We start from the raw sequence: 41845 nt of genomic DNA, 5'->3' as shown, positions 1-41845 counted from the left end.
GTACGGATTTTCGCCCGTGGTCCCGGGATCGCGCGCCGACCCTGCTACCGTCGTCGAGTTGAAATAGTTGTACGTTGCAGCCGCACCGGTCGAACTCGTCTGATCAAGCGTCTCATCTGGTGTTGCCGGCTGTCCGGCCGTGCCGTTGTCCGGTGCCGGCGGCGTGCCCGCCGACTGACTGCAGATGCGTGCGCCGCTCGACAAGACCTTACACTCCCCCGGCTTCACCGCGTCGATACACGCAAACTCGCCATTGACAAACCCGCAATTCTTACCAGCGGGAGAATCACTGGATTTACAAAACTCAACCTCTGCACCCTCAGCACACTGCTCACCGGAATCACCCGGCTCGACCGGAGGATCAATACCCGAATCACACTGCTCCGTCGTGTGCGTCACGGAGAACACGCAAGACAAACCGATGCAGATGCCCGCACCACGTTTCATCTTGCAGTGAGTGATCGGATTGCACGCATTCGATGGCACGCTGGAAGCCACAACGGATGTTGATTCCGTGGTGTTCTCACATTCTTCAATTGGAGGTTCGGTACAGTTCGGACCAACGGCAAAGTAACCCGCGGTCGTGTTGCGATTGAACGGACCGAACGAACCGGACATCGACGTTCCGCTTATAACGCAATTATCGCCCGACAGAGTCGCCGAGCTATAAACAAAAGAATGATCACTAGGCCACGCCAACGGCGCACGAACCGCCCAGCCCGCTGGCCCGACCGCGGCGCAGTGTGCCGCTTTCGCCGCTGTAGTCGGCACACCGTCGCTATAGCCCAGCTCAGATTCCCACTGCGTCACCCCCGACACCACGAAGCGCCAGCCGAATTGATACCAATTGCAGGTCTGCGCGTACACCGGCGCGCTACACACGAAGAGCAACAGCACGGCGACCAGCCGCGAGCGCAGCATCACGACAACACCCGAAGAAACGCCAACAGCGGCCACTGCCCGACATACGACCAATAGAACGCCCCCGACACTCGCGGCACTCCGTCAGCCACACGCGACACCGCCCAGGCAATCGGCAATGCCGCCAACGGAGCAATCGCCGCTTGCGACGCGCAAACACAAGCGAGCGAGATCGCGAGCCACCAGCGGCCGCGATGATCTGCGTACGCCATCGCCGCAGCGACGGCGAACGCGCCGAAGATTCCGAACTCAGCAAAGCCCGACAGCGCGCACGACACGGCAGCGATCAGCAGTGACCACCAGCCACCGCGCAGCGCGCAGAGATACACAACGCACCCGGCGGCCAGCGTGAAAAGCACGTTCAGCGGCATCGCCGGCAACACGAACGCACGAGCGGCCGCCGCGATGACCGTCCAAACAAGCAGACGCTGAATCACGCGCTGCGGGCGGGCGGTCTGCCAGCTCCCCGCCAGGCCGAACGCGAGCGAAAGCGCAAAGAGCGGAAAGACGCTGCGGCCGATCAAAAAGACCCAGAACGGAAAGACATCGAGCACGTACCGATAGACGTGCTCGATCAGCATCGCGCCGAGCGCGAACCACTTCACCGCCTCGATTCCCGTGACGGGAATCAGCGCACTGTTACCAATCGTGGAAGCACGCATACGCGGTCAGTCCTCCGAAAAAGAACATAGTCCAGTAGTACAGCTCGAACACGTTAGGCCCCTCGCATCCGGTCGTACTCTTCTTCGCTCTCCGCATTCATGCCGGGATATGCCTCTGCCATGTATTGATCGTATGCATACACACCGTCATCCCGTTCCGCTTCGCCGCCCGTACCGCACTCCGAACACGAATGCGCACCATGAATGCACGGCTCAGAATCAAACCCATCTTCCGAGTAATTCGCCTCATCCGTACCGAGCGCCGAAAGCACCGTACGCGCGCCAACCCTCACAACGAGCGCAACGGCGATGATTGCCGCAATCGACACGACGGCTTGCGCCGCCGCCTCAAAATCAACCGCCGACAAAATCGCTTCGTACATGGCAGCACCTGCACCGAATCCACGCAGGGGCTGCACCCCTGCACCCGCAACTAAGATTTTTTCGCCTCGCCGGCTTGGCTCAGAGGCGAAACCCTGTTTCGCCAAAGAAGAAGGCGGGACCACGAGCGTCCCGCCTTCTATCGGTCAGCGACCGATCATGCCGAGCACCATGCGCGCGCCCTTCTTGGCGACGAGCGCAACGGCGATCAGCGCCGCGATGGCGACAACCGCCGTGGCGACTTCTTCAAAGTCCACCGCGGAGGTGATGCCGTCATACGTGCCCGCCGGTGTCGCGAACGACAGCACCGGCAGCGCGAGGCCCACACCGGCGAAAGCCAGCTTGGAGCCATAACGACGAGCCTGATTGAGATACTTCACAGCAGCTCTCCAGTTCATCCAGCGACCTCGCGCGCTGTATCGCGTGCCTTGCGGCTCCCATCACTTGAGCATCTTCAGCACGGTTTTCGCGCCGTAGCCGATTGCCCAACCGGTGCCGACGAGAATGAACCCGGCGGCGAACGCACCCGACAGCATCAACGGATCGAGCGCGTCGATTGAAAAGGCAGGCGATACTGTCCAGGCGAGCGGCGCCCCGCCCATGTCCTGACACAGCGCTGCGCCGCTGGTGTCAGTGACGATCTCGCCCGGACAGGTCGCCTGAGACATCAGCCCACCTTACGAGCCGCACCGACCGTATCCGCGACGCACGACACCAGCTGCAGCGCGCCCAGCTGCAGATCGCCGTACTGAGACACCGTGAACGACTCCGACCCGACCATGTAGGTACCGACGTTGTACGGTTTGCCCTGATTCACGCGCAGCCTGATCCGACGCGTCTCGCCGTTCGACAGTGTCACCCACCCGACCTGACGCTCTGACGTGAACGACCCGTTTTTCCCATTCACCTGCACCCGCTCAACGGACGCATCCTTCACTTCGACCTTAATCATGTTCCTACCCTCACTGTTGACAACACAAAGCCGTATGCGCCGGCCCCACCATCACGTCTCATTCGAGACCAAAACCACGCATGGCCTGTTTCCACAGCACCAAGCGAACACAACTGTCGTTGGCACTCAGCAACAAGGCTGCCAATTCCTGACCAGTAACGGATGTGCCACCGCGCAACTCGATTCGGATGCAATCCACGGGAAGCAGCAAATACCCGTTTGCACAAACCGCGTGCGGCAGCGCCTTTGCCAACGTACTTAGCAATGTACTTGGCAATTGTTCGAGCTCCCCGACGACTACACCCAACGGAGAAGTCTTTGAGATCAACATTGCCGGGTGTGTCTGATCCGCTTTCATCGCCTACCCCTCCGAGCGCTCGAAACCACAGACGGCGCACCGTCCCGGCCCAATAGAAGCCGTGTACCGCGACGTGCATATGCCACGTCTCCCCGTCCGCGTGCAGCTCAGGCACCGCGACGTATTTCCATCGGTCATCGCCAAAGCGCTTTTTCATCAAGCGCGAGAATCTTGCGAACGCAGCCCAAACATCCTCAGCCGACGAGAACTTGCCGCGCTTGGTCAACGTGATCATGTGATCAGCGTTCAATTGCTGGCACCTGTCGTGACAAGTACGCCGCGAGCGGCGCACATTCGTCTCCGATCTTTCGCCACCCTCCGCGAGCGTCTCGCGCTCTCTGCGCGGGACAGATGGCGAGCCTTCGCAGGTCATCACCTCCGATAAGGCCATCGACGATTTCGCCTGTCTGCGACACGCGGACGAGATGCACGCACGCAGCTCTATCGCACCGGACGCAAATTCCTTGGTCGTTACGTTCCATACGTCAGACCCAAACGAATGACCGGAATACAGCGCCCCGTCGTTAAGTGATCCTTCTTCAAGACTAAGGGCCGCTTCGCGGCCCCCATCCGAGCGGACCGAACGAACAACATCGCGAGCAGCGGCTTCAGCACCGGCACGACGGCCGGCAGCGAGCCCAGCATCAACGAGGCCTGAAGCGTGCTCGCCATACCTCACTCCGCCTGTCTCCGCAGTAGCGAAGGCAACAAAGATTCTTGTTCGGAGAAAGAAGCATGAGGACGGGAACGCCCTTCGCCGTTCCCCCCCAGGGCCCCCCCCTCAAGGAATCGCCACTCCGGGGCTACGCCCCATCGCGCTTCACTCAGAACGAGTGCACGTAACGCCTCATAGCGATCCCACGCCCGTAAAAACTCGCGCTGCGCATCCGCCAGCTCTTGCAATCGCCGATCACTGACCGGGATACCCGGCAGGGTCTGTTGATCGCAAAAAAAAGGCCTCTCCAGACTTACGGAGAGGCCTTCAGGGAGGACTTCAGACACAGCACTGATCGCCATGGGGCGCGACCTTGTGTTAAGACCCACCTACATGTCAAGCGTCGCCTACATCTGTTCGAGCAGCCTACCCCCATGTAGGCTGCACTTGACAAACGTGGAGAACCTTGGAATGCACACGCTAGCCGGCCTTTTCGACATCGCTCGAAAGCACAGCGGAATTCCTTCCGACAACAAGCTAGCGGAGGCTTTGGACGTCGCCCGCGCGCAAATCAGCCAATGGCGTCACGGCACGCACGCCATGAGCGGCGAGCACGCAACGCGACTGGCCGAACTGACGGGACTCTCAGAGGAATACGTCCTGATCTGCATTCTGAACGCCGAAGCGAAGCGCACGGACGAGGAGAGGCGCGTGCTGCGACAGATCGCAGGCAAGATAAAGCGCACGGCAGCGATGCTGGCGGTAGGAACAGCAGCAATCCTAGGGCTTTCACATTCTCCGACTACAAACGCCGCGCCCCCGGCAGTGCACGATGTTTGTATATTATGACAAATTTAGATACATATATATGCCGCTTAGGACTGGGTGTCGGTCCAATGAAAATTCCAGTAACCCTCCCCGAAATTCCGGTAACGCTAACCAAGGCCGCTCAAACACTTGATCGCGCGATTCTAGGTCGTCCGGGACCGGACCGATGTCCGCTGTGAATTGGTATGTCCGACGACGAAGAGCACGATTTGCGCGGCCCGATCAGGACGGGCATGACTCGAAGCAACGTTGCTAACTGCGTCTGAGTTCAGGTGATCGCGACGCGTACCATCTGATGCACTGCTCGGCAGCGATTTTCGCACAAGCTACCAATCGGTCGACTTGGTCGGGTGGACACTCCTTCCCAGTAATCTTGTAATTGGCCTTCGCATGCGCGAGCTGATTTCTGGACGCAGACAGCGCAGCCGCCAACTCGCTAAGCGCATTTCGGCGGTCATCCGCGCTGCTCTTTGGCGTCACCGCTGCGAGCAGTCGAAGGTATCGCGGTGCGTGTGAAGCCATCGGTAGTACATCGCAACAACGCTCGACAGAGAGCTTCAGTGCTTCCGCATCCCGCGTCAGTACGCGATTTTCTTCAAACAACGTCAAAAGCCCATCGAGATAGTCGGCGTTAGGGTTGAGCGCATCGCGGGATAGCAGCCTTTTGCGAAGGTCCTCGTACTGCTTCTCACGGACTACAGTGGCCGAGACATATTCGATGCATTTGACGTAGCTCAGTAGAGTCGCATCCCGATTCATTGCGCCATGTCCGCGATTGAATTCCTGTAGTAGTACGTGCATTCCATGTCCTACGAGCAGAGGCCGCAAACCTGCGGCTCTCGCGGCGAGCGCGTCGATTTCCTCATCCTCTGGATACTCGGCCTCTTCGCTTGGTCTCGGCGCTTCGAAGTACTCAAGGCCGAGACTTGTTTCCAGTTCAAACAGATAGGACTGGATTATGGCCATCGCGGCATCTTGGTCTGCACCCTGCGGATGGATCGCCTCAATAAATATGTCATCCGGCATTAGCGGAGGATGGTACTTGTCGTAGAAGTTATCCTTCAGCACTACGGCCGCGCCGTAGTGAGGTGATGCGCCTCGCAGCCCCACGCGCACCGATACACCAGGCAGCTCAGCGATGGTCGCTGCGCCCAGCTCTCCGCGCTCCGTCGCCTTCTCAGCAAAGGCGATGGAGCGCAGATCCCACGACATCACTCTCAAAACGGTTCGGGTGCGAGAGTGAAACGTAAGCCCGTCGAATGAAGTCTTCGGGTCGGTGACCTCATTGCTCAACTCAATGAACTCGCCAATCGAAAGCGATGCATCGGTGTCACAGTACGGAAAGCCGACTACTACTTCCGACGAATCCGTGACGATTGCATCCGCAAATGCATCGAGCGCGAAATCGTGCGCAATTTCCTCACCATCGAGGAGTACTGTCAGGGCATCAGTGAACTTGAGCAGCGTTGCGCGCAGATTGGTTTCCACCTCCGGGGGATCAAACGTCAACATTACCTTCCTGCCTGAGTGCTTGGGGAGAGCCAACGAGCGCCGCGATCTTCCGAGATGGTTTACTTGAAGAGGAATGTCTGCAGCCAAGGATCGGTGGGCACCGTCTCCGTTTCCTCAAGTCGTTTGGCTCGCAGCAGAATGTTCTGGGCGGTGCGGGCGGTGGTCTCAATATGAGTGTTGGTGTCGCGCGCTACCCAAGTAGTGGCGTTGCCTAAGCCACCCGCGCCAACCGTGCAGTCGCGGATGGAATGTGTCCCCCAGCAGTCTGCAACTTCATTCAACTCTGAAGCCTGCATGACTTCCCGAGCCAGTTCGAAGTAATCTTCCGGTCGCCCCTTGAAAAGAACATGCATTGTGGGTGTGGAAAGACGAACCTTGCTTGGGGCTATCACCGGCCCTACTGGATCAGTCTCACGCGAAAACACGACGCCATAGTCACCCAATGCCGTGGTCTGCAAGCTGCGGTTGTGAACAAGTGACCTCCATATCGACCCTTCCAGCCGAACTATCCGAACAGGGGCTCCACCAATTGTTCTGGGTGATTTTTCCGGGAAGCTCGATAGGCATGCGACGATTCTGCGGAAGGAACGTCCGTCGAGGGCTCCGACCGCCTCGCTGAATATTTCTACGAGGGTATCCAGTGCTCTCTCGTCCTCCGGCATTCCATCTAGGCTCTTGCCGTCCAGGATAAGATCCGTTTGCAGGTCTGGCACTTCGATATGCGACTGCACGGTTGCAATGGCACTCAACAGGTCTTGCGGGTCCCGGAAATCGTCGTACGAAACCCGAATCGCGACACCTCGACGGTCAGTCTGGGCCACTTTGCGAATTGGTCCAAGATAGTCGACTCCGGGACCGCGATCTGCGGGAGGTCCGGTGACAGGAACAGCTGGCAGATGCAGTTGCCTGGCCGTTCGAAATAGGAACTCAACAGGCGATCCAGCGACGACTTCCGCCTGAGGTGGAAAGAGAGAGAAGTCGAAGTAGATTGGATTGGCAGTGCCCCAACCTTCCGACACCTTCACTGCGATGTCGGTCAGCCGCTCCTGAAGTTGCGTGGCAGTTTCAGTGTCCACCCAGGAGATGTCGAGAATAGGCTGTGAGTTCGCCTTTGCGAACGGTGACAAGCGCCCCAATGCCTCAATTTCGCCTGGCTTCGCCCTAAGAATTGGCACATACACCGCCGCCATACTTAGCTCCACTTTATCTCTGGGAACTGTGACCGCACTTGCCCATATCCAACCATCTTGGAGAAGAGCTTGTAGTTGCGCCGCTCGAATCGAATGCGTCCGGCAACAATCGCTGGATGAATCTGATTCTGGGCAGCGACGGACTCAATGTTTTTTTGGGACGGACTGAGATGAGCTCTGCTTCTACGCCATTCGGCGCGAGGAATCAGAATCTCGGCAGCAACCTCATTGGCCTCTTTCTCCATCGGATCGTTCCTCGCTTCCCCCTTCTCTATGTTTTCGTCCGCAATCGCCCTGTTGCTGTTTGGATCCAGATGCTTCCACGCGTGAACGAGTTCGTGCATCAGCGTGAACCAGAAGTTGTCGAGCCGGTCTTCTCGCAGCGTGAGCCCGATCACCGGCGCTCCGTTCTTCCCTAGCATTGCTGCCCCATCAAGCCGGGTGGGCGGTAGGTGCGGCTCTACAACCAACGCAATTCCGCGCTCAGCCAAAAAGTCCATAGCGAGTCTCGGCCCGCGATCCATCCAGCTCAATTTGGCAATGTACGCGAGCGTGTACTCATTCAGGCAAGTGCGATCAAAACGACCGAGAAGATAGGATCGCGCATCAGCGATTTCACGGACACGTGCGATCCACAGCTGAACACGAGTACGGTTGGTTCGAGCGTTGGCCCCAAAGACGACCGTGTGCTTAAGCAGGACTGGGCTGCCGGCCGGAGCAAGAAAGCGCTTGATAAGGTCTGATGCAGACGCGCCCGCCTCGATCCATCCCCGGCTCTTGACCAGGTCCAGCGGTACTTCGTCATCAGAGTATTCGGACGAATCGAGCACCTGCTCCGGCTTCTCTCTGATCAACAGCGCCGCTGGAATACCCAGCTTCTCATGCAATGCACGGATCATTGGAAGCGTAAGCGGACGCTTCCGAGCCAATACTTCCGACGCCCGATTCTTACCACCCAAAATATCGGCAATGTCCTTCTGACGCAGGCCCATCTCCTCCATGCGAAACATGATCGCGTCAATGGGATCAGGCGTGCCGATCTCAAAACGCACCCTTTCGTAATCCTCGACCAGTTTGGCCAACAATTCGAGACGAGATGCCTCGGAGGAATTCGCATCAGGATCACTCGCGGCAAGCTTCTCGATCGCATCGAGGTATTCGCGATACTGCGCCTCAGACTTAATGATTCGAACTTCCAATGAACTTCTACCTTCAGCGCGTGCGTTGTCTGTTTCGCCGGTCATACTCAGCATGAGTGCCAATCCAGTTGATCACCACAGTCGCCGAGTTGTACGAGACGGTGACTTCCATCCGATACTCGTTGCCCCGGACGTTAAAGATCACAACGTTTCGCTCGAGAATGCTGGCGCTGGCGTAGTGACGCTTGATGTCGTGCGGAGTGCGCCAAGCTGCGCGTTCCGCATCGGCTAACCAGTTCGCTAACCATCGCCGGGCGTCCGCATGTCCTTCCACGAAGGCATGGAGCCGGCTCCGCCCGACGACTTTCATCAAACAGCCTATGATCTGTGTTGACCCGAACAATAACACTAAGTTCCCACGATGGGAACCCGCGTGATATCTTGTTCCCACCCCCCCGATCAGAAGGGTCGCTCCATCCATACCCGATCTCTGACGAGTACGTAGGCAGCAGGACCGGATCGCGCCAATGCCCCCAGTCAAATTTGTCGCGCTTGATCGACGCTTTGTTCCTGTTCGCACCGAGCGAGGCGGCGAGCCGGATGAGTCGCAGGACTATGCGCGCGAGTTGGCCTTGATCGATGATACGTTGGGCTGGAAGGAGCTCCTTGAACGGCGTCGTGTCGTACTCCTAGCAGAAGGCGGATCTGGTAAGTCCACGGAGCTTGAAGAACAAGCTCGGCAGCGCCGGGCAGATGGTGAGTTTGCGTTCTTCGCGACCATTCAGAACGTTGCCCGCGCGGGACTTGATGCTGCGTTCCACGCACAACAGACAGAACTGCACGCATGGCGCGTTTCGAGCAGGCCGGCATGGTTCTTTTTTGACAGCATTGACGAGGCCAAGTCCGCGCAGGTGCGCTTACGCGACGCCCTTGACGCGATCGCGAGCCAATAGATCCGCCGGACCCGTTCGTCGTGCACCCCGCGCACATGGGCCCGATGGATTTGGAGTGGCTCAAAAGAAACGAAGCTGGATTCCGCGCCTACAACGAGCGCGCCGAAGCTTGGCCATTCAAGCCAGACCTGCCACTGTTGCCCGAGGACGATCACGACATAGAGCACCTGCGTCGGCTGCTAACCGCCGGGCAAGATTCACCGCTGGACTCGGAAATGGATTCACTGCTTGCCAAGATCCGCCGGCGCCTACGCGCCGGGAATGAGGCAGACGGGAGCGCAGTCGATCCTCACCTGCAAAGGGATCCGGATGCGCCGTAAAAAGTTCGTCTCAGAGATGGCCTCGATCGCAGAGCGGCTGGATATATGAACCATCGTAAACGTTTCGTGCCACGCGAATCCCCGCGCTATCGTGCGGTCAAATCCAAAGACCACGGCGACCCCGGGCACTTCTCATGGATCGTATTCGACAGCGCCAAGCCTGGCCCGTTCGTTGAGTTCACCTATATCGCCGACTGCATCAGCGCTGGGGATGCTCGGCTCGTGGCCGATGCGCTCAACTCCTACCGTCCACCTGATGCCACTGAAAGCTACATAGCCTCTCTGAAGGCGGCGATCGCGCGCAAAGAAAGGCGTGGGCAATCCAGAGAGCGGAAGCCCTTTGCAGAACAGGCAGGCTGCGACGATGTTCCCTGGCTCGTCCCTTCTGCCTTCGGAGACTGGTTTGAGATGCTCGGCCGTGCACTTGAGGTAGCTCGCAACCTTGGACGTGAGATCGCGATGTTCGAACACCTCTCTCGGGTGTTTGAGCCACATCCGGGCCCCGCAGTAAAAGCAGCACCCCTGCTGGAGTTCGAACGCCAGCCGACGCAAACGAATCAGCTTCTTCATTAGGGCTCCAATGATTGTGGAGCCCCGTATCACCCAGATGTGGGTATCAGAGGGCGAGCTAGTACGGACACAGTCCGACAGCCGCAAATCAATGCCCGGAAACTAGCCGGCATTTGCCGCCAACGCCTTTTTAGCCGAAAGCGACCTCGCACCGCAATTGCCGATCGATGCCACTCTCATCCCTGCGGAGGCCAGTTACCGGAATTTCCGCCACGGTTTGGACATAACTGCTCCAAAATTGGCTAACCCATTGTTCAAGCAACACTTCCAGGGGGAAACGTCCATCGGTCGCTACACGATTCCAAGTGGCTGATTTTAATGGGACGGCGTTACCGTAATTTCGTTGGCATGACAGCTGCCAATCTGCTCTCGGGCGTGCCATTTGAGTTCCGCGCACTTGTGCGGCTCGCGATTGTGAGGCTCGCCCCAGAACGCCCATGAGTTCACATACGTTGCGCACGCGGCCGCCAAACGGAAACGGTACGGGGCGCAACATCTTTCGCAGACACTCGAACGTGCCGTCGCTCGTCCGCGTGGTCGGCGATCGTCGAGCTCGCACTTGCAGATACGTCAGGCATGCGAGCGTCATGCGTTTACTGATCTCCACGGACCAGGGATGCATGAAGAGGAAATTGCCGAGACGTGTTTCGAAGACCTGCCGATCGCTGGCTTGGTTGCTCACGAATGTCTCATCGGGGGATGCGCGTCGGTCTCCCACCGCGCCGTCTGCCGCAGCACGCTTCGTCGGTGGGTCGGTTTTGCACGACTTCATAGAGTGCGCCCGTCTTCCCGCAGTCCGATAGTGGATCTAGCCACAGCGCCTTTATACCCGCCAGAGATTTCCTCGATATTCAACAGTTAGGACAGCGACATCAATTGCGAGATCCGACAGCAGAAAGCTTCTGCGACGCCCATTTTCTGTCTTCTAGGACTGGATCGCAGCCTCAACCACGGCGATCGCCCATTCAGGGACAGCGCTCAACTGCTCAGCATCCGTTGGATCCGGATGGATAAGCTCACCGCTCACCATTTCCATTACCAATACAGGATCTGGGATCGGCTGCCCTGGTGCGACCTGTGCGCTGTTGTCGAAGACCTGCAGGTGTGCGAGGTGCGGCGAAAGATGGATGAGATTCTTCCGGGAGCTATCCCAGCGCTCGCGGATTTTTGATTCGGGGATGTCATGGCCGCCGCTTGCTACTCGCGCCTTCACGCGCTGCAGATGCAACTCCGGCGAGGCAAGCCCGCAGTACCACATGACGACATCGTGTGTTGCGCTCGCTTTCCTGAGAAGCGCGGGAATCGTGTTGGCCCCGAGCGTCGTTTCAAAGGCGAAGTTCCTGCCTGTGGCGATTGCATCCTCCAGTTGCTCACGCCCGAAGTGCCACGCGACTGCATTTGCCTCCTCGAGGGTCAGGCCATGCTTTGTCATCAATTCGCGTGCATGGCTGTCCGGGTTGAACCAGCTCAACCCATGTTCGTGGAGAAGATTGCCGCCCACCGAACTCTTGCCTGCTCCATTCACTCCTGCGAGTACGAAGATGAATGGGCGGGATGCTTGACTCATCAGAAATTTTCACCGGCGATCGGTTTCTTCCTTGCTCTGCCCTTCGACGCCAGCACGCTGCTCAACCGGTCGCGAGCCTTCGGATCATTGAGCGTTGCCAGTCGCGCTTTGAATTGCTCGGAGAGCTGATCGATCTCCGACTTCTCCCGGGCCTGCAATCGGCTGACGAGATCCAGCAGCGACTGATACGTCCCCGCAGTGAGCAGGACCATCTCGACGGTTGAGTGATTGGTGATGGCAAGGGAGCCTTGCGCCTGCACCTGGCGCACGACGTCTCCCCATTTGTTCTTTATATGAGAGGACTTTTGACTCGGTAGCTCATCAATGGCAGTCAGTGGGGCAACCATGGCGGCAAGTCTCGGGTGAGCGGGTATTGCCTAGGACGATGCCATAGAAGGCTATTGAGGACAATATAGTCATTATGACTTCATTGTCTGGCCGGCAGCCGACGGCTGTCGACTCTGGCGTTACCGAAATTCCGGCCCGCGTCTTACCATAATTAATCATAGCTCATTGAATTTGCAGAAAAAAACTGCCACTCCGTTATGAGGCACGGTGGCTACGCAATCCATTGTTTTGTTCGAGTCGTGTTACCGGAATTTTGTTGGCTCGACAGGATTGCTGCTGCTACTACTTTCTTCTTGCCCCGACTGAAGGATCTTCAGTCGTAGATTTCTTCAATTTGCAGCGCGAGATCGATTGAGCGGAGCTCAAGACGGCCACTTCGATGCACGGCCGGCTTCCAGTCCTCGCTGCGCCGAAACACGGTGACCTCGCGCTCATCCTGAGCAACAAGCACGTACTCTTCCAACGTTTCGATCAGTTGGTACTGAACGGCTTTCTCACGACGATCGATCGCTTCTGTCGTAGGCGACAACACCTCGACGATCAGCTTGGGGCTTTCGAGATAGTACTGGTGTTCCGCAGGCACGCAGCTGACCATCACATCCGGATAATAGAATGAGACGTCCATCCCTCGCTTGATCCGAACCTTGACGTCGCTCATGTACGCCCGGCACGGGCCGCCCCGCAGGTGGGCGGTGAACGCAGTAGCCAAGCGCAGCGCAAGTTCATTGTGGCGAACGCTTCCGCCGATCATCGCGAAGATCTCGCCGGCGACGTACTCGTGACGAACCCGTCCGTCCGCCTCCTGCTCCAGATAGGCTTCGACGCTCAGTACGTGGGAAGGAGTTCGAGCCATTGGATTGATGCTACCTGAACTCTCGCGCCTGAGACCGGCCAAGGCGATTGCGTCCCCTTGCCTGCCCCATCACTCGTGCGGGTACGAAGATGAGGTGTCTCAAAAAAGTCGCACGATGTTTTGGGCCATGTTGCGTGCCTACCTATACTCAGTCTGTGCCCGTTCGGCTTTCAACCCGCGTGAAAGAGGCCAATGTGAACGACAAGCAGCAAGAGTTCGAGAAGTACGATTTCTTCCGCAGCGACCGGTTCGTGAACGATCCGTACGCATACTTCGACTACCTGAGAGAGCAGTCACCGGTACTGCGCGAACCGCATCAGGGCATCGTCATGGTGACGGGTTACGACGAGGCCCTCGAGATCTACAACGACTCCGATCGCTTTTCGTCCTGCATGTCGACTACCGGACCATTTGCGGGCTGCCCTATTCCGCTGCAGGGACATGAAAACGAGGACATTTCCGGGCTGATCGAAGCGCACCGCGACAAGACGCCCTTCAGCGATCAGCTGCCGACCCTGGATCCGCCGAAACACACCGATCACCGGGCGTTGCTGTTGGCCCTCATCACGCCAAAGCGTCTCAAGGAAAACGAGGAGTTCATGTGGACGTTGGCCGATCAACAGATCGATACGTTCATCGCGCGGGGTGAGTGCGAAATCATGGCCGACTTCGCCCAGCCTTTCGCCGTACTCGTCGTCTCCGATCTGCTGGGCGTGCCAGCCGAGGACCGGATTCAGTTCCGCAAGCGACTCATTCGACAGGAACAGGAGCAAGGCGGCGCCGGCGTCGGCGGCGTGGCGGATCGCGAAGTGCACCACTCGCCGCTGGAATGGCTTTACAGCACCTTCTCTGCGTATATCGAAGATCGCCGGCGCCATCCCCGAGGAGACATTCTCTCCGGACTCGCAAAAGCCACGTTTCCCGACAAGTCCGTGCCCACACCTCTCGATGTCGCACGGATCGCCGCCAACCTGTTCGCCGCCGGGCAGGAGACGACGGTGCGGCTGCTCAGCTATGCCTTCCAGGTCGTCGGCGAACGTCCCGATCTCCAGAAACGCCTTCGCGAAGATCGCAATCTCATCCCCAATTTCGTCGAGGAATGCCTGCGTTTCGAGGGCCCCGTCAAGGGCGACTTCCGATTGGCGAAAAAGCCGACGAAGGTCGGCGGCGTCGACATCCCGGCCGGCACCTTCCTGTACATCGCCAACAGCGCCGCCAACCGCGATGCCCGCAAGTTCGAGAACCCCGGGGAGTTCAGGATCGACCGCGAGAACGCCCGTTTGCACGTCGCCTTCGGCCGCGGCCGTCATACCTGCCCCGGCGCGCCGCTGGCGCGGGCCGAAGCGGTCGTCAGTCTCAACCGCATGTTCGATCGGACCCGCGACATTCACATCTCCGAGAAAGTCCACGGACCGCCCGGCGCACGACGTTACGGCTATCTGCCCACGTTCATCCTGCGCGGATTGACTCACCTCGCTCTGGAGTTCGATCCGGTGTCGGGAGAATCAGAATGAAAGTCCGCGTCGATCCGCAGATCTGCGCCGGCTTCGGAGTCTGCCTGGGGCTCAGCCCCGAAGTCTTCGAGCTACACGAAGACGGCTACGCCATCGTGCGGGTCAGCGAGGTGCCGAAGGAACTCGAGGATGCGGTGCGAACGGCGGTCAGGCAGTGCCCGTCGGGCGCGATTTCCCTCGGCGGCGATTCTCCGTAGTCGCTAAGTCGGCTCGATGTTCCGCCCTCGCCCGTCGTATGCGGAGCCTGCGGTCACCCGTCGCGACTTGTATGATGTCGCCGTCCCCACATCGGAATCGTGACCCGTGCGCATCAGGATCTTCATGCGTGGCGCTTCGTTGCTCGGCGCCTGCGTTTCGACGTCGTTTGCCATCGCGTCAGACAATGCGGCGCGATATCTCGAAGAGATCGTCGTGACCGCCACGAAGCGCACCGTCGACGTGCAGCAGCTTCCCCTCGCCGTCTCCGTCGTGACGGCCGACAGCCTCCGCGCGATGCGGATGACGACCATCGACCCGCTGGCGCAGCAGGTCCCGAATCTGGTGGTTTCCGCCGCGGGGAACACGACGCCGTGGGTATTCATGCGCGGCGTCGGCACCAACGACATCAACGCGAACAGCGTGGGCGCCGTCGGCATCTACCAGGACGAGGTGTACATGAACGGCACCGCGACCCAGCTGCAGCAGATGTTCGATCTGGATCGCGTCGAAGTGCCGAAAGGTCCGCAGGGCACGCTCTATGGCCGCAACACCACCGGCGGCGTGATCAGCCTGGTGTCGATGAAGCCGCAAGCGGTCGACAGTGCGAGCGGACGCGTCAGCTACGGCCGGTACGGACAGTTCGACATCGAGGCCGTCGGCAACGCGGCCATCACTGACGCGATGGCGGCACGACTCGCCTTCGTGCGGCGTTCGCGCGAGCCGATCTTCGACAACACCCACGGCACCGGCGATGGCAGCGACATCGACAACTGGGCGGCCCGCGGCGCATTGCGCTACCGGCGCGGCGATCAGGACTGGCTGTTGAGCGTCTACGGCTCGTCTGTCGACGCCAAGGCCACGGAGTTCGACAAATCGCTGATTGCGCAGCATCCGCAGCGCGCCGACGTCGGTACGCCGCGTTCGGAACCGCTGAGCTGGCCCGGACACGAGAAGGTGGACATTCTGGGCAGCACGCTGAACGGCACCCTCGACTTCGACAAAGTTGCGCTGACATCCATCAGCGCCGTGGTGAACAGCCGTCGCGACACGCGGGCCGACATCGATTCGTCGGCGCCCGACTGGCTCGACCAGACGCGCCGCAACGAGGCCACCCAGCTCAGCCAGGAATTCCGGCTGGCATCGCGCACCGACGGTCCGCTGGAATGGGTCGCGGGCGCCTATTTCTTCCGCGAAGATCTCGATGCCACCGTGCTGCTCAAAGCCAGCCAGGCGCTGGGTGTGCCCTCGCTCACGTTCGTGTCCGACACCGAGTATTCGCAGCACGACAGCAGCGCGGCAGCGTTCGGCGATGCGACGTGGCAGACGACCGAGCGACTGTCGCTGTTCCTCGGCGGCCGTTACACGTACGAAGAGAAGGACTTCCGAACGTCGCAGCAGGGCTACTTCAATGCGCCGCTGACCAGCAGTCACCAACGCGAGAGCTGGACGCGGCCGTCCGGCTCCGCGGGTTTCAGTTACACGCTCTCACCGCAGGTGATGGGCTATGGCCGCTACAGCCACGGATTCCGTGCCGGCGGTTTCAATGCGGGCGGCGGCGTGGACGATCCCGCATTCGGCCCGGAGTACGTCGACATGATCGAGGCGGGCGTGAAGAGCACGTTCGCCGATGGGCGCGCACGACTCAACGCGGCGCTGTTCTTCGCCGAATATCGCGACATGCAGGTCTATGCGCTGGTATCGAGTCCTGCCGGCCCGACGACGCAGTACCTGACCAACGCCGCCCGCGCGAGTATCGAAGGCATCGAGATGGATCTGAGCTGGCGTCCCCTCACCCGCCTGCAGATCGACCTGTCGGCGGCCTGGCTCGATGCGCAGTTCGACCGCTATGTCGACAGCTCGAACATCGACCGCGGCGGCAATCGTCTGACGGGCGCACCGGAAACGTCGTGGAGCGCGATCGTGCGCTATGACCAGCCGCTGGCTCGCGGCGCGAAACTCGCAGTAAGCGCCGATGCGAACTATCGCGACGGCTTCTATTTCGATGCCGCCAACACTGCGCGATTCGCGGCGGATGCGCGACATCTCGTCGGCGCACGACTCGCATACGTCAGCGCCGACGAACGATTCAGCGTGGCGCTGTGGGGACGCAATCTGACCGACGAACTCTATTTCGTGCGTGCGACCAGCTTTCTCAACATGGATTCCATCGTCGTCGGCGATCCGCGAACGTATGGGGTCGAGATCGGCGTGAAGCTCTGACGTCCGCGACTTCTTTCGACATCAGGTTCTGTCATCGCGAAACGAACCGCGCGCCCGGGGCTTCAGAAGAACCACATCAGCCCCGTGGCCTTGACGATCTTGTAGAGTCCCCGCTGGTGCCGGGTCGTGTAGCCCTTCATCCCGCCGTGATCCATGGTCTTGCGGCGCAGCTCCAGCCATTCCGGCGTGCCCCATAGATACGACCGCGATTTCAGCCGCTCGAATTCCGCGTTCAGGTCACGATGCAGCGCGTCGCTCTGGAAATAGAACCCGAACTCGTTGTTGAACACGCGCGAGCGGTAGTCGAAGTTGTGGGTGCCGACGAAGCCCGCGCCGTCGACCATGATGAACTTGGCGTGCAGCTTGCCGTAGGACTCGGCGCCGCCGAGTTCGGCCGCGTCGCTGCGCCCGATCTGCCAGATGCGGATGCGCGAATCCATGATCGCCGCGCGCCAGCGTTCGCTGGCGACCAGGTCGGGATTGAACTCTCCCTTCTTCAGGCTCTCGCGCCATTGCGCGGCGAGATCCGGCGGCAATAGCAGGCGCGGCGCCGTGTCCATGTCGATCACTGCCTGTGCCGTGAAGTTGTCGCTCGACAACGCCGAGTTGGTGATGATCTCGACGACGCTTTCCGGATATTCGTCCAGCAGCTTCTTGAGTTCGACCGCGTCGTCGTAGCTGCCCGTGCCCTCCTTCTCGTCGCTCTTCTTGTAGTCGGCGAGGAACAGGTAGGGCGACACGAGTTTCAGGCCCTTCGGCGGCGCTTTCTCGATCGCCAGCTTGGCGACGCGCTGGATCGAATTGATGTTCTCGTTGATGTTCTCGCCGGCACGGCTGACGGCGCCGGAGTTGGTGAGATTGCCCAGTTCGTGCGCCAGCCGCACCTTGGCCTCGCGGAAGCCGCTGTCCAGAAAGGCCGGCATGGCCTGCAGGTGCGGAGCCACCATCGGCAGCGCGGTGACGAATGCCAGACGTTCCTGCATCTGCGCTCGCTGCTTCGCCAGTCCGCCGCGCGCGCCCGCACCCGTTTTCGGCGGTTTCATGAAGCGGTTGCCGGGATTCAGCCACAGCAGCGTGTAGTAATAAGTGGAGACGCTGCCCACCGTCGTTTCGGTGCCGGCGTCCACTGGCGGACGCAGCAGGATCTCCATGTCCTGATAGGCGGTGGGATCGGTGGTGCCATCGTCGTTGATGCCATAGTAGGACACGGACAGGTTGCGGCCGCCGGTCAGCACGACGGCGCGCGCCGGATCCTGGCCGTCGATCACCAGCAGCTTGTCATGCGAGCGCCGGTTGACGCGCCCGAAAATGTTCGAGACCGGATTGACGATCACGACCTGGATCCGCGCCTTGTGCGCCGTGGGTTGCCCTTCTTCATCGAGCAGGAAGCCGGCCTCGTCCGCACAGGTCTGCAGCGCATCGAGTTCGGAATGCGTCGGATGGATCGAACCTGCCGAGTCGATCATCAGCCGCACATCGACGCCGCGCTTCACCGCGTCGCAGAGCGCACCAAGGAAGGCATAGCCTGCAGTATCGCGTTTGAAAATGTAGTAGACGGCGTCGACCGAATAGCGCGCGTGCGCAACGAGCCAGAGCTTGAGCGCCAGCGAATTGACGGAGTCCTCGAACGCCGGACCGATGATTTTCGCGTGCGTGTCGCTGATCGGCACCTGGATCGACTCGCCCACCGCGCCCGGATCGAACGGCACCTGCTCCGGCGGATACCAGGTGCGTTCGTCGTAGATGCGGCCGGTGAAGTCGTTGTGGAAGACCGAGGCCGGAAGCGTGGCGCTTTTCTGGGGCGTGCTGTTGCATGCAGCGACGAGAAACGCTGCGAAGCACAGTCCGCCGCGAAGGAAGGCTGCTTTCATGGATATTCTCTGGTCCGCCCTGCTCGGCCCTCCGTCACGGCTTCCTCTCACTCGCGTTCCAGCTCGACCGTCAGGCCGGTGACCGATGAACTCACCAGCGTCAATTCGAAGTTCGGCGTGTCACCCTGCCGCTTGATCAGCACATCCTCGCCGTCGTCGACCTCGACATGGTAGCCCTTGCCCAATGTCGTCTTCAGCGAGGCGCTGAGCAGGCTCGCCGCGCGATTCTCGGATGTCTTGGCTGGAATCTTCGTTTCCACCTCGATCGGCGTGCCGCCGACGGGCGAGATCCGCAGCACGATGGCGCCATCGGTCTGCGCCGAATGATCCAGTTCGATACGCCACTTGTTGGAGGGCTCTGCGTGAGTGGCCACGGCGAATGCGCTGATGGCCAGCGAGGCCGCGAGGGTGGTTGCTTTGCGGAAGTACGTCTTGCTCATGGGTCTCTCCTGCTCTGGGTTACGACTCGATTCATCGTTCAACGGATTGCGCAGGCCAGAAAGCGCCATCGCACGACCATGGAGGTCATGACACGGGAAGCAGGTGCATGGACCTGAGCGCGTCGAACAGCATCTTGAGCGCGAGCGACACCTGCAGCACGCCCAGCACCGCGCCGAGAATGGCGAGCCCGGTGCCGCCGCGGCGCATGATGGGTCGCGCGAACCACATGACGATCCAGTTGATGAGCATCATGACCGCGAACAGGGCGACGATCGCCACATCCTTCGCGTGATCGGGATTGATGACCAGCAGCAGGATGAGGATCGCGATGCCGTGCGGTGTGACGATCGTCGGAAAGGCCAGCGGATTGAGCGCCGCGTTGCGGGGTGCTGCTGTCGATGTCGCTGCGTCTCCGACAGGTTCGTATTGCGACAGCACTCCGCGCAACGCGACGAGCAGCAGGATGACGCCGGCGCTGAAATGCAGTACCTGGGACGAGATTGCCCACGAACCCAGCGTGTTGACGCCCACCACGGCCGCCACCACGCCGACGATGAAGGCAAACCCGATCGCCTTGCTGGCGAGCCTGCGTGCCTCGGCCTCCGCCATGGCGTTCGTCAGGGCCGCGAACGGTGCCACGATCTTCACGGGGCCCAGCATGACCATGAACGCCGTGAAGGTCATGCTCAGGCTGAGTCCGGTTTGCGTTTCCACGGTCAGTCCTCGTCGCTGCGCTACGCCTGGCTCATATGAGCCGCCACTGCCTTGAAGAAGGCTTCGGAGTCGAACTTCTTCGGGCGCGGCAGCCACGCAGGCTGATCGGCGCCGCGCGGCGACAGCACGTTCATGTAATGGTGAGGCGTACGCGAGAGCGTGACGTTCTCGGTCAGCCCCTGGTAGATGCCCATGGGAGTCAACGACGTGAAGAGCTGCGGATCGATCAGCTCGTGTTCGCCGCCGGTACCGACGACCTTGTTCACGTAGTTCCAGTCGAAGAGCCCGAGACTGGTACACCACATGGCGCAGCGGCCGAGCGAGGCATGGACGCGATAGCTGCCGCCTTCGGTCGCGCGACGCGCCAACGCGGCCATCGCTCCCACGGTGGCGAGCCAGCCGCACAGGTAGTCGTTGATGATGCCGGTCGGCGGCAGTTTCGGATCATCGAGAGACCCTTCCGCTGCGGACATGCCCGTGGCCGATCCGGCGCATTGATCGAAGCCGATGCGCTTGCTCCACGGCCCGCCTTCGCCCCACAGACTGAAGGTCACGTGGATCAGTCCGGGCCGGACCTTGATCGCACTCTCCAGATCGGCCCCGAGTTCCTTCAGCAGTCCCGGACGGCGGTTGGCGTAGAAGATGTCGGCATCGCGCAGGAGTTCATAGAACCGTTCCCGTCCGTCCTCCGAACGCACGTTGAGCCGCGTGGAACGCACGCCGATGTTGGAGCTGGTGAACATCAACGCCTGCTCGATCTCCTGGAATCGCCAGACGTTGAGACAGTCGGCGCCCAGCGAAGCCAGCGAGCGACCGAAGCCGGCGCCGGCGATGACGTGCGCCATGCCGAGCGCGCGCACGCCCGACAGCGGCTGCGTCCCCCAGCCGGGCAACGGTTCGGGCGGAGAGTCGCCGACCTTCTCGAGTTCGATCAGCGGCAGCGACGCCAGATAATCGAAGACCGGCTCGCGGATGAATTCCTCGACCGAGCGCACCTTGACCATCACGAGACCATGCTGCTCGCCGAGCGCCTCGAGTTCGTCACCCGTGCATTTCAGAAAGACTTTCGCGAGCGCCTGCGGCGAATCGGAGCAGTCCAGGATCTTGAGCATCTTCGCCCTGACGCCGGGGTAGATGTTCTGCGGCAGCACGTGCCGGCCGTCCTTCGTTTTGTAGTACGACTGGAACGCCAGCGTGTTGCGGTCTTCGAGATCGTTGGGCAGACCGTTGAGCATCTCCCACTTGAACTCGTTGATCGGTGCGAGCCGGCGTGCGGCCTGGCCGAGATCGACGCTGATGTCCTGGCCGAGCCCGCCGCGCATCCGCCACAACTTCGCAGCGGCGACCGACTGCGCGACGAGCGCGATGGCCGGCAGACCGCCGAGGCGGATGGTGCTGGGAAACAGCGGGTCCTTCCTGGAAAAGGTGATGCGGCCGCCGCAGTCCTCCGGACTCAACCCCACGATCGCGAGCAGATCCTTCAGATGCGCGTGCGGATCGAAATCGTCGCTGGTGGCGCGCTGGTTGACCGCGCGAAGCATCGCCTCGCGCAGATGGGCAGGATTGAGCTTTTCCATGGATCGTCTCCTGAGATGACTAGTGATCTGCACCGGCCCGCAGCCGCATGCGCATCACGGCCGCGCGATAAGCGATTGCCCCGCCCCATGCGGCGAGGGTCGCGGTCACGATGATCAGCAGCACGTAGAGAAACACCCGGTCGACGATGCCTTCGAGCCGGCCGGTCGCGGCCTGCATCGCATCGTCCAGTGCCGGCGCGGCCGCCGCGGCATTGCGCGACAGCGCATCGAGTTCGCGGATCGTGACGGCCAGCTCGCGCAGCATCTGCGTGTATTGCGTGATGTCGAAGCGCTCCGCCTGCGCAGCACCCTGCCCGCTTCGTACCGGAAATCGGGCGGCGATGCGATCGAAGGTTTCGAAGGCGGCGTGCACGGATTCGGCGGTTTCCGTTCCTGCCTGCAGCGTGGAGCGCAGATCCGAGCTGAGCGCACGGACGGTCTGCTGGCGATCGTCCAGCTCCCGCATGAACTGCGACAGCAGCGCTTCGCGCTGTTCATCGAGTACTTCCGGCAGCGAGTCCACGAACTGGTCCGCAGCACTGCCCACCAGCGACACGCGATCGATACTCGCCAGCGCCGACCTCGCCTCCGGCGTCACGGCGAACTGATAGGCGACGCGCTGCACCTGGATGTCGAGCAGTCCGGGCATGCGCTGCAGATAGAAGATCGCCCGCTCGGCCATCTCGCGCGTCTGCGTGATCTCGCGCACCGCGGGATCGAGTTCGGCGAAGGGATCGAGCCCGAACAGCGAGAAAAGATTGCCCGGACTGCTGCTTTCGCCAGGCCGTGGATGCCCTATGGACTTCGCGAACTCCTGAAAATGGATGAAACCCACCGACTTGATCTGCGGGTTCGCCGCGCGCCAGTCGCGGATGACCTGACGCAGTTGGGTCGCCTGCGGTTCCGTCAGCACGCCCACCGCCAGCTTCCATGCGCTGTCTTCCATTGCCCGATGCGTCTCGCGCACCTGCTGCGCACGCGTGCCGTACGTCCGGTCCACCCACAGATCGTCCAGCACCATCCTGCTCAGCGTCGCGAGCACGACCATATCGAGCGAGTTGCTGATCGGATTCGGACCGCTGGCGATCATGTACACCGACTGCGCCTGCTGCGCCTTCCAGTTCTGCGCGTCCAGGCGTTCTTCGGCGCTGTGCGATGTCTGCTGGAACTCGGTCGCCGACTCGGTCACCCGGCCCGCATATTCGTCGGCGAAGCGCATCACGCGCAGGTTGAGATTCCGCAGTTCCTCCGCCTGCCGCACTGCCTCGCGATGTCCCGGCATCATCTGCTGAATCATCGAGCAGCCTGTGAAGAGGCAGGCACTCACGATGATGAGCGGGACTTTCATGCGAATGGTTCGTCACAGCGCGTCGAACGCGTAGTTCACGATCACCCTGAAATCGAAGAAGTCGTCCCCGCCTTCGCTCTCTTCCTGATCGATCCACGCACCGCGCAGCCGGATCGCCAGTCCCTTCAGCACGCTCTCCTTCGCGAATTTGTAGTCGACGGTCAGGTCGTACTCCCTTTCGTCGGGCGTGGCGGTGGGGCCGCTGTCCGGCGTCTTGCCGGTCGCCACGTTGGCGAACAGGCTGAGGCCGTCGAGGGCGGTTCCCTTGAAGTCGTACGACGCGCCGACCATCCAGGCGTCCTCGCTGGCGCGGTCGAAGTTCTCGACGATGATGGACAGATAGTTCGGCGGACCACCGAACGGACTCTGGATGCCGCGCTCGCTACCCGCAGTGCTGGCGGCGAGCCGGAAGCTGGCATTGGGAATGAACAGCTCCGCCATGACGGCGGTAAGGTTGGTCGAGAAATCGCCGATCAGCGCATCGCCCTTGCTGCGCTGGTCGGTGTACTGGGCATAGCCGCGCAACGACACATCGCTGCCGAGCTGGAAGGATTTCTCCGCCTTGATGAAGAAGGTGTCCATCACTTCGAAGGCGCGCTGATAGGTCGCGCCGATCAGGCCGCCGTCGCCGAACGTGTACTGTGCCGCCGCCAGCGCCAGTCCTTCGTCGGTGCCCGCGGCCCCTGCCGCTTCGGACATCGGGATGAACTCGTCGTCGTTCTTGCGCTTCATTTCATCCACGTAGGCCGCGATGTACGACCAGCCCGTCTTCGACGGCCGCCCGAGCGCGACGGCCTCGAAGGTGTTCTGCACCATGCGGATGTCGTGCTTGTTGACGAACGGCAGGTCGAACGACTGGCGGCCGAGCCGAAAGCCCGTGTCCTCGCCGATGCGGGCCGTGACGAATGCCTCGCCCAGGACCGTGAAGGATTCCTGCCCCGGCTTGAAGAGCTGCGTACCGTCCTTGTCCTCGGGTCCGTACAGCTTCTGCGACGTGAACAGCGTCGCGCCGATCGCGATGCGGCTCAGCCACCATCCGGATCGATACGCCAGTGCGCCGCCAAGCGACCAGCCAGCGTTGTCCGGATTCGTGTCGCGATCCCGGTCGAGATAGTAGCTGCGGGGTTTGATCGCCAGCGAAGTGCCCTCCCAGAATCCCCGCAGTTCCTCGTCGACCCTGACCACGTTGATCTGGTTCTGCTGGTTTGGCTCCTCGTCGCGCCGCTCCGCGTCCGGCACCGCAGGCGTGGACTGCTGAGCCGCCGCCATCGACGACAGCAGCAGCCCGCCCAGCCACATGGCGCCGGACGGGCATCTGCGCTGCGCCGTCCGTGCATCGATCCGCTTCGCGCTCATCGCTGCTCTCCTGTCCATGGCGGCTACTTGCAGATTTCCGGCGCCTGGTAGTCGAGATTCATCAGCCGGAAATAGTTCTCGCCGAGCGCGATCTTGCGGAAGGCATCGTCGCTCAGAAATTTGAGCGCGCGGCTGGTGACCTCGAACTCCTTCGCGTACTGCTCGAAACCCTTGTTGCGCGCGGCGACGAAATCCGAGCCCGGCAGGATGCGGTCGGGATAGACGTTGAAGAACGCGATGAACTGCGGACCGAACTCGTGATACGCGTTGTAGAGCACGTCCCACGAAATATCGAGCATCAGGTTCTTGCTCAGCGCGAAGGCTTCCGCCATGAGGCGCACGTGCAGCGCCGGATCCATGTGCTGCAGTTCCTTCGACAATCCTGCATGCGCCCAGACGATCTTGTTGTCCGGATACTTCTCCAGAATGTGCTTCATCAGGTACACGTTCCTGGTCGGCTCGGCATCGCTGCCGAGATCCATGTGCAGCGTGACGGGAATGCCACGCTCGCGCAGGACCTTCATGAACGGCGCCCAGGCGTCGATCGACGCAATCGTTGCCGGCTCGTGCTTGTTCGGCACCAGCGCCTGCTTGAACACGTTGAGCTCGCCGGACCACTTGAACATGCCCGGGAACTCCCTGTCGTAGAGTTCGATGGTCTTGACGATGTCTTCGGGATGCGCGAGATCCATGAATGTCATCGACAGCGTGATGTTCAGGTTCGGATGCGGATACGCTTTCGTCTCCTGTCCGTTGACGAAGTCATTCTTGATGCTCGGCAGCGCCGACGTGCCCGGACAGTCGAGGTAGTAGGTGCATGCGGAGCGCATGTCGAGCGACTGGCCGATGCCGAAGTAGTTGACGAAGCGCACGCCGAGCTTGTCGAAGTATTCGAAAAGTTCCTGCGGTGGAATCGCCTGGCCGCCGAAGGGACGCGGATGGAAGTGCGCGTCGACGACGGGCGTGTACGGCTCCTTCTTGCGGTCGTAGCAGGCCTGTTCGTTACTGGGCTTGGCGAACGACGCAAGACTGCGGTGCGGCAGTGCGGCCTGCGCTTTCCACGGAGCATCGGCGTCCGCTGTCGCCGGGGCCGCTGCAGGTGCGACAGGCACAGCGCTTTTTTCCGGCTGCGTGGCACACGCACCCAGCATGGCCGTCATCACCGCACCGAGCGCGGCATTTCTGAGGATCGTCGACATAAAGAACTCCTTGGGATGTCTGTCCGCTGTGTATGTGTCGTTCAGAAGGAAAGCTCGGCGTTGGTCATGAAGATCCAGCCATTGGCGCCGACGGGATACGGCAGCATCACCGAACCCAGCGGCGCATCCTCCATGTGCAGCAGTTCCGAGTTGATGCGGAACCCACGCTTCTTCCACGGCCACCAGTTGATGCCGACGGCCGCATCCCAGGGATCGCCGTACTCGCCCCAGACCTTGGAAGCGCCTGCGTAAACCTGGAACGTCGAGGGAATCAGCATGAAGGAGCCCTGCACCTGCATGCCGTCGTCCGTCAGTTCATCGATATCGAGCGCGGCGTTGGTGCGGAAGTTCTTCAGCCAGCGACGATAGGCCTCGGCCTCGAGATAGAAGCCGCGATACTTCATGCCGGCGCTCATCGACAGCAGCCGGTAGTCGAGCTTGTTCACGATCACGCCGGGCGCCAGCGCATCCGGAGTGAACACCGTGACGCCGTCGGACAGCCGGATCTGCGTGTTCTCCGGCGCATCGAGGCCCGGCTGGCTCTCGCGATCTTCCGTGCTCGTGGTGAAGTGGGCGCTGAACAGCGTCGCCAGCTTGTCGTGGTGCTCGTAGTCGCCGAAGCCGGCGCGCGGTCCGAATTCGCCGGTGGTCGGCATCCACGTCAACGCGGCGGCCACCGTGTTCATGTTGTCGTCCAGCCGTGCCGCACCGGCGCCGAAACCGTTGAGATTGTTGCCGAGACCGATCTTGTAGTTCAGCGTGTCGGTGATCTTGCCGTTCGCCCAGATGCCCTGGGTGAAGCTGCCCCGCATGAAGTCGTCGGCCATCAGGCGCGCATCGACCCGATCCCACCAGGGGAACTGTCCGTCCATGCTGCGTGTCGACGGCAGGGCAAGCACGCCGCCGCCGAGGGTGACGGCATCGTTGAAGGTGTAGGTCAGGTTGCCGGCCGTGAGAATGCCGGTGGTGCTGCCGATCGTGGCGCCCGAGGCCCACACATAGAATGTGTATCTGAACTTGGGATCCAGGAACCATCCCTGCGTGTAGAGGAAGACCTTGTTGATCTCGAAGTCGTTGCGGATGTCGACGTCGCGCGTCAAGCCGAAGTGATCGACGTAGGTATCGTCGAGCCCTTTCTGGTTCAGGTAACGCAGATAGCTGAACACGCTGAGCTGCAGTTCGCCCCACTCCGTGCGTGCCACCGTGAAGCCCCTGCCGGGCGTGAACAGGCCGAAGGGTTCGTTCGACTGCTGCTCCGGATCCTGGAACGGTGCAGGCGGCAATGTCCCTTGCGCAGGTGGCGGCTGCGACGCGGCCGCAACTGCAGGAACGCTGCGGCCGGACAACCGCGCCACTTCGCTTTCGAGTTCGCGGATCCGTGTGTCGCGCGACGACAGTTCGCGTTCGTAGGAGGCCTGCCGCTCTTCGAGGCGGCGCAACCGCTCCTCCATCCCGCCAGCATCCTGCGCATGCGCCGGCATTCCCAGCCATGAGAGCAGCACGCACGCCGCCGGCGCGCTCAGGCACTTGATACGGACAGGAACTTGCCGGCTGCGCATGATGCTGCTCTTTCCTCGTTGAGTCGTCCGTGCAGGCAGTCGCAGACTTTCGTCGCGGGTGACGATGCTAGTAATCGATGGGCGTGATCGCATCCGAAGAACTCCGGGAAAAAGAACGTGGGAACTACGGAACCGCAACGGCAGAAAGTCGGGTGCGTGCATCACAGCGCACCGAGCGCCATGCGCGCGTGCAGCGAGATGTAGAGTGTCCCGCGCAGCGCCGACTGCACCGCCTGCAGCAGCTCCTCGCCCGCATCGCACTTCAGCACGTAGCCCAGGACACCCTGCGACTGCGCATGCCGGATCATTTCCGGCGCGTCGGAGATGCTCACGAACACCACGGCGAGTTCGGGATAGCGATTGAGTACGGCGCGGGCGGCCAGCAGTCCGTTGCGTCGGGGCATGGCGATGTCCGTCACCACGGCATCCGGCCGCTCCCTTTCGACAGCCTGCAGCAATGCATCGCCATCGCCGACCACTTCCACGTCGTAGTGATCGGCGAGCACGCTGCGCAGTTGCTCGGCCACTGCGTCGTGATCCTCCGCGAGCACGATTCGCTGACGCCTCATGGGCAGTACTGCTCCACCGTGCGCCCGACTGGCGCTCGTCGTGAGGCACAGGCTAGGCAGCTCCTTCGGCGCCGGCATCCGGAGAACCGCGGGAAAGCGCACGTGGAAACTACGGGAAGCTGGCGGCAAAAACGGCAGGCGCGGTCATGCATCCATAGCGACGGCCGGGCTATGCTATGGACAGACCCGGCAGACAACACTGGCATTCATGAACTTCGGAGCGACAGGACTGGCGCTGCTGATCGTGGCATTCGCCGCGGTTCCGCTTGCGCATGCGTCTCGAAGCCCTCCGCTTCCCGAAGAGCGCGCAATCCTGCTGATCTGGGAACAGGCGCCCGAGTTCGAGTACGTGCGCCAGATCAACGAAGGTTTTCGCAGCGGCATCTCCCAGGCCGCGAAGCCGCCGACCGTCTACATCGAGTACCTGGACGATCTGCGGTTCGGCGACCGAAGCGCGCACCGGCAGGACTTTCTGTCCTGGCTGTATCGCAAGTACGAAGGCCGGCGAATCGATGTGATCGCGGTGACCGCCCAGGCCACGCTGCAGTTGCTGGTCGACCGGCCGGCGCACATGTGGCCCGACGTGCCGATCACGTTCGGTACGCTGGGCGAGCTCACAGTGGACATTCCGGCCGCACATCCGATCGTGTCGGGTCTGGTGCTGGAGAACTATTTTCCCGAGTACCTGAGAGTGGCGCGCAGGCTGCTGCCCCACACGCGGCGGATCGCCATCGTGCAGGGCGCGTCGAAGCTCGAGCAGGAGCGCGCGGGCTGGTGGTCGGCGCAGGTCCGCGAACAGGGACTCGAAGTCCTGAACCTCTCGGGATTGCGCGAAGCCGACCTGTTCGACCGGCTCACTCGCCTGCCGGACGACACCATCAGCTTCTATTTCGGCATCGTGCGCGATGCCGACGATCGCCCTTTCCTGCCGAGCGAGATCGCGCACCGGCTCGCCACCGCCACCAATCGTCCGATTTTCGGCCTCGAAGGCAAGGACGCGTATCTCGGCATGATGGGCGGACCGGTCGCGGACTGGCGATTGACCGGCCGCGAATACGCGCGCCACGTGCTGGAACGTCTCGATGGTGCGCCGCCCCGCGTCGAGACGCTGTCCGCCACCCGCTACACCTCGATGGTCTTCGACGCGCGCCAGCTCAAGCGCTGGCACATTCCCGAAAGCCGTCTGCCGGCCGGCAGCACGGTGGAGTTTCGCGAGCCGAGCCTGTGGCGCGACCATCGGAATACCGTGATCGCTGCGCTCGGCATCGGCCTGGTACAGACATCGCTCATCGTCGCCATCCTGTTCGAACGCCGCAATCGCGCGCGCGCCAGAGCCGCGCTGAGCGCGAGCTACACCCAGCTGCGCAACCTCACTACCCGCCTGATCACCGCGCAGGAGGAGGAGCGCACCCGCATTGCGCGCGATCTCCACGACGACATCGGCCAGCGCGTCGCATCGCTGTCGATTGCACTGAGCCGCCTGAAACGCGCCGCCCCGGACGACCAGAACCGCGGCGAACTCGCCAGCCTGCAGCAACAGACGGCGTCGCTGTCCACCGATCTGCGGCATCTGTCGCACGACCTGCATCCCGGCGTGCTCGAGCATCTCGGACTGCCGCAGGCATTACGTGCGCGCTGTGATGAATTCACTGCGGAAAGCGGCATCGAGGTAGAACTCTCTGTAGATCCGAATTGGCGCAGCTTGCAGAAAGCAATAGAGGTTTGTCTGTACCGGGTTACGCAGGAAGCCCTGCGCAATGTCTGGCAGCATGCGCGGGCGCAACATGTGCATATCGGCCTGGAGCACGGAGAGGACTGCGTTCGGATGCAAATCAGCGACGATGGCAAGGGATTCGAGCGCAATGGTACCGAACGCGCCGGACTGGGACTGGTCAGTCTCGGCGAGCGGGTGCGCATGCTGGGAGGAACGCTCGACATTCGCACGGCGCCACAATCAGGCACGGTCCTGAGCGTGACGTTACCCAGCGGAGCGTCCGATGCGTCCTAGCGTGCTGCTTGCAGACGATCATGCGATGGTCGCCGAGGGACTCGGTCGACTCATCGACGATGTCGGCGAACTGATCGGCAAGGTCGGCGATGGCATGCAACTCATCCGGGAAGCGCTGCGGCTCCAACCCGACATCATCGTCAGCGACATCGCGATGCCCGGCATGAGCGGCCTCGACGCCATGCGCCAGCTGCGTGCCGAAGGCAGTGCCGCACGGTTCATTTTCCTCACGGTACACGCCGAGTTCGCCCTTGCCGCGGAGGCGATGCGCGGCGGCGCCAGCGGCTACGTGCTGAAACATGCGGCCGGAGAAGAACTGCTCGATGCGATCCGCACCGTGATGGACGGTCGGACCTACGTGACTCCGCTCATCACGCGCGGCTTGCTCAGCAAACTGGATGAACGTGCGGATCCGTCGCCGCAGGATCTCACGCCACGCCAGATCGAAGTGCTGAGACTGATCGCGCAGGGCAAGCGCATGAAAGAGATCGCACACGATCTCCACCTGTCGATCCGCACCGTCGAAGACCACAAGTACCATCTCATGCAGACGCTGCAGCTGGAAAACAATGCGGAGCTGGTGCGGTTCGCGCTGCGGCAGAATCTCGTGCCTGAGTGAGATTCCGCGAGCACCATCAGATCTTCTCCGGCCCTTCGTTGTTGAAATAGCCCTGTGGGGCCGGCTTCAGCCGGCCTGAAAACAGTCAGGCTGAAGCCTGACCCACAGGAACCATCCTCAGAACTCCACGCGCGCCCCCAGATGCAGCGCACGACCCGGCAGCGGCGCGATGTCCTTGAGCGGCGAGGCGTGCTGACGCGCATCCTCGTCCAGCAGGTTCGTGCCGCGCAGGAACAGCAACGCATGTGAATTGCCGATCGGCAGTCGATAGCTCGTATCGAGATCGACCAGGGTGAAGCTGTCCGTAGGCAACTCGTTCGCCGCGATGCGGTCCTGTCTGTCGTAGTAGTACGTGTCGAGACCGAGGTGCCAGTCACCCTGGTCGTAATGCAGCCCGGCGCCGAAGCGCAGCGGCGGGATCTGCGGCAGATCGTCGCCGTTGTCGAGCTTGCCGCGCACGTAGTCGGAGGCGAGTCGCAATTGCAATGAACGGTCGCCGGACGTCAGCAACGGGAACAGCACCTCGGCCTCGACGCCGTGAAACTTCGCGCCGCCCTGCATGTACTCGAACACCTGGAACTCGTCGCCCTCCTCCGTGGGCTGGAACACGCCGGTCGGGTTTTCGTAGATGTAGTTGCTGTAGTCGTTGTAGAAGGCACTCACGGTCCACTGGATGCCATCTCCCATGCGACGCAGCGACAGATCCGCAGTGACGGCCTCTTCCTTGTCGAGATCCGGATCGCCGGTTTCGAACCGCTGTGCCGCCACGTGCGGCGCTTCCGGGCTCGCGTACAGTTCGGTCGACTGCGGATTTCGCTGGGTGCGCGTCACATTCAGCGCCAGCGCATTGTCCGTGCGGAAGTTCCAGACCGCACCGGCCGACAGGCTCACCGCCGTTTCATCGTAGTCCGGCAGCGCCGCCGCGGGGTCGACATCGATCGTCTGCTTTTCTGCACGCGCGCCGAGTTCGACCGTCCAGGCATCGAAGTGCCGCTCCTCGAAAGCGAACACGCTCATCTGCCGGGTCACCGACGACGGCACGAACGCCTCCTCGCCGATGGCGGCGAAATCGACGTCGACGTATTGAATGCCGGTCGTGCCGCGCCAGCCATTGCCGAGATCGTTGTCGGCGGCGAGTCGCGTCTCGTAGGCCGTCTGATTGAACACCGTTCCCGGTTCGCCCGGGCCTTCGAACTCGGTATGCGTGTAGTCGTTGTACGAACCGCTCAGGTGCAGCATGGTCAGCGCGCCCTGCAGATCCCACTCGGCCTTGCCGTCGAAGCGATCCTGCTTCATGTCGATGAAGGCTTCTTCCTCGCCGGGAATGCCGTACGTGGTTTCGTAACGGCTCCACGACACACCGCCGCGTGCGGCGGCGCCGACCAGCGAGGCGCCGAGCGCACCGCCTTCGGCTTCGCTCGCGGTGTTGGGAATGTAGCCGCGAATGTCATCGGGCTCCTCTCCGGCTTCGATCAGCTGGCGACGCAACGCGTCGGACTGTGCATAGCCGGGAATCTCGACGTCGTCGGTGTCGCGCTTGAAGTAGTCCGCGTGGAACGCCAGCAGCCCCGCGCCGCCATCGAGCGATGCGGCGCCGGTGCGTTCGTTGGTGGCCGTATCGCCGCGCAGTTCGACGGCGCCGCCGAGCGGCTCGCGCGGCGTGCTCATCGGAATGCGGTTGGTCACCACGTTCACGAGGCCGCCCGATGCACCGCTGCCGTACAGCAGTGCGGCGGGTCCTTTGATCACTTCGATCTGCTGCGATACCACCGATTCGACCGACACGGCGTGGTCCTGGCTGAGGCTCGCGACATCGAGCGAGGCGAGTCCGTCCTGCAGCGTCTGCACGCGGTAGCCGCCGAGCCCGCGAATGACCGGACGGCTCGCACTCGGACCGAAGTAGGTCGAACTCAGGCCGAGTTCCTTCGACAGGGTTTCGCCGATGCTGCTGGCGATCTGGCGCCGCAACGTGTCCCCGGCAAGGACGGCGGTCGGCTGCGCGACTTCGAGCGGACTTTCGCGCAGCGCCGTCGAGGTCACGACGACCTCTTCGGGTTCGCCGTCGGCGGCCAATGTGGATTGGGCAATGAATAGAGCAGCCGCGCCGAAGCGCAGCAGATTGAACGGATGCATGACGACTGGATTCCTGAAAATGGCACACGGATCGCGACGGCACGGCCGGCGCGACGGATCCCTCGATGACGAGGGGCAATGACAGTGCGGTTCAGGAAACGGGAGGAGCGCGTGGACGGGCCGACGTCTGGATCTGCGCCGGCAGGCGGGCAACGACGGTGATGACCGGAATGGTTTCGGCCGGGGCCGCCCTTTCGATCGTATGGCTGTGGCCGGGCTCGCCGGCGAGACCGCCGAACGTGATGCAGTAGCCGCAGACGGCATGATGAGCGACCGACACCTGCGTCGCATCGTGCTGATGCGCGACATGCGCAATCGAATTCAGCGCGAACGCCAGCATCAGCGCTGCGAATGCAATTCGCAGCCACTGCGGCGGGGTTCGGGCTAAATGGAAAATGCGCATCGGGAGCGGCGTTCCAGGATGGCCGGAGAGTACGGAATGCGGCGTCGCAATGTAAAGGGTGCGCGCCCTGATTCGCCCGGTCTGGGCATCATCCCGCGACCGTCGCAGTCCCTTTCGTCTTTCTGGCCTTGAAGGCCGGCTGATTGTTCTCTCCGGTTGTTCGCTGCCTCTTTTGTAGGTCAGGCTTTAGCCTGACTCTGATAAAGAGGCCGGCTGAAGCCGGCCCCACAGTAAGAGCCCTCCCCCGCTGCGCGGAGGAAGGGGAGAACAAAACGGATTGGGATTCCCTGCCTTGATTGAACGGTTCAGACCGGAAACCTGCGTCGCCCCCGCTCGACGGCAATGCGATGCGCGCCGGCCACCTCCGTGCTGCGCGACTTCGTCGTTCGCATGAACAGCCACTCGCCCGTCACTCGTTGCGGCGTGATGTCGATCAGCAGGTAGCCGCGCTGGCTGGTGTCGGCCCAGACCAGTTCCGGATTTCTCGCAATGAAGGCACGAGCGACTTCTTTCGGATCGGCACCCATCTGCCCTTCCATGCCGGGAGACGTCACGCTGTGACCGGCAAACTCGACGCCCGCGGGCTGTCCGTCTTCCGCCAGCGAATAGGCCCAGGCGTTGTGACTGTCGCCCGACAGCATCACGAGGTCCGCATCGGCTTGCTGGGCGGATCGAAGCAGGCGCGAACGGGCGGCCGGATAACCATCCCAGCGATCCATCCACATCGGTACGTCGAGCCGCGACGCACGCACCTCGCGACGGAATTTTTCCACGGTGCGCGCGCTGGTGCCGGGGCGAAGCCAGTCCGGCGCCTCGTCCGGCATCAGCGTTCGTCCCATGATCGTGCCCATGCCGACCATCTGCCAGTGTGCAGCCGACGCATTGCGCCTGAATTCGTGGGCGAGCCACGACTCCTGATCCGAGCCCAGCATCGTGGCAGTCGGATCGCGCCAGGCACCGTCGCGGAACTCGCGCAGTGCTGCCTCGGGATCGTCGGCTTCATGCGCCTTCGCCAGTTCCGGATAGGCGGGTCGCGTGCGCGCCAGCATGCGCGATTCGGTGCGGTACAGCGTCGCGAGTGTGCCGATGCGATACGCCTGCCACGGCTCTTCGGATACCGGCAGCCACTCGCGATACGCCTGCATCGCTGCAGCACGGCGCGCGTTCCAGTCGCCTTCGGATTCGGGCTGGTGATTCTGCGCACCGCCTTCCCAGCTGTCGTTGGTGATCTCGTGGTCGTCCCAGAGTGCGACCATCGGTGCCCTCTGATGCAGTCGCTGCAAGTCGGCATCGGCGCGATAGCAGGCGAATCGCAGTCGATAGTCGGCGAGGCTGATCATCTCGTGAGCGTGCGCCGGCATGATCTCGCGGCCTGCCACCAGCTTGTCCTTGAACGATGCGATGCCGTATTCGTAAAGGTAATCGCCGACGTGCAGCCACAGATCGAGATCCTCGCGCGCCGCCGCGTGGGCATAGGCATTGAACCAGCCCAGCGGCAGGTTCGAGCAGGAGAACACGCCGAGGCCGAAGCGATCGACCTCGCCCACCGGCAATGTTTTCGTGCGCCCGACCGGCGACTTGCCGCCATCCGGCGCAATGAAGCGATACCAGTAGGTCGTGCGGGGCTGCAGACCGTCGACCGTCAGTTTGACTGTCCAGTCGCGGTACGCGCCGGTGCGCCCGCTGCCGCCGGCAACCACGCGGGTGAAATCGGCATCCGTCGCAACTTCGACCTCGACGCGAACGTCATCGACGTTCGCCGACGGAACGTAGCGGGTCCACAGCAGCATGGAATCGCAACCCGGCTCGCCGCTCGCGACATTGTGCGTGAAGCCTCTCGCCCCCAGCAGGTCTGCGGCGAGACTGCGGCCGATCGGCAGCATCAATGCGCCCAGGCCCAGCGTGCCGCCGACGATGAGACGGCGGCGTTCGATGTCGATGCTCATGGAATCCTCTTCCCGGTAACGGGCACGAACGGCCGGGTCGCATCGCCTGTCCAGCGCATCAGGGTGAGATCGGCAGTCTGTGCGCGCTTGCTGCCCGAGTTCACCGAGACAAAGAACAATCCGGCGCCGACGGGCTGGAATCCGACATCGGCCTTCTGATTCCAGCCGCGCACGCCGGTGGCAGCATCCTTCAGGCCATCGTCGGCGAGTTCGAGCAATTGCTTCTGTTTGCCGTCGGCAGCGGGCACGCCGACGAGATCGCCCGTCTGCGGCTGCGTGCGCGCATCGATCGCGAACAGCAGGTAGTTGGGAAACGACGGCTTCCTGCCCCGGTAGACGCCCATGAACCAGCGCTGCAGCGATTCGTCGTAGGAAAGATTCTGCACGCCCCACGTCGTGTTGCCGGTGCGGACGAAGTACTTTCCATGCAGTTCCGTGGGACCGCTGCGATGCGGCTTCGCCTCGTCCAGAGGTCGCGCGTATCGGTGCCAATCGCTGACGTCGTACTGCAGCAGCACCTGATGGTCGTTGTCCTCGCGCGCGGTATTGCCGTAGATGCCATAGGCGACCGTGAGATAGCGCGGCCCATCGACCTGCCCGAACGCAGGACCGAAACCGACGCCATCGATTCCGGAGCAGCCGTAGCGGCGATCCACGGTGTCGTCGAGTCTGCCGTCGCCGTCGAGATCGGCGCCGTAGTCGCTCGCCACTTCCGCGAGATGAACCGTGCGGAACACGTCGCTCGTGCCTGCCTCGATCCCGGGACGATCGATCCGGCCCGCATCGATCAGTGCGATATAGAACGCCCGGTCTTCCTTGTATTCGAGCGATCCATAGAGCTTCCCGTCGGCCGGATTGAAATCGAGATCGCCGAGGTGACCGGTCCAGCCGACCAGCGTGCCGATGAGCCGGCCGCTGAAATCGTATTTCGCCAGCAGATCGGTGAACGAGTAGTAGAGGTAGCCGCCCTGCACATCCACGGCGATGCCCTGCACATGTCCGGAAGGCCAGGTGCCGCCGTTCTGCGCGAGCGGCAACCGGGACAACGACGTGGCGACGGGTTCAGCCGTCGCCACGAACGTGCACAACAGCAGCGCTGCTGCCACCCGGATCGTCGAACGTGGATCAGACATCAGAAAGTGACCTTGACGCCGAAATTCCACATCGAACCGTAGATCGTGTACTGCTGAACGCGGCTCGGCACGTTCGAGTAGATGATGTCGGGTTCGTTGAAGATGTTGCGGCCGGCGAGTTGCAGTTCGATGTTGCTGGTCGGGCGGTAGCTGGCGCTCAGGTTCCAGAGGTCGCGCGAGGTGTGATACAGGATGCCGTTGTTGGCGGTGGTCGGCGTGTTGTTCAGGCCGCTGACCCGGTACTTCGACTGATAGTTGCCGTTGATCTTGATGTCGAAGGGACCGTAGCTGTAGCCGACTCCCCAGTTGGCCGCGCGCGCGGGTGTGTTCTGGCGTTCGCCATCCGTCTCGATGCGCGTGATGGAGCCGTACAGACCCAGGCCCCGCAGCGCCCCCGGCAGGAACGTGAGCTGCTGGTTGTACTCGAACGTCAACCCTTCGTTGGTGCTGGTGCCGGGCATGTTCTGGGCGCTGCGGAACGTGTAGCCGGCATATTCGTCGGGATTGAAGCCGACGTCTTCGGGATCGACGGTGATGCCCGTCACCTGCATGTCCTGCATGTCGAGCCGGTAGTACGACAGGCCGAGGATGCCGGACGGTTCGAGGTAGTACTGCAGGCTCGCGAAATACTTGGTCGAGTGCTCCGGCTTCAGCTCCGGATTCGGCACGGTCACGATCATGGTGTCGTCGTTCACCGCGACCACGCCGCCGAGGTTGCCGTAGTCAGGACGCAGGATGGCTTCGCTGAAAGCAAGCTGGCCCACCAGCTTCTCCGTGAAGTCGTATTTGACGCCGCCGCTCGCGAACCAGTCGTCGTACTCGCCTTCGCGCGTGGAGTACACGCCGTCGTTGTACTGGTACATCAGGCCCGCGACGGTGTTGGTCGCCAGGCCCGCCGCCGCCACTTCGCTCGCCGGACGGATGTTGGCGATGCGCGCAGCCGTCTGCGTCTTCTCGTAACGCAGGCCGAGATCGAACCGGGCGTCGCCGACGCGCGTCTGCGCTTCGAGATACGCAGCATCGACCTGTTCCTGGATTCGCTTGTCGTTGTCGAGCTGGCGCTTCAGGTTGCCGACGGTGTCGGGCACGAAGTATTCGGGGTGTTCGCGATAGATGTCGTACATCGCGTAGTGACTGTCGGCCCGCCAGTTCTGGGCGTTCATGTTGCCGGCATCGAAGCCGATGATTTCGAACTGGTAGTTCTGCGTCCACGGAATGACGGCCGCAGGATCGCGCTGCGTCAGGTCGCCGTTGGGTCCGACGTACTGGAACTGCTGGAAGGAGCCTTCGTTGGTGCGCCAGTCGTTCTTGCGGCTGCCCAGGCCGCCCATCAGCGTGAGCGGCAGGTCACTGACCGTGAGTTCCTTCTTCAGGTCGAGGTAGCCGCCGTACTGTTCGTTGATGGCGTCGGACTCGGAGGTGCGGACGTTGTTGCCGATGTCTGCATCGAGATTGAAGTTCCTCGGGTTGCTCCAGTCGCGGCCGGCGGTCTGCGTGATCGTCCAGGCATTCGAATCCTCCGACGGACGATCGAGCGTGAAGCCGATGCCGGTCAGCCAGCTGTCCGTGCGCTGGAAGAAGCCCTTGCTGTTGTCGCGGAAGTTGAATTCCGATCGCGAATAGCTCGGACGGAAGGCAGCTTCCAGCGTATCGCCCTTGAATTCGATCTTCGGCGCGATCGTGTAGGTCGGCGTGCCGGCGTAGCGATGCGAATACTCGGTGCGGAAGCGCGTGTTGTTGCCGTTCGGATTCACGACGATGTGCGTCGGCGTCGAGCCCGGCGCCGTGTAGGACGTCGAATCGGTGCCGAAGTAGAGATACGTGTACTGATTGAAGTACTCGACGTCGTAGAGCGAGTAGGTGCTGCGCAGCGACAGGATGATTTCGTCCGTCAGCTGGAAGTCCGTGCTCAGGTTGGCCGCCGTGCGGCTCGTCATCTTCGGGCCGGGGCGCCACATGACGCGATACGGCAGAACGCGGCCATCGGCGAGGTAGGACCAGTCGGTCTGGATACGATCCTGCTGCACGTAGTTGGCGTTGTAGCTGGTGTTGAACGCCACGCCCCAGCGGCCGTCGAAGAACACATCGCCGAAACCGAACTGGCCCGACGGATAGATCGTCGAATGCTTGCGGTCGTCCGGGAAATATTTCCTCGAGGACGTCGCATCGGACGTGCCGACGCTGCCGATCTGCAGCACCAGATCGCGGTCGGTGCGATCGAAGGCGTACTTGCTGCGCAGGTTGATCTGGCCGCCGGGAGAATCGGCCTCCAGACGCGCGGTGAGCGTGTTGTTGAGTTCGATCGACTCGATGCCGGTGATGGACATCTGCTCGAAGGAGTTCTGGCGGCCGGTATTGTTGTTGGACGTGGCGGTCGCCATGCGGGCGCCGTCCACGGTGAACGTCGAATACTTCGGATCGAGGCCGCCGATGCGCACGGCAGTGGCATCCACTTCGGTGTAGTCGAGGGAAATGCCGGGCATGGACTTCATGAATTCGCCCACGTCGCCCATCGTGAGTGCGCCGTAGTTGTCGGCGGCGACGACGTTCTTCGCGTTCATGGCGGCGCGCCGCTCCATGATGGCGCTGGCCTGGCCGTCGCGCCGCGCGGTGACGATCACCATGTCCAGATCGGCGGCATCGGCCCCCGAAACATACGAAGGCACCTGCAGTTCGACATCGAGCGTCACGACTTCGCCCGCGACGACGGTGGCGGCGCTTCGCGATTCCTTGAGGCCGGTGTATCTCACCACGACAGTCACGTCGCCGGCCGGCACGCCGCTGAGACGGAAGTTTCCGCCGTCCTCGGAGTAGGCGACGATCGTCGTGCCTTCGACACGGATCTCGGCATTGCGCACGTACTCGCCGGTGGCGGTGTTGAGCACGCGGCCGCGCACGCCGCCGCTACGCTGGTCCGTCTGTGCACGAGCCGCTTCCGGTCGCGCCAGCGCCGGGTCGGCGCCTGCCGCGGATGGCGTGCGCTGTTGTGCCAGTGCCGCGGAGGAAGCCAGTGCAGCGGCAATTGCGCTGGCCAGCAGGACGTTCTTGCAACGATTCATGTTCTGAGATTTCCCGGTGGACCGCCGATGGCGGAGTCGAGAACAGAGAGCCGCGATGAATGCGTTTCCGCCACCTGTCAAAAAAAGTTCAACTTTCCCGTCTCTCCGCCACTCGCGATCCAGTCGCCCAGCCAGCGAATGCCGCGGACGATGTGTTTCTCGACGGTGTTCTCCGACAGTCCCATCTGTGCGGCGATCTCGCGCTGGGACAGTCCACGCACGCGACGCAGGATGAAGGCTTCGCGAGTCCGGCCCGGCATGCTCTCGATCACGCCGGCCAGTTGACGCAGATCATCGTGTGCGATGGCCATCCGTTCCGGAGTGGCCGCCTCATCGGCGATTTCCATGGTGCCGAGATCCTCGACCGCCAGGATCGGCACGATGCGCGCACGCCGGATGTTGCGTACCATCAGCGAATGCGCCACCTGAAACAGATAGGCGCGCGGATTCAGGATGTCGTCGATGCGCTCGCGCTCGGCCAGCAGCGCATAGCTCTCCTGCACGATGTCGTCGATGTCGACGGGCGCGCGACGGCGCGACAGCCAGCCCCTGAGCGCCGCTTCGTGCGGCAGGATGCATTGCATGAACCAGCGCGTCCTTTCGATGTCTTCCAGGACGACGTCGATGTCGACCCCTGCTGCCGTTCGATCGCGCACACCCGCTCCCCAACATCTGCCGGGAAGCAAATGCCGGAAGATCGTAATCGGCGTATGTGTCGGCGTTGTTGCACCGAGGTCGTCAGCGTTTCAGTTTGTACGCGACCACCGAGTCGCCCATCGTCGACTGATACATGCTGTGACCGCCGGCAGGAATCACGACGTACTGCTCGCCGCCTGCTTCATACGTCACCGGCACGCCCACGCCTGCCGCGGGCAGCGGCGCCTTCCACAGCACCTTGCCGGTCCGGATGTCGAAGGCGCGCAGCATGTTGTCGAGCGTGTAGCCGATGAACACCAGGCCGCCGCCGGTGACGAGCAGGCCGCCTGCACCCGGCGTGCCGAGATCGAAATCCATGTCCCAGGGCGGACTGAACGGCATCATGTTTTCGATGCTGCCCAACGGGGCTTCCCACACGATCTTGCGCTGAACCAGGTCGACCGCGGTCAGCGCCGCCCACGGCGGTGCCGAACACGGCGCGCCGAGCGGCGACAGCAGCGGCTCGATCTTCGGTACGAACGGTGAGCCGGCGTCCGGGAAGATCATCGGACCGCCTGCCTCGATGGCCTGCGATGCTTTCAGTTCGGCTTTGTCGCGCGGCACGAGCGTGATGATCGCGGGCACGCGATTCGAAGGCACGACCATGATGTTGCTGGCCGGATCGTAAGCGCCGCCGCCCCAGTTCGGTCCGCCGCCCATCGACGGCGAGAAGATCGTCCCCTTCTCGCTCGGCGGCGTGAAGATCGGCCCGTAGTTGCGTTCCTCGATCCTGCGGCGGCACAGCCAGCGATCGAAGAACGTGAAGCCCCAGGCATCGTCGGGCGAAAACCCCTGCGGCGCCACGGCCGGCATGCCTTCGGGAAACGGCTGCGTCGGCGAGAGTTTTTCTCCCGCCACGGTATTCGTCTGCGGCACCGGACGTTCGACGATCGGCACGAGCGGTCTGCCCGTCGCGCGGTCGAACATGAAGATCAGCCCGGTCTTGTTGTTCTGTACAAGCGCCGGAACCGTGCTGCCGTCCGCCTGCGGCAGATCGATCAGCAGCGGCGCGCTCGGCGTGTCGTAGTCGAAGACGTTGTGATGAACGAACTGGAAATGCCAGACGACTTCGCCTGTCGATCCCTTCAGGGCGACGATCGATGAGGTGTAGTGATTGTCGCCGGGACGTCCGCCGCCGTAGAAGTCGCCCGAGGAACTGGTCGTCGGCAGATACACGAGATCGAGCGCCTGATCGACCGACATGGTCGACCACACGTTGCCGCCGCCGTATCCCTGCGTGCCCTTGCCCCACGACTTCATCGCCGGATCGGCCGCATCGCGCGGTACCGGATCGAATTCCCAGCGCGGCTGACCGGTGCGTGCATCGAAGGCCAGCACCCGGCCGCTCGGCGAATCCACGCGCTGATTGTCGGCGACGGCCGAACCGACGACGACGACATCATTGACCACCGCAGGCTTCGATCCCGCGACGACTTCACCCGCGAAGATCTCCGGCTTGGTCGATTGCATGCGCACCTCGCCCTGCTGGCCGAAGCCCGCGCAGCGCTGGCCGGTCTTCGCATCGATCGCCATCAGGCGATAGTCTGCGGTGCCGAGGAAGATGCGCGAGCGGCAGGCCGCATCCGCCGCCGCCTGCGTATCGACCCAGTGCGAAATACCGCGGCACTTCTGCGTGCCGATGCTGGGGTCTTCCGGATCGAACGCCCAGCGCTGCCTGCCCGTCTGCGGATCGAGCGCAATGAGTCGCCGCGTGATCGTGCAGACGATGAGGTTGCCGTCGATCAGGCTGGGCTGGTCTTCGAAGGCGATCAGCTTGTCCGGCACCTTTTGCGGCGGCACTTCACCCGTGTGGAATTCCCAGGCCGGCTGCAGGTTCGCCACCGTGCCGGTGTTGATCTGCGACAGCGCCGAATAGTTGGAACCGAGTTGATGCTGATCGACCGTCGTCTGCGCCGCAGCGAACGATGCCGAAGCCAGCGCCAGAGCGCAGGCGCTCCAGCGGAGTCGTGATCCGGACGTCATTGTTGTCGATCCCCCTGAGACCGCTGCCGATGGCAACGGGGCGATATGATATACAGTGTTTCACATCTCCCGCCAGCGTTCTTGCGGGTT

General features: G+C 62.2%; 40 protein-coding genes. 9 read left to right on the top strand and 31 right to left on the bottom strand.

The window, feature by feature from the left end; genetic code table 11:
* The 8 genes from V7D81_RS15070 to V7D81_RS15035 all read right to left on the bottom strand — a co-directional run.
* Positions 1–921, bottom strand: a 921-nt coding sequence (locus V7D81_RS15070) for a hypothetical protein (RefSeq protein ID WP_324317683.1), incomplete at its 3' end; no start/stop codon positions are given.
* The gene (locus V7D81_RS15065; RefSeq protein WP_324317682.1) at positions 921–1583 is read right to left on the bottom strand and encodes a TraX family protein; all 663 of its coding nucleotides are present in this window, start codon (positions 1581–1583) and stop codon (positions 921–923) included. The genes V7D81_RS15065 and V7D81_RS15070, both read right to left, overlap by 1 nt.
* Before the next feature lie 53 nt (positions 1584–1636).
* Entirely contained in the window at positions 1637–1966 is a 330-nt protein-coding gene (locus V7D81_RS15060; RefSeq protein ID WP_324317680.1) for a hypothetical protein, read from the bottom strand.
* 144 nt (positions 1967–2110) lie between these two features.
* Positions 2111–2344, bottom strand: a complete 234-nt coding sequence (locus V7D81_RS15055; RefSeq protein WP_324317678.1) for a hypothetical protein — start codon at positions 2342–2344, stop codon at positions 2111–2113.
* A gap of 60 nt (positions 2345–2404) precedes the next feature.
* Positions 2405–2632: a hypothetical protein gene (locus V7D81_RS15050; protein ID WP_324317676.1), complete on the bottom strand. Its 228-nt coding sequence runs from the start codon at positions 2630–2632 to the stop codon at positions 2405–2407.
* Positions 2632–2916 (bottom strand): single-stranded DNA-binding protein, encoded by a 285-nt coding sequence (locus tag V7D81_RS15045; RefSeq protein ID WP_324317675.1) that lies wholly within the window; start codon positions 2914–2916, stop codon positions 2632–2634. The genes V7D81_RS15050 and V7D81_RS15045 overlap by 1 nt, the downstream gene beginning before the upstream one ends.
* Positions 2913–3509 (bottom strand): rolling circle replication-associated protein, encoded by a 597-nt coding sequence (locus V7D81_RS23290; RefSeq protein ID WP_442958354.1) that lies wholly within the window; start codon positions 3507–3509, stop codon positions 2913–2915. Before V7D81_RS23290 ends, V7D81_RS15045 begins: the two co-directional genes overlap by 4 nt.
* A gap of 236 nt (positions 3510–3745) precedes the next feature.
* Complete coding sequence (locus tag V7D81_RS15035; protein ID WP_324317670.1) at positions 3746–3946, bottom strand: hypothetical protein; 201 nt, start codon at positions 3944–3946, stop codon at positions 3746–3748.
* Between the two features lie 454 nt (positions 3947–4400).
* Here V7D81_RS15035 and V7D81_RS15030 point away from each other — a divergent pair, with 454 nt between their 5' ends.
* Positions 4401–4778: a helix-turn-helix transcriptional regulator gene (locus V7D81_RS15030; RefSeq protein WP_324317668.1), complete on the top strand. Its 378-nt coding sequence runs from the start codon at positions 4401–4403 to the stop codon at positions 4776–4778.
* 231 nt (positions 4779–5009) lie between these two features.
* On the opposite strand, the gene V7D81_RS15025 is transcribed toward V7D81_RS15030, so the two are convergent.
* Genes V7D81_RS15025 through V7D81_RS15010 form a run of 4 tightly spaced genes read right to left on the bottom strand, consistent with a single transcriptional unit; the run spans position 5010 to position 8968 of the window.
* The gene (locus tag V7D81_RS15025; protein ID WP_324317666.1) at positions 5010–6269 is read right to left on the bottom strand and encodes a hypothetical protein; all 1260 of its coding nucleotides are present in this window, start codon (positions 6267–6269) and stop codon (positions 5010–5012) included.
* Between the two features lie 59 nt (positions 6270–6328).
* The gene (locus V7D81_RS15020; protein WP_324317664.1) at positions 6329–7459 is read right to left on the bottom strand and encodes a beta family protein; all 1131 of its coding nucleotides are present in this window, start codon (positions 7457–7459) and stop codon (positions 6329–6331) included.
* Positions 7460–7461: 2 nt separating this feature from the next.
* Complete coding sequence (locus tag V7D81_RS15015) at positions 7462–8712, bottom strand: ImmA/IrrE family metallo-endopeptidase (RefSeq protein ID WP_324317662.1); 1251 nt, start codon at positions 8710–8712, stop codon at positions 7462–7464.
* The gene (locus V7D81_RS15010) at positions 8672–8968 is read right to left on the bottom strand and encodes a type II toxin-antitoxin system HigB family toxin (RefSeq protein WP_324317660.1); all 297 of its coding nucleotides are present in this window, start codon (positions 8966–8968) and stop codon (positions 8672–8674) included. Before V7D81_RS15010 ends, V7D81_RS15015 begins: the two co-directional genes overlap by 41 nt.
* 157 nt (positions 8969–9125) lie before the next feature.
* On the opposite strand from V7D81_RS15010, the gene V7D81_RS15005 reads away from it, so the two are divergent.
* From V7D81_RS15005 to V7D81_RS14995, 3 genes are read left to right on the top strand one after another with little or no spacing between them, the layout of a single operon-like run.
* Positions 9126–9551 carry a hypothetical protein gene (locus tag V7D81_RS15005; protein WP_324317658.1) on the top strand — a complete coding sequence of 142 codons (426 nt, stop codon included), beginning with the start codon at positions 9126–9128 and terminating at the stop codon, positions 9549–9551.
* A gap of 44 nt (positions 9552–9595) precedes the next feature.
* Positions 9596–9871, top strand: a complete 276-nt coding sequence (locus tag V7D81_RS15000; protein WP_324317656.1) for a hypothetical protein — start codon at positions 9596–9598, stop codon at positions 9869–9871.
* A 45-nt stretch (positions 9872–9916) separates the two neighbouring features.
* A complete protein-coding gene (locus V7D81_RS14995) occupies positions 9917–10444 on the top strand; it encodes a hypothetical protein (protein WP_324317654.1) in 528 nt (175 codons plus the stop codon).
* 922 nt (positions 10445–11366) lie between these two features.
* Here V7D81_RS14995 and V7D81_RS14990 read toward each other — a convergent pair.
* From V7D81_RS14990 to V7D81_RS14980, 3 genes are all read right to left on the bottom strand, one after another.
* Positions 11367–12008: an AAA family ATPase gene (locus V7D81_RS14990; protein ID WP_324317652.1), complete on the bottom strand. Its 642-nt coding sequence runs from the start codon at positions 12006–12008 to the stop codon at positions 11367–11369.
* Positions 12008–12355 carry a hypothetical protein gene (locus V7D81_RS14985; protein ID WP_324317650.1) on the bottom strand — a complete coding sequence of 116 codons (348 nt, stop codon included), beginning with the start codon at positions 12353–12355 and terminating at the stop codon, positions 12008–12010. The genes V7D81_RS14990 and V7D81_RS14985 overlap by 1 nt, the downstream gene beginning before the upstream one ends.
* A 314-nt stretch (positions 12356–12669) precedes the next feature.
* A complete protein-coding gene (locus V7D81_RS14980; protein ID WP_324317648.1) occupies positions 12670–13209 on the bottom strand; it encodes a Uma2 family endonuclease in 540 nt (179 codons plus the stop codon).
* A 47-nt stretch (positions 13210–13256) separates the two neighbouring features.
* Between V7D81_RS14980 and V7D81_RS14975 the strand changes: the two genes are divergently transcribed.
* The 3 genes from V7D81_RS14975 to V7D81_RS14965 all read left to right on the top strand — a co-directional run bounded on the left by V7D81_RS14975 (position 13257) and on the right by V7D81_RS14965 (position 17141).
* Positions 13257–14723 carry a cytochrome P450 gene (locus tag V7D81_RS14975; protein WP_324317646.1) on the top strand — a complete coding sequence of 489 codons (1467 nt, stop codon included), beginning with the start codon at positions 13257–13259 and terminating at the stop codon, positions 14721–14723.
* Complete coding sequence (locus tag V7D81_RS14970; protein ID WP_324317644.1) at positions 14720–14920, top strand: ferredoxin; 201 nt, start codon at positions 14720–14722, stop codon at positions 14918–14920. The genes V7D81_RS14975 and V7D81_RS14970 overlap by 4 nt, the downstream gene beginning before the upstream one ends.
* A 106-nt stretch (positions 14921–15026) precedes the next feature.
* Positions 15027–17141: a TonB-dependent receptor gene (locus V7D81_RS14965; RefSeq protein WP_324317642.1), complete on the top strand. Its 2115-nt coding sequence runs from the start codon at positions 15027–15029 to the stop codon at positions 17139–17141.
* Positions 17142–17203: 62 nt separating this feature from the next.
* On the opposite strand, the gene V7D81_RS14960 is transcribed toward V7D81_RS14965, so the two are convergent.
* From V7D81_RS14960 to V7D81_RS14920, 9 genes are all read right to left on the bottom strand, one after another.
* On the bottom strand, positions 17204–19012 hold the full coding sequence (locus V7D81_RS14960) for a phospholipase D-like domain-containing protein (protein ID WP_324317640.1): 1809 nt from the start codon (positions 19010–19012) through the stop codon (positions 17204–17206).
* Between the two features lie 47 nt (positions 19013–19059).
* Positions 19060–19452 (bottom strand): hypothetical protein, encoded by a 393-nt coding sequence (locus V7D81_RS14955; RefSeq protein WP_324317638.1) that lies wholly within the window; start codon positions 19450–19452, stop codon positions 19060–19062.
* Positions 19453–19537: 85 nt separating this feature from the next.
* The gene (locus V7D81_RS14950; RefSeq protein ID WP_324317636.1) at positions 19538–20167 is read right to left on the bottom strand and encodes a MarC family protein; all 630 of its coding nucleotides are present in this window, start codon (positions 20165–20167) and stop codon (positions 19538–19540) included.
* Between the two features lie 20 nt (positions 20168–20187).
* On the bottom strand, positions 20188–21744 hold the full coding sequence (locus tag V7D81_RS14945) for a CoA transferase (protein ID WP_324317634.1): 1557 nt from the start codon (positions 21742–21744) through the stop codon (positions 20188–20190).
* A gap of 19 nt (positions 21745–21763) precedes the next feature.
* Positions 21764–23092, bottom strand: coding sequence for a hypothetical protein (locus tag V7D81_RS14940; protein ID WP_324317632.1), 1329 nt, complete (start codon positions 23090–23092; stop codon positions 21764–21766).
* A 12-nt stretch (positions 23093–23104) separates the two neighbouring features.
* The gene (locus tag V7D81_RS14935) at positions 23105–24448 is read right to left on the bottom strand and encodes an OprD family outer membrane porin (RefSeq protein ID WP_324317630.1); all 1344 of its coding nucleotides are present in this window, start codon (positions 24446–24448) and stop codon (positions 23105–23107) included.
* A 23-nt stretch (positions 24449–24471) separates the two neighbouring features.
* Entirely contained in the window at positions 24472–25647 is a 1176-nt protein-coding gene (locus V7D81_RS14930) for an amidohydrolase family protein (RefSeq protein WP_324317628.1), read from the bottom strand.
* Positions 25648–25688: 41 nt separating this feature from the next.
* A complete protein-coding gene (locus V7D81_RS14925) occupies positions 25689–27206 on the bottom strand; it encodes a hypothetical protein (RefSeq protein WP_324317625.1) in 1518 nt (505 codons plus the stop codon).
* Positions 27207–27367: 161 nt separating this feature from the next.
* On the bottom strand, positions 27368–27775 hold the full coding sequence (locus V7D81_RS14920; RefSeq protein ID WP_324317623.1) for a response regulator: 408 nt from the start codon (positions 27773–27775) through the stop codon (positions 27368–27370).
* A 208-nt stretch (positions 27776–27983) separates the two neighbouring features.
* On the opposite strand from V7D81_RS14920, the gene V7D81_RS14915 reads away from it, so the two are divergent.
* On the top strand, positions 27984–29783 hold the full coding sequence (locus V7D81_RS14915) for a sensor histidine kinase (protein ID WP_324317621.1): 1800 nt from the start codon (positions 27984–27986) through the stop codon (positions 29781–29783).
* Complete coding sequence (locus tag V7D81_RS14910) at positions 29773–30402, top strand: response regulator transcription factor (protein ID WP_324317619.1); 630 nt, start codon at positions 29773–29775, stop codon at positions 30400–30402. The genes V7D81_RS14915 and V7D81_RS14910 overlap by 11 nt, the downstream gene beginning before the upstream one ends.
* Positions 30403–30519: 117 nt before the next feature.
* Here V7D81_RS14910 and V7D81_RS14905 read toward each other — a convergent pair whose 3' ends face one another.
* The 7 genes from V7D81_RS14905 to V7D81_RS14875 form a co-directional block, all read right to left on the bottom strand.
* A complete protein-coding gene (locus V7D81_RS14905) occupies positions 30520–32535 on the bottom strand; it encodes a TonB-dependent receptor (protein ID WP_324317618.1) in 2016 nt (671 codons plus the stop codon).
* Positions 32536–32626: 91 nt separating this feature from the next.
* Entirely contained in the window at positions 32627–32875 is a 249-nt protein-coding gene (locus V7D81_RS14900) for a DUF2946 family protein (RefSeq protein WP_324317616.1), read from the bottom strand.
* 368 nt (positions 32876–33243) lie between these two features.
* Positions 33244–34884, bottom strand: coding sequence for an alkaline phosphatase D family protein (locus V7D81_RS14895; RefSeq protein ID WP_324317614.1), 1641 nt, complete (start codon positions 34882–34884; stop codon positions 33244–33246).
* Positions 34881–36017 (bottom strand): hypothetical protein, encoded by a 1137-nt coding sequence (locus V7D81_RS14890; RefSeq protein ID WP_324317612.1) that lies wholly within the window; start codon positions 36015–36017, stop codon positions 34881–34883. Before V7D81_RS14890 ends, V7D81_RS14895 begins: the two co-directional genes overlap by 4 nt.
* Positions 36017–39076, bottom strand: coding sequence for a TonB-dependent receptor (locus tag V7D81_RS14885; RefSeq protein ID WP_324317610.1), 3060 nt, complete (start codon positions 39074–39076; stop codon positions 36017–36019). The genes V7D81_RS14890 and V7D81_RS14885 overlap by 1 nt, the downstream gene beginning before the upstream one ends.
* Before the next feature lie 77 nt (positions 39077–39153).
* Positions 39154–39732 carry an RNA polymerase sigma factor gene (locus V7D81_RS14880; RefSeq protein ID WP_324317608.1) on the bottom strand — a complete coding sequence of 193 codons (579 nt, stop codon included), beginning with the start codon at positions 39730–39732 and terminating at the stop codon, positions 39154–39156.
* Between the two features lie 82 nt (positions 39733–39814).
* On the bottom strand, positions 39815–41755 hold the full coding sequence (locus V7D81_RS14875; protein ID WP_324317606.1) for a pyrroloquinoline quinone-dependent dehydrogenase: 1941 nt from the start codon (positions 41753–41755) through the stop codon (positions 39815–39817).
* Positions 41756–41845: the final 90 nt, after the last annotated feature.

The sequence above is a fragment of the Povalibacter sp. genome (genome assembly GCF_036735925.1).
Lineage (GTDB): Bacteria > Pseudomonadota > Gammaproteobacteria > Steroidobacterales > Steroidobacteraceae > Steroidobacter.
Note: the sequence above shows the minus strand (reverse complement) of the source record. Positions and strands in the feature narration are given on the sequence as shown.

Coding starts and splice junctions, on each gene's coding strand:
- V7D81_RS14925 (WP_324317625.1), bottom strand. CDS start 27,206: ATGCGCAGCCGGCAAGTTCCTGTCCGTATCAAGTGCCTGAGCGCGCCG.
- V7D81_RS15065 (WP_324317682.1), bottom strand. CDS start 1,583: ATGCGTGCTTCCACGATTGGTAACAGTGCGCTGATTCCCGTCACGGGA.
- V7D81_RS14945 (WP_324317634.1), bottom strand. CDS start 21,744: ATGGAAAAGCTCAATCCTGCCCATCTGCGCGAGGCGATGCTTCGCGCG.
- V7D81_RS15035 (WP_324317670.1), bottom strand. CDS start 3,946: ATGGCGAGCACGCTTCAGGCCTCGTTGATGCTGGGCTCGCTGCCGGCC.
- V7D81_RS14990 (WP_324317652.1), bottom strand. CDS start 12,008: ATGAGTCAAGCATCCCGCCCATTCATCTTCGTACTCGCAGGAGTGAAT.
- V7D81_RS14875 (WP_324317606.1), bottom strand. CDS start 41,755: ATGACGTCCGGATCACGACTCCGCTGGAGCGCCTGCGCTCTGGCGCTG.
- V7D81_RS14900 (WP_324317616.1), bottom strand. CDS start 32,875: ATGCTGGCGTTCGCGCTGAATTCGATTGCGCATGTCGCGCATCAGCAC.
- V7D81_RS14970 (WP_324317644.1), top strand. CDS start 14,720: ATGAAAGTCCGCGTCGATCCGCAGATCTGCGCCGGCTTCGGAGTCTGC.
- V7D81_RS15025 (WP_324317666.1), bottom strand. CDS start 6,269: ATGTTGACGTTTGATCCCCCGGAGGTGGAAACCAATCTGCGCGCAACG.
- V7D81_RS14905 (WP_324317618.1), bottom strand. CDS start 32,535: ATGCATCCGTTCAATCTGCTGCGCTTCGGCGCGGCTGCTCTATTCATT.
- V7D81_RS14895 (WP_324317614.1), bottom strand. CDS start 34,884: ATGAGCATCGACATCGAACGCCGCCGTCTCATCGTCGGCGGCACGCTG.
- V7D81_RS14915 (WP_324317621.1), top strand. CDS start 27,984: ATGAACTTCGGAGCGACAGGACTGGCGCTGCTGATCGTGGCATTCGCC.
- V7D81_RS14980 (WP_324317648.1), bottom strand. CDS start 13,209: ATGGCTCGAACTCCTTCCCACGTACTGAGCGTCGAAGCCTATCTGGAG.
- V7D81_RS15015 (WP_324317662.1), bottom strand. CDS start 8,712: ATGCTGAGTATGACCGGCGAAACAGACAACGCACGCGCTGAAGGTAGA.
- V7D81_RS15020 (WP_324317664.1), bottom strand. CDS start 7,459: ATGGCGGCGGTGTATGTGCCAATTCTTAGGGCGAAGCCAGGCGAAATT.
- V7D81_RS14960 (WP_324317640.1), bottom strand. CDS start 19,012: ATGAAAGCAGCCTTCCTTCGCGGCGGACTGTGCTTCGCAGCGTTTCTC.
- V7D81_RS14920 (WP_324317623.1), bottom strand. CDS start 27,775: ATGAGGCGTCAGCGAATCGTGCTCGCGGAGGATCACGACGCAGTGGCC.
- V7D81_RS15030 (WP_324317668.1), top strand. CDS start 4,401: ATGCACACGCTAGCCGGCCTTTTCGACATCGCTCGAAAGCACAGCGGA.
- V7D81_RS14940 (WP_324317632.1), bottom strand. CDS start 23,092: ATGAAAGTCCCGCTCATCATCGTGAGTGCCTGCCTCTTCACAGGCTGC.
- V7D81_RS15060 (WP_324317680.1), bottom strand. CDS start 1,966: ATGTACGAAGCGATTTTGTCGGCGGTTGATTTTGAGGCGGCGGCGCAA.
- V7D81_RS14985 (WP_324317650.1), bottom strand. CDS start 12,355: ATGGTTGCCCCACTGACTGCCATTGATGAGCTACCGAGTCAAAAGTCC.
- V7D81_RS15000 (WP_324317656.1), top strand. CDS start 9,596: ATGGATTTGGAGTGGCTCAAAAGAAACGAAGCTGGATTCCGCGCCTAC.
- V7D81_RS15050 (WP_324317676.1), bottom strand. CDS start 2,632: ATGTCTCAGGCGACCTGTCCGGGCGAGATCGTCACTGACACCAGCGGC.
- V7D81_RS14930 (WP_324317628.1), bottom strand. CDS start 25,647: ATGTCGACGATCCTCAGAAATGCCGCGCTCGGTGCGGTGATGACGGCC.
- V7D81_RS14955 (WP_324317638.1), bottom strand. CDS start 19,452: ATGAGCAAGACGTACTTCCGCAAAGCAACCACCCTCGCGGCCTCGCTG.
- V7D81_RS14910 (WP_324317619.1), top strand. CDS start 29,773: ATGCGTCCTAGCGTGCTGCTTGCAGACGATCATGCGATGGTCGCCGAG.
- V7D81_RS14935 (WP_324317630.1), bottom strand. CDS start 24,448: ATGAGCGCGAAGCGGATCGATGCACGGACGGCGCAGCGCAGATGCCCG.
- V7D81_RS14885 (WP_324317610.1), bottom strand. CDS start 39,076: ATGAATCGTTGCAAGAACGTCCTGCTGGCCAGCGCAATTGCCGCTGCA.
- V7D81_RS15010 (WP_324317660.1), bottom strand. CDS start 8,968: ATGAAAGTCGTCGGGCGGAGCCGGCTCCATGCCTTCGTGGAAGGACAT.
- V7D81_RS14995 (WP_324317654.1), top strand. CDS start 9,917: ATGAACCATCGTAAACGTTTCGTGCCACGCGAATCCCCGCGCTATCGT.
- V7D81_RS15005 (WP_324317658.1), top strand. CDS start 9,126: ATGCCCCCAGTCAAATTTGTCGCGCTTGATCGACGCTTTGTTCCTGTT.
- V7D81_RS14890 (WP_324317612.1), bottom strand. CDS start 36,017: ATGTCTGATCCACGTTCGACGATCCGGGTGGCAGCAGCGCTGCTGTTG.
- V7D81_RS23290 (WP_442958354.1), bottom strand. CDS start 3,509: ATGATCACGTTGACCAAGCGCGGCAAGTTCTCGTCGGCTGAGGATGTT.
- V7D81_RS15045 (WP_324317675.1), bottom strand. CDS start 2,916: ATGATTAAGGTCGAAGTGAAGGATGCGTCCGTTGAGCGGGTGCAGGTG.